Origin of the sequence: Streptomyces sp. CG 926 (genome assembly GCF_003148825.1) — a bacterium.
Lineage (GTDB): Bacteria > Actinomycetota > Actinomycetes > Streptomycetales > Streptomycetaceae > Streptomyces.
Genome location: NZ_QGGZ01000002.1, coordinates 675366 through 733036, shown reverse-complemented (window position 1 = coordinate 733036; position 57671 = coordinate 675366). Strand labels below are relative to the sequence as shown.

At 71.6% G+C, this 57671-nt stretch carries 48 protein-coding genes, 2 tRNA genes and 1 pseudogene (1 of these 51 only partly in view); 43 read left to right on the top strand and 8 right to left on the bottom strand.

Going from position 1 to position 57671, the window contains the following annotated elements:
- The 6 genes from BCL76_RS08460 to galE all read left to right on the top strand — a co-directional run.
- Positions 1-3399, top strand: the 3' portion of a protein-coding gene (locus tag BCL76_RS08460; RefSeq protein WP_109778847.1) for an Rne/Rng family ribonuclease. It extends 663 nt beyond the left edge of the window; the window shows 3399 of its 4062 coding nt (coding positions 664-4062); its start codon lies beyond the left edge, outside the window; its stop codon occupies positions 3397-3399.
- Between the two features lie 298 nt (positions 3400-3697).
- The gene (gene rplU, locus BCL76_RS08455; protein ID WP_030384677.1) at positions 3698-4018 is read left to right on the top strand and encodes a 50S ribosomal protein L21; all 321 of its coding nucleotides are present in this window, start codon (positions 3698-3700) and stop codon (positions 4016-4018) included.
- A gap of 13 nt (positions 4019-4031) precedes the next feature.
- On the top strand, positions 4032-4286 hold the full coding sequence (gene rpmA / locus BCL76_RS08450) for a 50S ribosomal protein L27 (RefSeq protein ID WP_008738950.1): 255 nt from the start codon (positions 4032-4034) through the stop codon (positions 4284-4286).
- 167 nt (positions 4287-4453) lie between these two features.
- Positions 4454-5899 (top strand): GTPase ObgE, encoded by a 1446-nt coding sequence (obgE, locus tag BCL76_RS08445; protein WP_109778846.1) that lies wholly within the window; start codon positions 4454-4456, stop codon positions 5897-5899.
- 70 nt (positions 5900-5969) lie between these two features.
- A complete protein-coding gene (locus tag BCL76_RS08440) occupies positions 5970-7592 on the top strand; it encodes a glycosyltransferase family 2 protein (protein ID WP_109778845.1) in 1623 nt (540 codons plus the stop codon).
- A 74-nt stretch (positions 7593-7666) separates the two neighbouring features.
- On the top strand, positions 7667-8680 hold the full coding sequence (gene galE, locus BCL76_RS08435) for a UDP-glucose 4-epimerase GalE (protein WP_109778844.1): 1014 nt from the start codon (positions 7667-7669) through the stop codon (positions 8678-8680).
- Positions 8681-8791: 111 nt separating this feature from the next.
- Here galE and BCL76_RS08430 read toward each other — a convergent pair whose 3' ends face one another.
- Together BCL76_RS08430 and BCL76_RS08425 are read right to left on the bottom strand one after the other, a co-directional pair.
- Positions 8792-9964: a glycosyltransferase gene (locus tag BCL76_RS08430; RefSeq protein WP_109778843.1), complete on the bottom strand. Its 1173-nt coding sequence runs from the start codon at positions 9962-9964 to the stop codon at positions 8792-8794.
- The gene (locus BCL76_RS08425; RefSeq protein ID WP_109778842.1) at positions 9961-12840 is read right to left on the bottom strand and encodes a bifunctional glycosyltransferase/CDP-glycerol:glycerophosphate glycerophosphotransferase; all 2880 of its coding nucleotides are present in this window, start codon (positions 12838-12840) and stop codon (positions 9961-9963) included. The genes BCL76_RS08430 and BCL76_RS08425 overlap by 4 nt, the downstream gene beginning before the upstream one ends.
- Before the next feature lie 183 nt (positions 12841-13023).
- On the opposite strand from BCL76_RS08425, the gene BCL76_RS08420 reads away from it, so the two are divergent.
- The 7 genes from BCL76_RS08420 to BCL76_RS08390 all read left to right on the top strand — a co-directional run bounded on the left by BCL76_RS08420 (position 13024) and on the right by BCL76_RS08390 (position 19687).
- Positions 13024-14025, top strand: coding sequence for a glycosyltransferase family 2 protein (locus tag BCL76_RS08420; RefSeq protein ID WP_258309445.1), 1002 nt, complete (start codon positions 13024-13026; stop codon positions 14023-14025).
- Positions 14022-14525 (top strand): GtrA family protein, encoded by a 504-nt coding sequence (locus BCL76_RS08415; protein ID WP_258309444.1) that lies wholly within the window; start codon positions 14022-14024, stop codon positions 14523-14525. Before BCL76_RS08420 ends, BCL76_RS08415 begins: the two co-directional genes overlap by 4 nt.
- Before the next feature lie 91 nt (positions 14526-14616).
- Positions 14617-15744: a glutamate 5-kinase gene (gene proB / locus BCL76_RS08410; protein ID WP_030757340.1), complete on the top strand. Its 1128-nt coding sequence runs from the start codon at positions 14617-14619 to the stop codon at positions 15742-15744.
- 34 nt (positions 15745-15778) lie between these two features.
- Positions 15779-16246 (top strand): hypothetical protein, encoded by a 468-nt coding sequence (locus BCL76_RS08405; protein WP_109778920.1) that lies wholly within the window; start codon positions 15779-15781, stop codon positions 16244-16246.
- Between the two features lie 263 nt (positions 16247-16509).
- On the top strand, positions 16510-17787 hold the full coding sequence (locus tag BCL76_RS08400; protein WP_109778841.1) for a glutamate-5-semialdehyde dehydrogenase: 1278 nt from the start codon (positions 16510-16512) through the stop codon (positions 17785-17787).
- A 77-nt stretch (positions 17788-17864) separates the two neighbouring features.
- Positions 17865-18425, top strand: coding sequence for an SCO2584 family spore wall biosynthesis protein (locus tag BCL76_RS08395; RefSeq protein WP_109778840.1), 561 nt, complete (start codon positions 17865-17867; stop codon positions 18423-18425).
- 68 nt (positions 18426-18493) lie between these two features.
- Positions 18494-19687 (top strand): SCO2583 family membrane protein, encoded by a 1194-nt coding sequence (locus BCL76_RS08390; RefSeq protein ID WP_109778839.1) that lies wholly within the window; start codon positions 18494-18496, stop codon positions 19685-19687.
- On the opposite strand, the gene BCL76_RS08385 is transcribed toward BCL76_RS08390, so the two are convergent.
- A complete protein-coding gene (locus BCL76_RS08385) occupies positions 19671-20762 on the bottom strand; it encodes a M48 family metallopeptidase (RefSeq protein WP_109778838.1) in 1092 nt (363 codons plus the stop codon). The two genes, BCL76_RS08390 and BCL76_RS08385, sit on opposite strands and share 17 nt — an antisense overlap.
- Before the next feature lie 139 nt (positions 20763-20901).
- Between BCL76_RS08385 and BCL76_RS38850 the strand changes: the two genes are divergently transcribed.
- The 14 genes and pseudogenes from BCL76_RS38850 to BCL76_RS08320 all read left to right on the top strand — a co-directional run bounded on the left by BCL76_RS38850 (position 20902) and on the right by BCL76_RS08320 (position 35236).
- On the top strand, positions 20902-21069 hold the full coding sequence (locus BCL76_RS38850) for a hypothetical protein (protein ID WP_033224011.1): 168 nt from the start codon (positions 20902-20904) through the stop codon (positions 21067-21069).
- Positions 21070-21133: 64 nt separating this feature from the next.
- The gene (gene nadD, locus BCL76_RS08380; protein ID WP_109778837.1) at positions 21134-21751 is read left to right on the top strand and encodes a nicotinate-nucleotide adenylyltransferase; all 618 of its coding nucleotides are present in this window, start codon (positions 21134-21136) and stop codon (positions 21749-21751) included.
- Between the two features lie 24 nt (positions 21752-21775).
- The gene (locus BCL76_RS08375; protein ID WP_109778836.1) at positions 21776-23485 is read left to right on the top strand and encodes a LytR C-terminal domain-containing protein; all 1710 of its coding nucleotides are present in this window, start codon (positions 21776-21778) and stop codon (positions 23483-23485) included.
- A gap of 119 nt (positions 23486-23604) precedes the next feature.
- The gene (rsfS, locus tag BCL76_RS08370) at positions 23605-24051 is read left to right on the top strand and encodes a ribosome silencing factor (protein ID WP_030008628.1); all 447 of its coding nucleotides are present in this window, start codon (positions 23605-23607) and stop codon (positions 24049-24051) included.
- The gene (locus BCL76_RS08365; protein ID WP_109778835.1) at positions 24048-24704 is read left to right on the top strand and encodes a histidine phosphatase family protein; all 657 of its coding nucleotides are present in this window, start codon (positions 24048-24050) and stop codon (positions 24702-24704) included. The genes rsfS and BCL76_RS08365 overlap by 4 nt, the downstream gene beginning before the upstream one ends.
- Positions 24705-24826: 122 nt before the next feature.
- A tRNA-Ala gene (locus BCL76_RS08360) sits at positions 24827-24899 on the top strand.
- Positions 24900-25043: 144 nt separating this feature from the next.
- Entirely contained in the window at positions 25044-25277 is a 234-nt protein-coding gene (locus BCL76_RS08355) for a hypothetical protein (RefSeq protein WP_008738908.1), read from the top strand.
- Between the two features lie 130 nt (positions 25278-25407).
- Positions 25408-25480, top strand: a tRNA-Ala gene (locus BCL76_RS08350).
- 256 nt (positions 25481-25736) lie between these two features.
- A complete protein-coding gene (gene leuS, locus BCL76_RS08345; protein WP_109778834.1) occupies positions 25737-28607 on the top strand; it encodes a leucine--tRNA ligase in 2871 nt (956 codons plus the stop codon).
- A 122-nt stretch (positions 28608-28729) separates the two neighbouring features.
- On the top strand, positions 28730-29494 hold the full coding sequence (locus BCL76_RS08340; protein WP_109778833.1) for a hypothetical protein: 765 nt from the start codon (positions 28730-28732) through the stop codon (positions 29492-29494).
- A 302-nt stretch (positions 29495-29796) separates the two neighbouring features.
- Entirely contained in the window at positions 29797-30642 is an 846-nt protein-coding gene (locus BCL76_RS08335; RefSeq protein WP_109778832.1) for a DegV family protein, read from the top strand.
- Between the two features lie 496 nt (positions 30643-31138).
- Positions 31139-31846 (top strand): ComEA family DNA-binding protein, encoded by a 708-nt coding sequence (locus BCL76_RS08330; RefSeq protein ID WP_309136808.1) that lies wholly within the window; start codon positions 31139-31141, stop codon positions 31844-31846.
- Between the two features lie 146 nt (positions 31847-31992).
- A pseudogene (locus BCL76_RS08325) lies at positions 31993-34218 on the top strand (ComEC/Rec2 family competence protein); the annotation flags it as partial.
- 136 nt (positions 34219-34354) lie between these two features.
- The gene (locus BCL76_RS08320; protein ID WP_181382468.1) at positions 34355-35236 is read left to right on the top strand and encodes a YceI family protein; all 882 of its coding nucleotides are present in this window, start codon (positions 34355-34357) and stop codon (positions 35234-35236) included.
- A 20-nt stretch (positions 35237-35256) separates the two neighbouring features.
- On the opposite strand, the gene BCL76_RS08315 is transcribed toward BCL76_RS08320, so the two are convergent.
- Positions 35257-35499 (bottom strand): hypothetical protein, encoded by a 243-nt coding sequence (locus tag BCL76_RS08315; RefSeq protein ID WP_030757378.1) that lies wholly within the window; start codon positions 35497-35499, stop codon positions 35257-35259.
- 61 nt (positions 35500-35560) lie between these two features.
- On the opposite strand from BCL76_RS08315, the gene holA reads away from it, so the two are divergent.
- Positions 35561-36553 (top strand): DNA polymerase III subunit delta, encoded by a 993-nt coding sequence (holA, locus tag BCL76_RS08310; RefSeq protein ID WP_181382467.1) that lies wholly within the window; start codon positions 35561-35563, stop codon positions 36551-36553.
- A 175-nt stretch (positions 36554-36728) separates the two neighbouring features.
- Here holA and rpsT read toward each other — a convergent pair whose 3' ends face one another.
- The gene (rpsT, locus tag BCL76_RS08305) at positions 36729-36995 is read right to left on the bottom strand and encodes a 30S ribosomal protein S20 (protein WP_109778829.1); all 267 of its coding nucleotides are present in this window, start codon (positions 36993-36995) and stop codon (positions 36729-36731) included.
- Between the two features lie 255 nt (positions 36996-37250).
- Between rpsT and lepA the strand changes: the two genes are divergently transcribed.
- From lepA to hemW, 3 genes are all read left to right on the top strand, one after another.
- Positions 37251-39116 carry a translation elongation factor 4 gene (gene lepA, locus BCL76_RS08300; RefSeq protein ID WP_109778828.1) on the top strand — a complete coding sequence of 622 codons (1866 nt, stop codon included), beginning with the start codon at positions 37251-37253 and terminating at the stop codon, positions 39114-39116.
- A 236-nt stretch (positions 39117-39352) separates the two neighbouring features.
- Positions 39353-41245 (top strand): AMP-dependent synthetase/ligase, encoded by a 1893-nt coding sequence (locus tag BCL76_RS08295; RefSeq protein WP_109778827.1) that lies wholly within the window; start codon positions 39353-39355, stop codon positions 41243-41245.
- A gap of 156 nt (positions 41246-41401) precedes the next feature.
- Positions 41402-42604, top strand: a complete 1203-nt coding sequence (gene hemW, locus BCL76_RS08290; protein WP_219933938.1) for a radical SAM family heme chaperone HemW — start codon at positions 41402-41404, stop codon at positions 42602-42604.
- A gap of 173 nt (positions 42605-42777) precedes the next feature.
- Here the strand turns inward: hemW and BCL76_RS08285 are convergent, their stop codons facing one another.
- Positions 42778-43575, bottom strand: a complete 798-nt coding sequence (locus BCL76_RS08285; protein ID WP_109778826.1) for a DUF3097 domain-containing protein — start codon at positions 43573-43575, stop codon at positions 42778-42780.
- Between the two features lie 28 nt (positions 43576-43603).
- Complete coding sequence (locus BCL76_RS08280; RefSeq protein WP_109778825.1) at positions 43604-44329, bottom strand: MBL fold metallo-hydrolase; 726 nt, start codon at positions 44327-44329, stop codon at positions 43604-43606.
- A 148-nt stretch (positions 44330-44477) separates the two neighbouring features.
- On the opposite strand from BCL76_RS08280, the gene hrcA reads away from it, so the two are divergent.
- From hrcA to BCL76_RS08220, 12 genes are all read left to right on the top strand, one after another.
- Entirely contained in the window at positions 44478-45494 is a 1017-nt protein-coding gene (gene hrcA / locus BCL76_RS08275) for a heat-inducible transcriptional repressor HrcA (protein ID WP_030715666.1), read from the top strand.
- Positions 45495-46634, top strand: a complete 1140-nt coding sequence (gene dnaJ, locus BCL76_RS08270; protein WP_030010180.1) for a molecular chaperone DnaJ — start codon at positions 45495-45497, stop codon at positions 46632-46634. It begins immediately after the preceding gene.
- Between the two features lie 156 nt (positions 46635-46790).
- Complete coding sequence (locus BCL76_RS08265; protein WP_109778918.1) at positions 46791-47882, top strand: nitronate monooxygenase; 1092 nt, start codon at positions 46791-46793, stop codon at positions 47880-47882.
- Entirely contained in the window at positions 47879-48625 is a 747-nt protein-coding gene (locus BCL76_RS08260; protein WP_109778824.1) for a 16S rRNA (uracil(1498)-N(3))-methyltransferase, read from the top strand. Before BCL76_RS08265 ends, BCL76_RS08260 begins: the two co-directional genes overlap by 4 nt.
- A 115-nt stretch (positions 48626-48740) precedes the next feature.
- Complete coding sequence (locus BCL76_RS08255; RefSeq protein WP_030757400.1) at positions 48741-49100, top strand: histidine triad nucleotide-binding protein; 360 nt, start codon at positions 48741-48743, stop codon at positions 49098-49100.
- A 3-nt stretch (positions 49101-49103) separates the two neighbouring features.
- The gene (locus tag BCL76_RS08250; RefSeq protein ID WP_109778823.1) at positions 49104-50009 is read left to right on the top strand and encodes a ribonuclease Z; all 906 of its coding nucleotides are present in this window, start codon (positions 49104-49106) and stop codon (positions 50007-50009) included.
- A 229-nt stretch (positions 50010-50238) separates the two neighbouring features.
- A complete protein-coding gene (locus BCL76_RS08245; RefSeq protein WP_375137897.1) occupies positions 50239-51339 on the top strand; it encodes a carbohydrate kinase family protein in 1101 nt (366 codons plus the stop codon).
- Between the two features lie 149 nt (positions 51340-51488).
- Positions 51489-53600, top strand: a complete 2112-nt coding sequence (locus BCL76_RS08240; RefSeq protein WP_109778822.1) for a PhoH family protein — start codon at positions 51489-51491, stop codon at positions 53598-53600.
- A 13-nt stretch (positions 53601-53613) separates the two neighbouring features.
- On the top strand, positions 53614-54111 hold the full coding sequence (gene ybeY, locus BCL76_RS08235) for an rRNA maturation RNase YbeY (RefSeq protein ID WP_109778821.1): 498 nt from the start codon (positions 53614-53616) through the stop codon (positions 54109-54111).
- A complete protein-coding gene (locus BCL76_RS08230) occupies positions 54108-55412 on the top strand; it encodes a hemolysin family protein (protein ID WP_030757415.1) in 1305 nt (434 codons plus the stop codon). The genes ybeY and BCL76_RS08230 overlap by 4 nt, the downstream gene beginning before the upstream one ends.
- Entirely contained in the window at positions 55409-55771 is a 363-nt protein-coding gene (locus tag BCL76_RS08225; RefSeq protein WP_109778820.1) for an MmcQ/YjbR family DNA-binding protein, read from the top strand. The genes BCL76_RS08230 and BCL76_RS08225 overlap by 4 nt, the downstream gene beginning before the upstream one ends.
- A gap of 67 nt (positions 55772-55838) precedes the next feature.
- Positions 55839-56195 (top strand): cytidine deaminase, encoded by a 357-nt coding sequence (locus BCL76_RS08220; RefSeq protein WP_109778819.1) that lies wholly within the window; start codon positions 55839-55841, stop codon positions 56193-56195.
- A gap of 158 nt (positions 56196-56353) precedes the next feature.
- Here the strand turns inward: BCL76_RS08220 and BCL76_RS08215 are convergent, their stop codons facing one another.
- Entirely contained in the window at positions 56354-57628 is a 1275-nt protein-coding gene (locus BCL76_RS08215; RefSeq protein WP_109778818.1) for an MFS transporter, read from the bottom strand.
- Positions 57629-57671 lie beyond the last annotated feature (43 nt).

Here is a 57671-nt window from a genome sequence, read left to right as displayed (position 1 = left end):
GTCGAGGCTCCGGCCGCCGTGGCTGCCGCGCCCGAGGCCCCGGCCGCGCCCGTGGTCGAGGAGGAGGCCCCGGCCGCTCCCGCTCCGCGTGCCCGTCGTCGCGCCACCCGCGCCGTCGCCGCTCCGGCCGCCGAGGCCGTCGCCGAGGCTCCCGCCGCCGAGCCCGCTCCCGTCGTGGAGGAGGCCCCGAAGGCCGCCCGCGCCGTGACCGTCGCCGACGCCGTGGACTCGCCCAAGCGTGGCGGCCGCCGCCGCGCCACCCGCTCCGCCGCTCCGGCCGCCGCTCCGCAGCCCGTCGCCGAGAGCGCCGAGCCCGCCGCCCCGGCCCGCGCCCGCCGTGCCGCTCGTCCCGCCGTCGCCGTCTTCCAGGCCCCGGTCTTCGCCGAGCCGATGTTCCAGACCCCCGAGACCGCGGCCATGGCCGCCGCGGCGGCGCGCGCCGCCGAAGAGGTCGAGGAGGAGGCGGAGACCGAGGTCGAGGCCGAGGTCACCGCGGCCCCCGTCGCGCAGCCCGCCGGCCGTCGCCGGCGCCGTGGACGCGGCGCCGCCGAGTCCGCGCCGGCCGCCGAGTCCGCCCCGGTCTCCCTGCCCGAGGTGCTCGCGGAGGAGGAGCCGGAGGCCGAGGCCGCCGAGCTCGACGAGGAGTCCGCCGAGTTCGAAGAGGGCGACGAGTCGGGCGAGCGCCCGTCGCGCCGCCGCCGTCGTGGTGGCCGTCGCCGCCGTCGCGGTGAGTCCGCCGACCTCGACGAGTCCGCCGAGGACGAGGCCGAGACCGCCGAGCAGGACGCCGCCGAGCGGGACACCGACGAGGAAGAGGACGAGGAGTCCGACGAGGCCCTCGGTTCCAGCTCCAGCCGTCGTCGCCGCCGTCGTCGCCGTCGCAGTGGCGAGGGCGCCGCCGAGGCGACCGAGGCGGGCGACGAGGACGGTGTGCGTACCGTCGTCAAGGTCCGCGAGCCGCGCCCGGCGCGCGAGAAGGCCGAGCCGTCCGACGAGGTGCAGTCCATCAAGGGCTCGACCCGTCTGGAGGCGAAGAAGCAGCGTCGCCGCGAGGGCCGCGAGCAGGGCCGCCGCCGCGTCCCGATCATCACCGAGGCCGAGTTCCTGGCCCGCCGCGAGGCCGTCGAGCGCGTCATGGTCGTCCGTCAGGCCGGCGAGCGCACCCAGATCGGTGTCCTCGAGGACAACGTGCTCGTCGAGCACTACGTCAACAAGGAAGAAGCCACCTCGTACGTCGGCAACGTCTACCTGGGCAAGGTCCAGAACGTGCTGCCGTCGATGGAGGCCGCGTTCATCGACATCGGCAAGGGCCGCAACGCGGTCCTGTACGCCGGTGAGGTCAACTTCGAGGCGCTCGGCATGGCCAACGGGCCGCGCCGCATCGAGTCCGCCCTCAAGTCCGGCCAGTCGGTCCTGGTCCAGGTCACCAAGGACCCGATCGGTCACAAGGGCGCCCGCCTGACCAGCCAGGTCTCGCTGCCCGGCCGCTACCTGGTCTACGTGCCCGAGGGCTCGATGACCGGCATCAGCCGCAAGCTGCCCGACACCGAGCGCGCGCGTCTGAAGACCATCCTCAAGAAGATCGTCCCCGAGGACGCGGGCGTCATCGTGCGCACCGCCGCCGAGGGCGCGAGCGAGGACGAGCTGCGCCGCGACGTCGAGCGTCTGCAGGCCCAGTGGGAGGACATCCAGAAGAAGTCGAAGCAGATCTCGACGTCTTCGCCGAGCCTGCTGTACGGCGAGCCGGACATGACCGTCCGCGTCGTGCGCGACATCTTCAACGAGGACTTCTCGAAGGTCATCGTCAGCGGTGACGGCGCCTGGGAGACCATCCACGGCTACGTGAACCACGTGGCCCCGGACCTGGCCGACCGGCTGTCCCGCTGGACCTCCGAGGTCGACGTCTTCGCGACGTACCGGATCGACGAGCAGCTCGCCAAGGCGCTCGACCGCAAGGTGTGGCTGCCCTCGGGCGGCTCGCTTGTGATCGACAAGACCGAGGCGATGATCGTCATCGACGTCAACACCGGCAAGTTCACCGGTCAGGGCGGCAACCTCGAGGAGACCGTCACCAGGAACAACCTGGAGGCGGCCGAGGAGATCGTGCGTCAGCTGCGGCTGCGGGACCTGGGCGGCATCGTCGTCATCGACTTCATCGACATGGTCCTGGAGTCCAACCGCGACCTGGTCCTGCGCCGCATGCTGGAGTGCCTGGGCCGCGATCGTACGAAGCACCAGGTGGCCGAGGTCACCTCGCTGGGCCTGGTCCAGATGACCCGCAAGCGGGTGGGCCAGGGTCTGCTGGAGTCCTTCTCCGAGACCTGCGTCCACTGCAACGGCCGCGGTGTCATCGTCCACATGGAGACCCCGACCGTGGTCGGCGGCGGTGGCAACGGCAAGCGCTCCAAGCGCCGCGGTGGCCGCACCGAGTTCGACCAGCACGACCACGACGTCGAGACGGTCGAGTCCGTCGACGGCGGCTTCGAGTCCGAGGCCGAGGTGGCTGCCGAGGCCGCCGCGCCGCGGGCCCTGCCCGAGCCGGAGTTCGTCGCGGACGAGGAGCTCTACAGCAGCCCGGCCGAGGCCGAGGCCGCCGCGGGCATCAGCGGTCGCCGCAACCGGCGCCGTGCGACCCGTAAGGCCACCGCTCCGGCGGGCGCCCCGCGCGGTGCGGCGGCTCCGGTCCAGGCCCCGGCCGCCGTGGTCGTCGACGAGCCGGTGACCGCGCCGGCCGAGACGGTGCTGGAGCCGGCTCCCGAGTTCGTGGCCGAGGCGGCTCCGGTCGCCGAGACCGCCGAGGTCGCTCCGGTCGTGGAGGCGGTCGAGGACGCCGCGCCGAAGGGCCGTACGCGTCGCCGTGCGACCCGTAAGGCCACCGCCCCGGCGGGTGCCCCGGCCCCCGCGGCCGAGGTGGCCCCGGAGCCGGAGCCGGTCGTCGTGCCGGAGCCGGAGCCCGTCGTCGAGCCCGAGCCCGAGGTCGTCGCCGTCGCCGAGGTCGAGGAGGCCCCCGTCGTGGAGGCCGCTCCGGCCCGTCCGCGCCGTCGTGCGACCCGTAAGGCCACCGCGCCCGCCGGTTCCCCGGCCGGCGCTGCGGAGGCCGCCGTGGTGGTCGTCGAGGCCCCGTCGGTGGTCGAGGAGGCAGCTGCCCCGGCGCCGGCCGAGGAAGCCGCCCCGGTGGTCGAGGAGGCCGCCCCGGCCAAGAAGGCCGCCAAGAAGGCTCCGGCCAAGAAGGCGACCGCGGCGAAGAAGGCCCCGGCCAAGAAGGCGGCGGCCGCCAAGAAGACCGTGGCCAAGAAGGCGGCCACGACCAAGAAGACCGCGACGAAGCGGGCGACGAAGAAGACCGCGGCGGCGGAGCAGCAGACGCTCCCGTCCGTCTCGGCTCCGACCGAGGCCTGATTCACCGCTGAGTGACACCGCGTTCGTGGGCCCCGCCGAGTGGCGGGGCCCACGGCCGTAGGGGCCCGGTTTGACCCTCCGGAACCGGCCCCGTAACCTAGACCGTCGGCATGTTTGGGCGATTGACGTCCCCGTGCGTGCCGCGCTCCTGAGCACCTTCCTCACGTTCCGTACGCGCAAGCGTCGGGCGCGAGAGGCCGCTCGTCCAATCCGGATCCGTGCGGTCCCGCCTTCGTGGTGGGGCTTGCCTGAGCGGCTGGCTTCAGGAGCATTCGTCCCGAGTGAGAGAGAGATCCGCGTGTACGCCATCGTGCGCAGCGGTGGTCGCCAGCACAAGGTTGCTGTCGGCGACATCGTTGAGGTTGACAAGATTTCCACTGCCAAGGTTGGCGACACGGTCGAGCTCTCGACCCTGCTCGTTGTCGACGGCGAAGCCGTGACCAGCGACCCGTGGGTCCTGGCCGGCATCAAGGTCACGGCCGAGATTGTGGACCACCACAAGGGCGCCAAGATCGACATCCTGCGCTACAAGAACAAGACCGGCTACCGCCGTCGCCAGGGTCACCGCCAGCAGTACACGGCGATCAAGGTCACCGGTATCCCCGCGGCTGCGAAGTAAGAGGGACTGAGACATGGCACACAAGAAGGGCGCATCGTCCACCCGGAACGGGCGCGACTCCAATGCCCAGCGGCTCGGCGTGAAGCGCTTCGGCGGTCAGGTCGTTTCCGCCGGCGAGATCCTCGTCCGCCAGCGCGGCACCCACTTCCACCCGGGTGCGGGTGTCGGTCGTGGTGGCGACGACACGCTGTTCGCGCTGCAGGCCGGTGCGGTCCAGTTCGGCACGCACCGTGGCCGCAAGGTCGTCAACATCGTTCCGGCCGCCTGATCCAGCTTCGGCTGATCGAGCGTTCGTAACTTCCCGAGGGCGGATCTCAGCTCTTCCCGGCGTAAGCCGGGAAGAGAGGTCCGCCCTCGGCGCGTTGTCATACAGACACGTTTAATGGGCAGCAAGGCCTGCCCGGGACATTCCCGTATGTATCTGGAGGAACACCCATGACCACCTTCGTGGACCGCGTCGAGCTGCATGTCGCCGCGGGTAACGGGGGCCACGGCTGCGCCTCCGTTCACCGGGAGAAGTTCAAGCCGCTGGGCGGCCCCGACGGCGGCAACGGCGGCCGTGGCGGCGACGTCATCCTGGTGGTGGAGCAGGCGATCACCACCCTGCTGGACTACCACCACAGCCCCCACCGCAAGGCCACCAACGGCCAGCCCGGCGCCGGCGACAACCGCTCCGGCAAGGACGGCCAGGACCTGGTCCTGCCCGTGCCGGACGGCACCGTCGTCCTCGACAAGGAGGGCAACGTCCTCGCCGACCTCGTCGGCCAGGGCACCACCTACGTCGCGGGCGAGGGCGGCCGCGGCGGCCTCGGCAACGCCGCGCTCTCCTCCGCCCGCCGCAAGGCCCCCGGCTTCGCGCTCCTCGGCGTCCCCGGCACCACCGGCGACATCGTCCTGGAGCTGAAGACCGTCGCCGACGTGGCGCTGGTCGGCTTCCCGAGCGCCGGTAAGTCCTCGCTGATCTCGGTGCTCTCCTCGGCCAAGCCGAAGATCGCGGACTACCCCTTCACCACCCTCGTCCCGAACCTGGGCGTCGTCACGGCCGGCTCGACCGTCTACACGATCGCCGACGTCCCGGGCCTGATCCCCGGCGCCAGCCAGGGCCGTGGCCTGGGCCTGGAGTTCCTGCGTCACGTCGAGCGCTGCTCGGTGCTGGTGCACGTCCTGGACACCGCCACGCTGGAGTCCGACCGCGACCCGATCGCCGACCTCGACGTCATCGAGGAGGAGCTGAGGCTCTACGGCGGCGGCCTGGAGAAGCGTCCGCGTCTCGTCGTCCTGAACAAGGTCGACATCCCGGACGGCCAAGAGCTCGCCGACATGGTCCGCCCGGACCTGGAGGCCCGCGGCTACAAGGTGTTCGAGGTCTCCGCGGTCGCCCGTACGGGTCTGAAGGAGCTCTCCTACTTCCTCGCCGAGGTCATCGCCAAGGCCCGCGCCCGCAAGCCGAAGGAGGAGGCGACCCGTATCGTCATCCGCCCGAAGGCCGTGGACGACGCCGGCTTCACCGTCACCTACGACGAGGCCGAGGACGTCTACAAGGTGCGCGGCGAGAAGCCGGAGCGCTGGGTCCGCCAGACCGACTTCAACAACGACGAGGCCGTCGGCTACCTGGCCGACCGCCTCAACCGCCTCGGTGTCGAGGACGCGCTCAAGAAGGCCGGCGCCCGCGCCGGTGACGGCGTAGCCATCGGTTCCGACGAGAACTCCGTCGTCTTCGACTGGGAGCCGACCATGATGGCCGGCGCCGAGATGCTGGGCCGCCGCGGCGAGGACCACCGCCTGGACGCTCCGCGCCCGGCCACGACGCGCCGCAAGGAGAAGGACGCCCGTCGCGGGGACTCCGCGCAGCAGGAATACGACGAATTCAAGCCGTTCTGATCCCCTCCCGAGGGACTTGCGCCCGGAAGGTTTGAAGGTCCCTTTATGTGGGTCGCCTAGGATCTTCCGGGTGAACAGCAGCAACCTCCCCACGGTTTCCGTCGTGGTCATCGCGTACAACGACGCCGGGCTCGTGGGCGAGGCCGTTTCCTCGGCCCTCGCCCAGGGTCCGGTGGTCACCGAGGTCATCGCGGTGAACGACGCCTCGTCCGACGGCACCGCGCGGGTGCTCGACGAACTGGCCGCCGTCCACCCCCGCCTCAAGGTCGTGCACCGGACGGAGAACAGCGGGGGGTGCGGCACCCCGCGCAACGACGGGATCGCGGCTGCTTCCGGCCGGTACGTCCTCTTCCTGGACAGCGACGACGTCCTGCCGCCGGGAGCCGCCGACGCCCTGGTGCGCACCGCCGAGGAGCACGGCGCCCCGGTGACCGTGGGCGCTGCGGTACGGCGTGAGCTGCCCCTGAGGCACGACGTGCCGTGGATGCCCGGACTGCACACCTCGGGCGAGGTGATCGAGCGGCCGGTGGACCGGCCCGATCTCGTCCGCGACACCCTCTGCGTCAACAAGCTGTACGCGCGCGCCTTCCTCGAGGAACACGACCTGCGCTTCCCCGACGGTCGGTTCATCTACGAGGACTTCGTCTTCACCGCCCGCGTGCTCGCCGCGGCCCCCCGCATCGCCGTCACCGGCGAGCTCGTCTACGTGTGGCACGTGCGCCGCAGCGCCGCCCAGGTGTCGATCTCCCTGGACCGCAAGGACGTCGGGAACTGGCGCTCCCGCATCGAGGCCCACCGCACGGCCGCCGGGATCCTCGCGGAGGCCTCCCCGGTGCTGGGCAGCGCCTGCCGGGTGAAGTTCCTGGAGTACGACCTGCGCATGTACCTGCGCGAGCTCGGCCGGGACCCCGAGTACCAGGCCGCCTGGTGGACCCTGACCCGCGAGTACGTCGCCACCTTCCCCGAGGCCGACATCGAGTCCGCGGCGGCCCACGCCCGCTGGATCGTTTCGCTGCTGCGCGCGAGCGCGACCCCGCCCGCCGACGTCGAGCGCCTCACCCGGCTGGCCGCCGAACCGCCGAGGCTGCTGCCCCCGTACGCGACCGGTCCCACCGGAGCTCCGGTGTGGAGCGAGGAGCTGCCGGTCGAGCTGGTCGGGCTGTCCGGGCTGCCGGTGGATGAGCTGCCCGTCACCGTCGACGCGGAACCGGCCGGCCGCTCAGCCGTCCGGATCCGCGTGCACGACCTGTACGGGCGCCTGGCCGAGGCCGGGCCCGTCACCGCGCAGCTGAGCTTCGTACCCCGGGCGGGCGGCGCGGCGGTCCTCGCCCAGCCGGTCGAGCTGCACCCCGCCACCGACGGAGGCTGGGCCGCCGTCCTGCCGTTCCGTCTCGCCGACCTCGCCGTCACGGGCCGCCGCCAGGGGCTGCGCAGGATGCAGGCGTGGAACGTCGGGGTGGGCGTGCGGTGTGCCGACGGGAGCTCGGTGTTCACCTCCTTGCGCCCCCGGGGTCGACTGCTTCGCCGTCGGGCCCTGCCCAGCAGCCGGTACGGTGTTCTGCTGGCGCAGCCCTACCGGACGGGGGCCGGCGCACTCGCGCTGCGCCTCGCGCCGGGCGCGGAGGGCGCGCTGTATCTCGTACGCAACCGCCTCGACCGGGCCCGGGCGGGCCGCGGGGCGGACCGACCCTGAGGCGGGGGCCCCGGGCCGGGGCCGTCACCCGCCGCGCTCTTCATCCCGAAGTCGGACAGGACCAAGGAGACACCATGACGTTTCTGATCACCGGCGGCGCCGGATACATCGGCGCGCACGTCGTCCGCGCGATGCGGCTCGCGGGGGAGGAGGTCGTCGTCTTCGACGACCTCTCCACGGGTGACGAGGACCGCGTACCGGAAGGCGTCCCGCTGGTGGTCGGCTCCGTCCTCGACCGGCTGGACCTGGAGAAGGTCATCCGCGCGCACAAGATCACCGGCGTGGTGCACCTCGCGGGCAAGAAGCAGGTCGGCGAGTCCGTCGAGAAGCCGATGTACTACTACCAGGAGAACGTGCAGGGCCTTTCCGTCCTGCTCCAGGCCGTGGCCGACGCGGGCATCCGCAACTTCCTCTTCTCCTCCTCCGCCTCCGTCTACGGCATGCCCGACGTCGACCTGGTCACCGAGGACACCCCGTGCAGGCCGCTGAGCCCCTACGGCGAGACGAAGCTGGCCGGGGAGTGGCTGGTGCGCGCCGCGGGCAAGGCGCACGGCATCTCCACCGCCTGCCTGCGCTACTTCAACGTGGCGGGCGCGGCGGTCCCCGAGCTCGCGGACACCGGCGTCTTCAACCTGGTCCCGATGGTCTTCGAGCGGTACGACGCCGGCCAGGGCGCCAAGATCTTCGGTGACGACTACCCGACCCCGGACGGCACCTGCATCCGCGACTACATCCACGTGGAGGACCTCGCGGAGGCCCACGTGGCGGCCGCCCGCAAGCTCGCCGAGTGGGCCGCGGCCGGCGATTACAAGGACCTCACCGTCAACATCGGGCGGGGCGAGGGCGTTTCCGTCGCCGAGATGGTCGAGCTGCTGAACAAGAACACCGGGCACGACATCGCCCCGGTGATCAGCCCGCGCCGCCCCGGCGACCCGGCGAAGGTCGTGGCGTCCGCCGACCGGATCACCAGCGAGCTGGGCTGGCAGGCCCGGCACGACGTCCAGGAGATGGTCGTCTCCGCCTGGGCGGGCTGGGAGGCCAACAAGGTGGCCCGCAAGGACGCCCACCGGGACGTCCACAAGCCCTGACCGGTCGAAGCCGAGCCGTACGGCGAGCCCGTACGTGGAGCCCGTATGTGGAGCAGCCCGCCCCGGACGTGTCCGGGGCGGGCTGCTCCACATGTGCGCGGGCCGGCGCGCTCAGCGCTCCAGGAAGGAGAACAGCTCTTCCCACCGGTCGGTGATCTCGGGGCTGGAGTAGCGCTGCACCGAGCGGAAGGCGTTGTCCCCGAGCCGGTCGCGCAGCTCGCGGTCGGAGATCAGCACCCGCAGGTGTCCGGCCAGCTCCATCGTGTTGCCCAGTCGGGCCAGCAGCCCGTCCTCGCCGTGCTCGACGATCTCCCGCACGCCCGGCGCGCAGTCGAAGGCGGCCGCCGGCACGCCCGCCGCCATCGCCTCCAGCAGGGTGATGGGGAAGCCCTCGGCCCGTGAGGCCTGCGCGAAGACCGAGGCGCCGCGCAGGGCGCCCAGCACGTCGTCGGTGCTGCCCATCCACTCCACGGAGTCGTCCAGGCCCAGCGAGGTGCAGTGCGCCTTCAGCATGGCCTCCTCCACGCCCGCCCCGTAGATCCGCAGGGTCCAGTCGGGGTGGTGCGGCGCGACGTCCGCCCAGGTGTCGAGCAGCAGGTCGACGCCCTTCTCGAAGGCGAGACGGCCGACGCAGGCCACGACCTTCTCGGTGCGCGGTGCGGGGGAGTCGGGCATGAAGGGCAGCGGGTTCGGCATGCTCCCCACGTTCTCCATGCCCGCCCGGATCCACAGGTCCGCGTCCTCGCCGGTCAGCACCAGCAGCCGGTCGACCTGCGGGTAGAAGCGGCGGACCCGCTCCCCGCGGGTGGACTTCTGGCTGGCCTCGAACGACTCGTGACTCATCCCGATGACGGTGAGCCCCTTGGTGTCGGCGAGCGCCACCCACTCCATCGCCCAGACCTGGGTGACGATGACGACACCGCCCGGCCGGGCCGCCCGCAGCAGCTCGCTCAGCTGCTCGGCCTTGGCCCGCATCTGCGCCCGCCGGGCCGCCTGGCGGCGCCGCTCGGGCGCGTTCAGCCGGCCCTTGATCCCGCGCAGCCGGCGGGCCGACGGCGGGTGCGCCGCGTAGAGCGTGGTCGTCTCGTACGGCAGGCCCTGCGGGAGCTTCTGCCGGATGTCGTCGGCGACCGGGGCGATGCCCACGATGTGCACCCGGTGGCCTCGGTCGGTGAACTGCCGGGCCATCTGGTGAGACCAGGTGGTCACGCCGCCGATCTCGTCGACGTTGTTGGAGACGATGAAGATGTCACGGCCGCCCGGAGCGACGGTCTGCTGGTTCACTTGCCGCTCCTGGTGAAGAACTTCTCGACGATCTGGCGGGCCGCGTCCCCACGGTCGTACTCGCCGAACTCGGCGAGGAACCGCTGCCGTGCCTGGGCGTACTTGACGTCCGCCTCCTCGAAGGCGGCGAGCGCCTGCAGGAGTTCGTCCGCCGTGGCGACCACCGGGCCCGGGGCCTTCTCCTTCAGGTCGAAGTACGTGCCGCGGATGTCGGTGGAGTACTTCTCGTAGTCGTACGCGAAGAACACCATCGGCCGGTCCAGGACCGCGTAGTCGAACATCACGGACGAGTAGTCGGTGATCAGACCGTCGGCGAGGGCCAGCAGCGGGGTGATGTCGTGGTGGCGGGACACGTCGATGACCCGGCCCGCCACGGACGGCGGCAGCGAGACGCTGTTGAGGTAGTGGGTCCGCACCAGCAGCGTGAAGCGGTCACCGAGCCGGTCGGCGAACTCCTCCACGTCGAAGGGGAAGGTGAAGCCCTCCACCGCGCCGTCCGCGCCCGCCCGGAAGGTCGGCGCGTACAGCAGCACCTTCTTGTCCGGGTCGATGCCGAGCTCGCCCGCGAGGGGCCCGCGGACCCGCTCACCGCTGTGCGACTCGGTCCGGTGCGCCTCGACGAGGGCGTCGTTGCGCGGGTAGCCCGTGCGCAGCAGCACCTCGTCCCGCAGCCGGAAGCCCTTGGCGAGGGTCCGGGTGTCGTGCTCGGAGCGGATCAGGAAGTGGTCGAAGCGGTCGACGGCCGCCTGGAAGCGGGCCTGGCCGGCCCGACCCTGCGCCTTGGTGCGGGGCTCGTGGAAGCCCATCCGCTTGAGCGCCGAGCCGTGCCAGGTCTGGATGTACGTGGTCCCCGGGCGCTTGGCCAGTGCCAGCGGGAAGCCCTGGTTGTCGACCCAGTACTCGGCCTGGGCGAGGGCGCGCAGGTACTGCCAGCCCCAGCGTCGGACCAGGGTGGCCTCCTTGGGGAAGCCGGTGGGCTTGGCGCCCGCGTAGGACCAGATCGCCTCGAACGGCGCGCCCTGGCGGACGAGCTCCTCGTAGATCGCCTTCGGGCTGTCGCTGTACTGCTTGCCCATGTGGCTCTCGAAGACGACCGTGCCCTTCTTGATCGGCAGCTTCGAGAAGACCTCGTGGTAGATCTTCACCTTCTGCTCGCCGGAGCCGATGTTCCGGCGGGCCCGCAGCGCCTTGCGCAGGCCCCGCTTGACCACGCCGGCCGCCTTGCCCTGTATGGCGTTGTTGATCAGCGACTGGGTGCGGACGGCGGCGGCGCCCTCGGCGCTCAGCACGTAGCTGAGATTGCCCTTCTTGGTCATCTGGGGCCCGAAGCGGTCGGAGACCAGCCGGGTCAGGCGCGGGCGTACGCGCAGCCGGGTCGCCGACTCCAGGTCGACCCCGCCGATCGCGACACGGGTGATGATCCGCTCGCCACCCGCGGTCAGCTTGAGGCGGACGTCCCAGACGGCGTCGATGATGCCGAGCGGGCGGACAGTGCCCGCGACGTCGGCGGTACCGGTCCACTCGATCGTGTCACCGGTGTGGCGGACGGTTTCCACCGGGAAGCTGAAGGACCGCACGCCGATCTGCCGGCGGGCCCGGAATTCGAGCGTGGCCTTCAGGTCCGCGTCGGCCGGGATCCGGCGCAGCGGATTCACGACGGAGCCGGACATGGTGACCGTGCCGCGGCCGTCGTCCTCGTAGGAGGTGAGCCGGTTGCCCAGGGTGAGGGAGGTGAGCGGCGTGGTGTGGAAGGCCTGCTCGGTGACGTCCAGTATCCGGCGGGCCTCGTCGGCGTCGGGACCGTCGATGTGCTGCGCGCACCAGTAGACGCGGCCGTCGCGCTCGGCGAGCGGGGAGGTGAGCCGGCCCTTGTTGGTCATGGCGTCGGCGGCCGGGAGCAGGTTGTCCCAGTCCTCCTTGCCGAGCAGGTACGCGCAGATCGCCTGGAGGTAGGTGACGTTCTCGTACGCGGTCGGGTCGATGCCCGCGAGGTAGCCGTTGGCGAGGCGGGCGAACTCCTGGCGGTACTCGTCGCTCAGCAGCGGCAGGTCGCGCAGGTGGAGCACCAGGTCGTGCTTGAGGAACTTGGCGTCCTTCGCGGACTTGATGTCCGTGTGGCCCTTTTCGGCCAGCAGGGCGTCGACGCGGCGGTGGATCTCCATCCGGTGGACGAAGTTCGCGATCTCGTGGCGCCGGTTGCTGATCGACAGGGCCGCGGCCTTCTCGACCACGTTCCAGAAGTAGACGTGGTTCGGGATCAGCGTGATGCGGCGGGCGGCCACGTAGGCCTGCGCGGAGAACAGCAGGTCCTCGTAGTGGATGCCGACCGGGAACTGAAGGCCCTGCTCCAGCAGGAACGCGCGCCGGTAGCACTTGTTCGTGGAGAGGGTGTCGTAGACCAGCAGGTCGGGGTACTCGGTGATCGACTCCAGGGTGCGCGTGCGCGAGTAGATCCAGGGGTACCACTCGGTGGTCTTGCCCCACCGGTTGTCGAGGTGCACGCGTACGCACATGCCCGAGACCAGGTCGGATCCGGTCCGCTCGGCGGCGTCCAGCATGTTCCGGCAGGCGTTGCGCTCCAGCACGTCGTCGCTGTCGAGGAACATCACATACGTTCCGGTGGCCTGCTGGATGCCGTGGTTGCGCGGCGCACCGCAGCCGCCGCTGTTCTCCGGCAGCTGGAAGGCGCGCACTCTCCCCGGATGTGCGGATTCCAGTTCCTGGGCGACCGCGTACGAGCGGTCCTTGCTGCAGTCGTCGACGATCACGACTTCGACGCTGTGCAGGGTTTGGTCCAGAACCGACCGGACTGCTGTCGGCAGACGCTCTGCGTCGTTGTAGACGATGACGACCACGGAGACGTCGGGCACGTGCACCTCGATCCCTTCGTTTCGTTACGTTGAGCTGATTCCGCTTATCTCGTCCACGCTACCGTGTGCCGCCCGCGACTCCGGCAGCCCGACGCCCGTCCGACCCTCGCCGTGCATACTTCTAAGGAAGAGGTGAGAGGTGGGTCCGGCCGCCGACAATCACCCGTTCGGATCCAGCAGGAAGTGTTCATGACGAAGCTGTCCGTAGTTGTCCCTTGCTACAACGAAGAGGCCGTCATCGACAGCTTCGACGTGGAGATCCGTAGGGTCCTGGACGCCCTCCCCGTCGAGTACGAGGTCTGCTACGTCGACGACGGAAGCCGCGACGGCACCCTCGCCAAACTCCGGAAGATCGCCGCCGAACACGGCGAGGAGACCCGCTACGTCTCCTTCAGCCGGAACTTCGGCAAGGAGGCCGGCATGCTCGCCGGCCTGCGCGAAGCCACCGGCGACGCCGTGGTGATCATGGATGCGGACCTCCAGCACCCGCCGGAACTCATCGCGACCATGCTGGAGCACTACCGGCAGGGACATGACCAGATCATCGCCCGCCGCACGCGCGAGGGTGACAAGAAACTCCGTTCCGCCCTCAGCACCCTCTACTACCGGGGGGTCAACCGCTGGGTCGACGTGGAGCTCACCGACGGCGTCGGCGATTTCCGCATGCTCTCGCGCCCGGCCGTGGACGCCCTGCTGTCGCTGCCGGAGTACAACCGCTTCTCCAAGGGCCTGTTCTCCTGGATCGGCTTCGACACCGTCCACTTCGACTACCGCAACGCGCAGCGCGAGGCCGGCGAGACGAAGTGGAAGTTCGGCGCCCTGCTGAACTACGGCATGGACGGCCTGATCTCCTTCAACAACAAGCCGCTGCGGATCGGGATCTGGTTCGGCGTGTCGCTGGTCGCCCTGACCGGTCTTTACGCCCTGTGGATCACGATCGTGGCGATCACCAACGGCGTCGAGTCCCCGGGGTACGTCACCCTCGTGGCCATCATCACCGGCCTGGGCGGCGTGCAGTTGATCATGCTGGGCCTGATCGGCGAGTACATCGGCCGCATCTACTACGAAGCCAAGCGCAGGCCGCACTTCCTGGTGAAGGAATCGCACGGAGCACAGCCGCTCCCGCGGACCGATGACCGGCCGGCGGTCCCGGTCGCCGAGCCCACGATCGTGGAGCGCAGCACCCGATGAGCCGCAAGGAACAGCTCGGCCAGGTGCTCAGATTCGCCCTCGTGGGCGGGGTCAACACCGGCACCTTCTTCGTCATCTACCTGCTCCTGCACCCGTGGATGCCGTACTTCGCCGCCTACGCGCTCGCCTTCGTCCTGGCGATGGTCGGCTCGTTCTTCATGAACACCTACTTCACCTACCGGACCCGACCGACCTGGAAGAAGTTCTTCCTCTTCCCGCTGACGAACATCACCAATTTCGTCATCCAGTCCGTCGGCCTCTACGCGCTGGTGACCTGGGCCGGGATGGACACCCGGATCGCCCCGCTGGTCGCGGCGGTCGTGGCCATCCCGTTCACCTTCCTGCTCTCCCGCAAGATCCTCGTCCCGGGTGCCGCCCGGGCGGAGCAGGCCCCTCCCGTCGCGGCGGGACCCGCGGCGGGGTCGTCGGCGGGACCCGCGGCGGGACCTGCCGCGGGGTCTTCGGCGGGGTCCTCGACGGACTCTTCGTCCAGGGTCTGAAACCCCCGAGCAGCCCCGGGTGCCCACCCCGTAGATTGAGACGGCAGGCATCTCGGCGACAGGCATTTCGGCAAGGGGCAAGGGGACAGACGTGTCAGCGGCTAGGCAAGGTGTCGTGGACGCCCGCAGGATCGTGGTCAAGGTCGGCTCCTCCTCCCTGACCACCGCGGCGGGCGGACTCGACGCCGACCGGGTGGACGCGCTCGTCGACGTCCTCGCCAAGGCCCGCAGCGGCGGCGAGAAGGAGATCGTCCTCGTCTCCAGCGGAGCCATCGCCGCCGGACTCTCCCCGCTCGGCCTGCGCCGGCGCCCCAAGGACCTGGCCCGGCAGCAGGCCGCGGCGAGCGTCGGGCAGGGCCTGCTCGTCGCCCGCTACACCGCCTCCTTCGCCCGCTACGGCGTCCGCGTCGGCCAGGTGCTCCTCACCACCGACGACACCAGCCGCCGCGCCCACTACCGCAACGCGTTCCGGACGCTGGACCAGCTCCTGACCATGGGCGCCCTGCCCGTCGTCAACGAGAACGACACCGTCGCCACGGACGAGATCCGCTTCGGCGACAACGACCGGCTGGCGGCCCTCGTCGCCCACCTCGTCCGCGCGGACCTCCTCGTCCTCCTCTCGGACGTGGACGGTCTCTACGACGGCGACCCGTCCCAGCCCGGCACCACGCGCATCGAAGAGGTCCGCGGGCCCGAGGACATCGCGCACGTCACCATCGGCAGCGCGGGCAAGGCCGGTGTCGGCACCGGCGGCATGGTCACCAAGGTCGAGGCGGCCCGGATCGCGGCCGCCGCCGGGATCCCCGTGGTGCTCACCTCCGCGAGCCAGGCGGCCGACGCCCTCGCCGGACGGGGGACCGGCACGCTGTTCCACGCCACCGGGCGCCGCTCGGCGGACCGGCTGCTCTGGCTCCAGCACGCGTCGACCCCGCAGGGGCACCTCGTCCTGGACGACGGCGCCGTCCGCGCGGTCACCGAGCGCGGCAGCTCGCTGCTGCCCGCAGGGATCGCGGCGGTCGAGGGCGACTTCGTCGCCGGGGACCCGGTGGAACTGCGCTCCGCGGACGGCCGCGCCGTCGCCCGGGGCCTGGTCAACTTCGACGCCAAGGAGCTCCCGCAGCTCCTCGGCCGCTCCACTCGCGAGCTCGCGCGGGAACTCGGACCCGCGTACGAGCGGGAGGTCGTCCACCGGGACGATCTGGTCCTGCTGGAGGGCTGAGGTTCGGCAAAAGCGGAGCGCGGCGGCTCGTGGACTGGTCAACTGTGAGGGGCGGGCGGACCCGCGTGGCGAAGACAGGAGGCGGCTGGTGAGGCGAGCGCTGACCAGCGTCGGCACAGGGGACGGTGACGGCGGCGGTGGCGGGGAGGAGCAGGATCACGCATCACGCCTGTGGCACGTGACCCTGAGCGTCTCCGGCAAGCCGGCCCCGCTGTCCGAGGTCCGGCGCGGGCTGGAGCAACTGGCCCACGACCACCCCTTCCTGCTGACCAGCCGGTACGCCGACGACCACGCGGAGATCCGCTACTGGGAAGAGGCCCGGGACCTCCACGACGCGGCGGCCGTCGCCCTGCGGCTGTGGGGCGAACACCGCTCCTCGGCGAAGCTCCCGCCGTGGGAGATCGTCGGCCTGGAGGTCATCGACCGCGCCACCTACCACCAGCGCGTGGCGGAAGGCTACGGCCCACCCCCGGCCCACCCGGTAGGCGTCCACCCCTACTGACCACGGGCCCCCTCCCAGCTGCCGCCGGCCCATTTCAGCCCCGCCGGCGTTCGAGGCGCGGGGTCCGGGGCGGAGCCCCGATCTTGTGCCCGCACACAGCGACCGACCGGTACCGACCGACCGGGGTCGGGGCGGAGCCCCGGTCCTGTGCCCGCACACGGCGACGGACCGGTACCGGCCCCACCCCGCGACCCGACCGAAGGCCGTCTCGCGGGGTGGAAACCCCCACGGCCACCACCCCGCCGGGGACTACCCTGGGCGGCATGACCTCGCTCGATGCCGCCACCTCGCCCGTCCTCGCCACCGCGCACCGGTCCCGTACCGCCGCCGCCGCCATCGCCCCACTCCCGCGGTCCACCAAGGACACCGCCCTGCTGGCGATCGCGGACGCGCTGGAGGCCCGTACGGCCGAGATCATCGCCGCCAACGCCGTGGACACGGACAAGGCCCGCGCCGCCGGCACCAGCGAGACCGTCATCGACCGCCTCACCCTGACCCCGGAGCGGGTCGCCGCCATCGCCTCCGACGTCCGCGACGTCGCCGCCCTCCCCGACCCCGTCGGCGAGGTCGTCCGCGGCAACACCCTCCCCAACGGCATCGACCTCCGCCAGATCCGCGTCCCGCTCGGCGTCGTCGGCATCATCTACGAGGCCCGCCCCAACGTCACCGTCGACGCCGCCGCCCTCTGCCTCAAGTCCGGCAACGCGGTGCTCCTGCGCGGCAGTTCCTCCGCCTACTCCTCCAACACCGCGCTCGTCGCCATCCTGCGGGACGCCATCGAGAGCGCCGGCCTGCCCGCCGACGCGATCCAGCTCGTCCCCGGCGAGTCCCGCGACTCCGTCCGCGAGCTGATGCGCGCCCGCGGCCTCGTCGACGTGCTCATCCCGCGCGGTGGCGCCTCCCTCATCAAGACCGTGGTCGAGGAATCCACCGTCCCGGTCATCGAGACCGGTACCGGCAACTGCCACGTCTACGTCGACGCCCAGGCCGACCTGGACATGGCGGTGGACATCCTCATCAACTCCAAGGCCCAGCGGCCCTCGGTCTGCAACTCCGCCGAGACCCTCCTCGTCCACCGCGACATCGCCGACGCCTTCCTGCCGCGCGCCCTCGACGCGCTCGCCGACGCCGGCGTCACCGTCCACGGCGACGCCCTGGTCCTCGCCGCCGCCGAGGGCGGCAAGGTCACCGCCCTGCCCGCCACGGACGAGGACTGGGCCGCCGAATACCTGTCCTACGACATCGCCGCCGCGGTCGTGGACTCCCTCGACGACGCCGTCACCCACATCCGCCGCTGGACCTCCGGCCACACCGAGGCGATCGTCACCACCTCCCAGGCCGCCGCGCGCCGCTTCACCCAACTGGTCGACTCGACCACGGTCGCCGTGAATGCGTCCACTCGGTTCACGGACGGTGGTCAGTTCGGCTTCGGTGCCGAGATCGGTATCTCCACCCAGAAGCTGCACGCCAGGGGGCCCATGGGCCTTCCCGAGCTGACCTCCACCAAGTACATCGTCACCGGCGACGGTCACATTCGGTAGCCGACCCCTGAGCGCGGTGTGGCCGAAATTCGGCGCACACCCTGCCCAAGGAGGCCCCTCAGGTCTAGGCTGGTCCTGTGCCGGACGACGTGGGGGGCAAGCCGTTCCCGGACGATGGGACCCCCGAAGACGATGCAGACGACCGCGGAGGCGCGGATCACGACTTCGCCTCCGTGGTGTTCGACGAGGACTTCGTCCGGAACGCCGAGATCCATGAACCGAGCGCCGCCGAGCGCCAACGGGCGGCGGACCGAGCGCGCGCGGAGGCCGAAGCCGCCCGCGCCGTGGCCGGAGGCCGGCCGGGCGACGACGACTACGACGGCTACGGATACGGCCACCCCGACGGGTACGACGACGACCACGGCTGGGACCGCGACCGTGCCTACGGATACACGGACGGTCCGTACGGGGCCTACGGCGGCAGCCTGCGCCCGTACCGAGGCCGCGCACCGTGGCTGCGCCCGGTCGCCTGGGTGCTCGCCTTCGTGATGGGCCTCGGCATGGTCGCGCTCGCGTTCAGCGCCGTCTACCGCAGCGCCTCGGGTGAGGCGGACCCCGCTCCGGCGCCCGCCAGTACCCCCAGGGGTGAAGTCACCGGCGTCGGCGCGTTTACGTACCCCTCCGTTCGCCAACCCTGAAGGTACGACCCCATTCCCGTACGTTGGAGCTGGGGGCTTCTCTGTAGCGGGGACAGCGGGGAGAAGCGATGGCCGTGCCAGGAGATCCACCCAACAGCACCCCCGAGGGCATGGGCGGGGGCGATGACGACTTCCGGTCGGACGAGTACGGGTCGGTGGTGTTCGACGAGGACTTCGTCCGGGCCGCCCGGCTCCAGGAGTACTCCGCGCAGGAACGCATGGGCGAACACGCCCGCGCCGTACGCAGCCGCTCCATCTGGTCCGGCGGCGGCTCCACGGCCCGGACCAGCACCCCCGGCCGGGGCGCACGGCAGGGCATGCTGCTCGTGCTGCTCATCGCCACGGCCTTCGCCGCCGCCGTCTACATGGGCCTGCGCAACCCCTACCTGCCTCCGGCCGGGGGACCCGCCCAGGCACTCACCAGCACCGTGGTGCCGCTCGCGCCGACCACCGACGTGCCCGGCGGGCGCCCCGCCGACCTGTACGCGAAGAGCCCCGCCGCCGACTACCGCGTCGGAGCGGCCGGCATCACCCTGCCCGCGGTGCGCCGTACGCACCACTTCACCGAGGCCCAGGTCGTCGCCGCGCTGTCCATCGCCAAGGACTACCTGGTGCAGTCCTCGCTGGACCCCGACATCCTCACCGGAGCGGCCTCCCGCCCGGTGCGGGTCCTGCTCGACCCCGACCAGCTGGCGCAGTTCGACCGCAGCATGACCGCGCCCTCCGGAGACGGCCGGTACGCGGCCACCGGATGGCTGGTCCGCTTCGATCCGGCGACCGCCGTCGTGGCCGACTCCCGGGTCCGGGTGAGCGGCACGCTCGCCGTCGAGGAGGTGGCCGCGGACATGCTGGAGGTCACCAGCGACCACACCTTCGTCTACGCCGTACGGCCCGCCACCGGATCCCCGGCGGCGGCCGAGGGCGCCTCGCTGTTCACCGTCCGGCGCGAGCTACGGCTGCGCTTCGACCGGGACGACCTGACGGCCCGGCGGCTGGAGCTGGCCTCGGCCTACGTGATGGCCGGGCCGCAGGACTGCTCCGCCGATCCGGCCGGGGCCTTCCACCCGCTCCTGGCCGGAGCCGGTCCGACCACGGTGGGCCCGGCCGCGAGCGACCCGTACGCCAGCGGCCGACCGCGGCGCACGGCCGGGCTGTGCGGCGTCCTGGCGTCGCCCGTGACACCGTCCGGGACGCCGCCCGTGGCCGAGTACGCGACGCCCCCTCCGCCCTCGCAGGCCGCTCCCGTCAGCCCTGCTCCGTAGCTCCGCCCTTGTCCTGCGGCGCGGCGCCGGTTCCCGTTCCGGCTCCTGCTCCGGCCGCTCCCGTGAACTTGTCGCGGAGCTTGCCGCCCAGGTCGCCCGCGCCGCCCGCGATGTCGCCCACCAGCTTCATCAGCGGGTCCTTGCTGGTGCGCACCGAGTCGGCGTAGTGCGCGGCGGACTGCCGGAAGGAGTCGGTCACCGAGGTGTCCTTGTCCTCGTCCCGCCGCGGGTAGTGGCCGTCCATGATCCGCTGGTGGTCGCGGCTCTCCGCCCACTTCTTCAGCTCGGCCGCCCGGACCGTGGTGAAGGGGTGCGTGCGGGGCAGCAGGTTCAGGATCTTCAGTACGGAGTCGCGCAGGTCGCCGCTCGACTCGTACTCCTCGGCCTGCGCCAGGAAGGCGTCCACATTCATCTCGTGGAGGTGGTTGCCGCCCGCGATCTTCATCAGTCCCCGCATGGAGGCCTGCACGTCCTGTCCGACCAGCAGCCCGGCGCGGTCGGCCGAGAGCTCCGACTTGCGGAACCACTCCCGCAGCGCCGTCACGATCGTCATGATCGCCACATTGCCCAGCGGGATCCAGGCGACCTTCATCGCCAGATTGGTCAGGAACAGCAGGATCGTGCGGTAGACCGCGTGCCCCGACAGCGCGTGGCCCACCTCGTGGCCCACCACCGCCCGCATCTCCTCCTCGTCGAGCAGCTCGACGAGGCCCGTGGTCACCACGATGATCGGCTCGTCCAGCCCGATGCACATGGCGTTGGGGTTCGGATCCTGCTGGACATACATCTGCGGGACCTTCTCCAGGTCCAGGATGTAGCAGGCGTCGCGGAGCATCGCGTACAGGTGCGGGAACTGCGTCTCGCCCACCCGCACCGACTCCGACAGGAACAGCAGCCGCAGGCTCCGCTCCGGAAGCAGCCCGCTCAGGGCCTTGAACACCGTGTCGAAGCCGCTCAGCTTGCGCAGTGCCACCAGCGCCGAGCGGTCCGCCGGATGCTCGTACGCCCGCGATGAAATGCCGGGAAACCGCCTGCGGTCCCGTGCCGGTGCCTTCTCGAAGCCTGTTTCCGTCATAGCGCCCTCCCCTGATGGACCTGCTCGTCCCTGCGTCTATCCTCTCCAACGCCTGAGTCGGCGTGAGCGTGCCCCAGGCCCCCGCATACGATGTGAGCGAAGTCTCCGCTCGCTCCCCGACTCGATAGGTATCTGCCTGATGAGCCTCTCCACCACCGCCCACAACCTGGTCGTCCTCGCCTCGGAGGGGGCCGAGCAGCACGGCGGCAACCACGACAGCCTGAACCCGTACCTGACCGGCGGCGGTGCCTTCGTCATCCTGATGCTGATGCTGTGGGTCACCACGCGCCTGAACCGCGACCGCTGAACCCCGCTGAACCGCTGAACCCGCCGGGAACGCCGCGTCCGCCGGGCCAGTAGGCTCTGCGCTCATGGAAGAGCAGGAGATGCCTACCGGTCCGGTCAAGCGCCGGCTCGGCGTGATGGGCGGGACCTTCGACCCGATCCATCACGGACACCTGGTGGCCGCCAGCGAGGTCGCCGCCCTTTTCCACCTCGACGAGGTGATGTTCGTGCCGACCGGCGAGCCGTGGCAGAAGTCGCAGTGGGCCGTGTCGCCGGCCGAGGACCGTTATCTGATGACGGTCATCGCCACCGCCTCGAACCCGCAGTTCTCGGTGAGCCGCATCGACATCGACCGCGGCGGGCCGACGTACACCATCGACACCCTGCGGGACCTGAAGGCGCAGAACGACGACGCCGATCTGTTCTTCATCACCGGTGCCGACGCGCTCGCGCAGATCCTGACCTGGCGCAACGCCGAAGAGCTCTTCTCGCTCTCGCACTTCATCGGAGTCACCCGGCCGGGCCACGTGCTCACCGACGACGGGCTCCCGGAGGGCGGTGTCTCCCTGGTGGAGGTGCCCGCGCTCGCGATCTCGTCCACCGACTGCCGTGCGAGGGTGGCCCAGGGGGATCCTGTCTGGTATCTGGTGCCGGACGGTGTCGTGCGTTACATCGACAAGCGTGAGCTGTACCGGGGAGCCTGAGCTTCCGGAGAGAGAGGCCCCGCGGTGAACGACCGACAGGATCCGTACGACCCGTATGCCGCCCAGGAGCAGCAGCTCGTCGGCTACGACGCGTACGGGCGGCCGGTGTACGGCCAGGCGCCCGCGCAGCCCGCCCCGCAGCAATACGGGCAGCAGCAGTACGGCTACGACTACCAGGGCTACGCCCAGCAGCCGCAGCCGCAACAGCAACAGCAGTACTACCCGCAGCAGCCGGCCCCCCAGGAGTACGGGCAGCAGGAGTACACCCAGGCGCAGGCGCCCACCTACGGGTACGACACGCAGCAGACCCAGCAGTGGATTCCGCAGCAGACCGCCCCGGAGCCCGCCGAGGCCCCCGCCTCGGCCCCCGCCGAGCGCCCGGCCGCCCAGGTCCCCGAGCCGCGCCGACCGGACGGCGAAGGCGGCGGCGCGCGCGGCGGTGCGCAGGAGGACGAGCCCGCGGCGGGCCGGGACTACCGCACCGAGATGTTCGCCTTCATCGACCAGCCGGACGAGGACTCCGAGGACGTCATCGACTGGCTCAAATTCACCGAGAGCCGCACCGAACGCCGCGAGGAGGCCCGCCGCCGCGGCCGTAACCGGGTGGTGGCACTGATCGTCGTCCTCGCCCTGTTCGCCGTCGGAGGCCTCGGCTACCTCTGGTACGCGGGCAAACTGCCCTTCCTCGACGGCCCCGGCGACAAGAAGACCGGCACGACCGCCGACGCCGCCGCGCAGAAGCGGGACATGATCGTCGTCCACCTGCACAACACCAAGAAGGGCGGCACCTCCTCGGCCCTGCTCGTCGACAACGTCACCACCAAGCAGGGCGCCACCGTCCTGCTGCCGAACGCCTTGGCCATCACCGGCCAGGACGGCACGGCGACGGGACTCGGCAAGTCGGTCGAGGACGGCGGTCTCGGCACCCGCGAGGCCCTCGACTCGGTGCTCGGCACCCACATCGGCGGCACCTGGCGCCTGGACACCCCCTTCCTGGAGAGCCTGGTCGAGCTGGTCGGCGGCATCGAGGTCGACACCGACGCCGCGGTCCCGGCCGACGACGCGGCCAAGACCCCGGCCGTGGCCCAGGGCAAGAAGCAGAGCCTGAGCGGCTCGATGGCCGTGGCGTACGCCACGTTCCGCGGGCAGGGCGAGCCGGAGGCCAAGCAGCTGGAACGCGTGGGCAAGGTGCTCCAGGCGGTGCTGCGCAAGATTCCGAGCGACCCCAAGGCGGCGGCCGTGACCGTCGAGAGCATCGGCCAGATCCTCGACCCGGCCCTGAACGCGCAGACCCTCGGGGCCCTGCTGTCCCGGCTCGGCGCGCACGCCAAGGTGGGCGCGTACCGCACGGACGTCCTCGCGGTGAAGGCGGACGGCGCGCTCACGGACGAGGCGAACAAGACGGTCGTCAAGGAGGTGCTGGGCGGCTCCGGCGCGGCGGCGCAGCCCGGTGCGGCCCCGCGCGTCGGCCTCAAGGACGCCACCGGCGACGAGAAGACGCAGATCGCGGCCAAGGCGGCGCTGGTGAACGGCGGCTACACCTTCGTCGAAGGCGGCAAGGCCGACAAGACCGCGGCCACGTCGCAGATCACCTACCAGGACGACGCGCAGCGGGACCGGGCGATCGAGGTCGCCAAGACGCTGGGACTGCCCGAGACGGTCGTGAAGAAGGGCGAGAACACGGTGAACGCGGAGATCGTGGTGACCCTGGGCAAGGACTACAAGGCGTCCTGACCAGGCTCCGGAGCGGTTCCGAGGGAGGCATTCGCCCGCGCGCGACGCTGCGCGCGGGCGGTGTCGGCGGTACATGAGACCCTTGTAAGGATCTGCCCGCCAACCCGAAAGCATGGCCAGTGACCGCCACGGACCGCTCCATCGAGCTCATCACCGCCGCCGCCCAGGCCGCGGCCGACCGGCTCGCGCACGACATCATCGCGTACGACGTCAGCGACGTGCTGTCGATCACCGACGCCTTCCTGCTCGCCTCGGCGCCCAACGACCGCCAGGTCAAGTCGATCGTCGACGAGATCGAGGAGCGCCTGCTCAAGGAGCTCGGCGCCAAGCCGGTGCGCCGCGAGGGCGACCGCGACGCCCGCTGGATCCTGCTCGACTACGTCGACATCGTCGTCCACGTCCAGCACAGCGAGGAGCGTGTCTTCTACGCGCTGGAGCGCCTGTGGAAGGACTGCCCCGAGATCGAGCTCCCCGAGGACGCCAAGCTCACCATCGGCAAGGCCGAGGAGCACGCCAAGCTGCGTGAGGCGGCGGGCGACGACGAACTGGACGGTGATCTGTTCTGAGCGCCACCACCTCGGGCAAGTCCGGCAGGAAGATCGTCCTCTGGCGGCACGGCCAGACCTCGTGGAACCTGGAGCGACGCTTCCAGGGCTCCACGGACATCGAGCTGACCGAAACGGGCGTGGCGCAGGCGCGCCGCTCCGCACGGTTGCTCGCCTCGCTGAAGCCGGATGCCATCGTGGCCTCCGACCTGCGGCGCGCCTCCGCCACGGCTGCCGAGCTGGCGGCCCTCACGGGGCTGACGGTGTTGCACGACGCGGCGCTGCGCGAGACGTACGCCGGCGAGTGGCAGGGCCTCACGCACGACGAGATCCTCGAGAAGTACGGCGAGCAGTATTCGGCGTGGAAGCGCGGCGAACCGGTTCGCCGCGGCGGCGGTGAGCTGGAGACCGAGGTCGCCGACCGCGCCGCGCCGGTGGTGCTGGAACACGTCGAGCGACTGCCGCGGTCCGGCACCCTCGTCGTGGTCAGCCACGGTGGCACCATCCGTACGACGATCGGGCGCCTGCTGGGCCTGGACGCGTACGACTGGGAGGGCCTCGGCGGTCTCTCCAACTGCTGTTGGTCCGTGCTCGGCGAGGGCGCGCGCGGCTGGCGTCTGCTGGAGCACAACGCCGGCACGCTGCCGGAACCGGTGCTCGGCGACGACGACTGAGCGGCCTTCCGCCGCTCCCCGGCGGGGCTGCCACCCGGATTTCACTTTCCGGCCGGTCCCAGGCTAGAGTTCTTCTTGTTCGCAGCGCAGAACACCGGAGACGGGGGAGCGCGGCGGAGAGCGGGGCTATAGCTCAGTTGGTAGAGCGCCTGCATGGCATGCAGGAGGTCAGGAGTTCAATTCTCCTTAGCTCCACAATCAGGATCCCGTCCCCAACAGGGGGCGGGATCCTTGCTTTTGTACCCTTTGCGTTTGCTGACCTGGCCCGCACCGGCATGGCAGAATCGTGACCGCCGGAGGGGGAGACGACGGCCCGACGCGGGAGGGAGTCGCTGACGGATGGGTGCACACCGGCGCCGGTGCGACTGGTGCAACAACGGCACGCCGATCGTGCGGGACATGGACCCGGTCAACCCCGACTACCAGTACTGGTGCGAGGAATGCGCTCGGGCGCTGATCATAAAAGGCGACCCGATCGAGACGTACCGTGAGCTGGAAGGGGAGCCGATCTATGGGCGGCTGCTCGACGAGCACTGCACGCTCAAGCGGTTCTACCAGTTCGCACGAGCGTGACAAGTCGGCTCAAATCGGACATGGCCTCTGGTCGGTGGAAACCGATTTTTGGACCAGGGCCATGACCGTGTAATGTTTGGGACGTCGCCAAGGGAACCGGCAAGGGAAACCGAAGCGGCAAGCACAACAAGGGGCTATAGCTCAGTTGGTAGAGCGCCTGCATGGCATGCAGGAGGTCAGGAGTTCAATTCTCCTTAGCTCCACAGTGAAGAAGCGGGCCACCCGGATCGGGTGGCCCGCTTCTCGTTGTGTCACCCGGTGGAACGGCCGAGCGTCGGAAGGGGCCGCTGCGGTACCCTGACGCCATGCGTGCCGTACGCCTTCTGCTTACCGAGCCGCGCTGATCAGTACCGACCCTTCCAGACGGTCGGACCCGGCGCGGCGTCCCCTCCTGTGCGAGGGGTTTTTTCGTTTGGGCAGGCAGAGACGGCAGAGACGATCGATGGAGCTTCAGAAATCATGAGCGAGACGAACACCCCGGCCCCCGAGGCGGCCGAGGCGCACCGCTACACGGCTGCCATGGCCGCCGACATCGAGGCACGCTGGCAGGACGTCTGGGACGCGCAGGGCACGTACGAGGCCCCGAACCCGACCGGTGACCTGGCCGGCGACCCCGCGGTGGTCGCACGGCCCAAGAAGTTCATCATGGACATGTTCCCGTACCCGTCCGGTGCGGGCCTGCACGTCGGTCACCCGCTGGGGTACATCGCCACCGACGTCTTCGCCCGCCACCAGCGGATGACCGGCCACAACGTCCTGCACACCCTGGGCTTCGACGCCTTCGGCCTGCCGGCCGAGCAGTACGCCGTGCAGACCGGCACGCACCCGCGCGTCTCGACCGAGGCCAACATCGAGAACATGAAGGTCCAGCTGCGCCGGCTGGGCCTGGGTCACGACAAGCGCCGGTCGTTCGCCACGATCGACCCGGACTACTACAAGTGGACCCAGTGGATCTTCCTGCAGATCTACAACTCCTGGTACGACGCCGACGCGAAGAAGGCCCGCCCGATCACCGAGCTGGTCGCCGCCTTCGAGGACGGCTCCCGTGAGGTCCCCGGTGGCCGCGCCTGGGCCGCTCTGACCGCGGCCGAGCGTGCCGACGTACTGAACGAGTACCGCCTGGCGTACTCCTCGGACGCGCCGGTGAACTGGTGCCCCGGGCTGGGCACCGTACTGGCCAACGAGGAGGTCACCGCCGACGGCCGTTCCGAGCGAGGCAACTTCCCCGTCTTCAAGTCCCGGCTGAGCCAGTGGAACATGCGGATCACCGCTTACGCGGACCGGCTGATCGACGACCTGGACGCGCTGGACTGGCCCGAGGCCATCAAGCTGCAGCAGCGGAACTGGATCGGCCGCAGCGAGGGCGCGCGCGTCGACTTCGCGCTGGGCGGCGAGGCCATCACCGTCTTCACCACCCGTCCGGACACCCTGTTCGGCGCCACCTACATGGTGCTGGCGCCCGAGCACCCGCTGGTCGAGAAGTTCATCCCGGCCGCCTGGCCCGAGGACACCCACGACGTCTGGACCGGCGGGCACGCCACGCCGGCCGAGGCCGTCGCGGCCTACCGCAAGCAGGCCGCCTCGAAGTCGGACGTCGAGCGGCAGGCCGAGGCCAAGGACAAGACCGGTGTCTTCACCGGCGAGTACGCGATCAACCCGGTCAGCGGCGACAAGGTCCCGGTCTTCATCGCCGACTACGTGCTGATGGGCTACGGCACCGGCGCGATCATGGCCGTCCCGGCGCACGACGGCCGCGACTTCGAGTTCGCGCGCGCCTTCGAGCTGCCGATGCGCTGTGTCGTGGAGCCGTCGGACGGGCGCGGCACCGACCCCGCCGCGTGGGACGACGCCTTCGTCTCCTACGACGCGAAGCTGGTCAACTCGACGGGCGAGGGCATTGCCCTGGACGGCCTGGGCGTCGTCGAGGCGAAGGCCGCGATCACCGACTGGCTGACCGAGCGCGGTATCGGCGAGGGCACCGTCAACTTCCGCCTGCGTGACTGGCTGTTCAGCCGTCAGCGGTACTGGGGCGAGCCCTTCCCGATCGTCTACGACGAGGACGGCGTCGCGCACCCGCTGCCCGAGTCGATGCTGCCGCTGGAACTGCCGGAGGTCGAGGACTACTCGCCGCGCACCTTCGAGCCGGACGACGCCGCGTCGAAGCCGGAGACCCCGCTGTCGCGCAACGGCGAGTGGGTGAACGTGGAGCTGGACCTGGGCGACGGCCGGGGCGTGCGCTCCTTCCGCCGCGAGACCAACACCATGCCCAACTGGGCCGGTTCCTGCTGGTACGAGCTGCGCTACCTGGACCCGAACAACTCCTCGGCCCTGGTGGACCCGGAGATCGAGCAGTACTGGATGGGCCCGCGCGAGGGTGCTCCGCACGGTGGCGTCGACCTGTACGTGGGCGGCGCCGAGCACGCGGTGCTGCACCTGCTGTACGCCCGCTTCTGGTCGAAGGTGCTGTTCGACCTGGGTCACGTCTCCTCGGCGGAGCCGTTCCACAAGCTGTTCAACCAGGGCATGATCCAGGCGTACGCCTACACCGACGCGCGCGGTGTCTACGTGCCCGCGGCCGAGGTCGAGGAGCGCGACGGCGGGTACTTCTACCAGGACCAGCCGGTCAAGCGCGAGCACGGCAAGATGGGCAAGTCCCTGAAGAACGCCGTCACGCCGGACGAGATCTGCGAGGAGTACGGCGCGGACACGCTGCGCCTGTACGAGATGGCGATGGGCCCGCTGGACGTCTCCCGTCCGTGGGACACCCGGGCCGTGGTGGGCCAGTACCGGCTGCTGCAGCGCCTGTGGCGCAACATCGTGGACGAGGAGACGGGCATCGTCACCGTCGTCGACGGCGAGCCGGACGAGGCCACCCTGCGCGCGCTGCACAAGGCGATCGACGGGGCCGGCGCGGACATGACCGGGCTGCGCTTCAACACCGCCATCGCGAAGATCACCGAGCTGAACAACGCCCTGACGAAGGCGGGCCGCCCGCTGGAGCGCTCGGTCGCCGAGCGGCTGGTGCTGCTGGTCGCCCCGCTGGCCCCGCACATCGCCGAGGAGCTGTGGAGCCGCCTGGGCCACGCGGAATCGGTCGTCCACCAGGACTTCCCGATCGCGGACCCGGCGTACGTCGTGGACGAGAGCGTGACCTGCGTGGTGCAGGTCAAGGGCAAGGTCAAGGCGCGGCTGGAGGTGTCGCCGACGATCTCCGAGGCGGAGCTGGAGCAGCTGGCCGTGACCGATGAGGGTGTCGTGGCGGCGCTGGGCGGCGCGGAGATCCGCAAGGTGATCGTGCGCGCGCCGAAGCTGGTGAACATCGTCATCTGAGGTCGCACCCCCGCATAGGGGGGATCCCGTACGGGCAGGTTGGGGGTTCGATTGGAACCCCTGACCTGCCCGCGGCGTTTACCGTGGAGGAGAAGAGCCGACGCTTGGGGAAAGGGGCCGTCATGGAGGTCGCGTTGATCATCTTCGCGCTGATGCTGCTGGCTGTCGTCGGCCTCGGCGCGTACCTCACGGTCAAGGCGGTGGGAGCGGCCAAGCGGGGTGTGGAGCGCACGGTCGTCGAGGCGCGGCGCGCGGTCGAGGACACCACGCTGCGGGCCAAGAGCTTCGGCCAGGTCGGAGTGGTGGGGGCGCTGGCTCAGGTGCGGCTCGACCTGCGGACCTCGATGCGCGCCACCCAGCAGGCGCTGGCCGACGGGGTCCAGGCGGACGCCTCGCTGCGGGAGTCCCTCGTGCTGTTCGAGCAGCTGAGCGCGCACGGGCACGAGCTCGACGGGCAGCTGAAGCGGCTGGAGCAGGAGCCCGACCGGCAGCGCACCGCCGAGCTCCTCCCGGACCTGCGCGAGCGCGCTGCGCACATCATCAAGGCTGCCGATTCCTTGCGGTGGGCGGCCCGCGACCGGGCCCGGCGCTTCGCGGCGGACGACCTGTCCCTCTTGTCGGAGCGGATCGAGATGGAGTCGGGCGCGCTGCGCGACTGGTCCCGCGAACCGGTGGACGACCTGGCGGCCGCGGCCGCCGAGTGGGACGCGGCCCAGGCCGCAGGATCGGCGCCGAAGGCGAATGCGCAGTCGACGCCGACGCCGCAGCCCCAGTCCCAGCCCCGGCCGACCCCGACGCCCACGGCTCCGCCCGCCGCGTTGAACCCGCCGACGCCGACGGTGCAGTACCCGTGGCAGAAGGCCCCGCGCCCGGAGAGCGCCGGCTGAGACCCGTCTCCGTCCGGGGTCGGGGCGCGGATTTCCGGTAATTGCGGGAGTTCCGGCAGTTCCGGTACTTCCGGGGCGCGGGTCGATGAGGCCCGGCAGGGCCCCGACGCGGACCGGCCGCCGTGCGCTCCGTAGGATCTGGCCGCCACCCCGGCGGTCGGCGGAGGCCCACCGGAGCGCACCCCGCTCGGACCGCACCCGTACCTCGCACGGACCGCACCCGGACTTCGCCCGGACCTGACCCCGCCCGGGTCGGGGGCCCGGGCTGCCGTCGAGCCCCCACTGGCGGTAACCTCCGGCTCATGTCCCGCCATGTCGCCATCGTCACCGATTCCACGGCCTACCTGCCCCGACCGGCCATGGCGCGGCACGGAATCACCGCCGTCCCGCTCACCGTGGTACTGGGGGGCGAGGCCTTGGAGGAAGGCACCGAGATCTCGGCGCGCAGCCTGGCCGCGGCCCTGCAGAAGCGCCGCTCGGTCACCACCTCGCGCCCCGGCCCCGAGGAATTCGTCCGGGCCTACCGGGCGGCGGCGGACGCCGGCGCCACCGGCATCGTCAGCCTGCACCTGTCCGCCGAATTCTCCGGCACCTACGACGCGGCCGTGGTCGCCGCCAGGACCGCGCCCGTACCGGTCCGGGTGCTGGACACCGGCATGGTCGCGATGGCCCTCGGCTTCTGCGCGCTGGCCGCCGCCGAGGTGGCCGAGGCGGGTGGATCCGTGGACGATGCCGTGGCGGCGGCCGAGAAGCGGGCGGCGGACATGGCCGCGTACTTCTACGTCGACACCCTCGACTACCTCCGCCGTGGCGGCCGGATCGGGGCCGCCCAGGCCCTGCTCGGCTCGGCCCTCGCGGTGAAGCCCCTGCTGACGCTGGACGGCGGGCGGATCGAGATGCTGGAGAAGGTGCGTACGTCGTCCAAGGCCATCGCGCGGCTGGAAGAGCTGGCCGTCGAGCGTGCCGGGACCGCAGATGTCGATGTGGCGGTGCACCACCTCGCGGCTCCGGAGCGGGCGGAGAAGCTCGCCGAGCGGCTGCGCGAGCGCATCCCTGGGCTGGTCGAGCTGCACGTCAGCGAGGTCGGTGCGGTGATCGGGGCGCACACCGGCCCGGGGCTGCTGGCGGCGGTCGTCTCGCCTCGCTGAGCATCCCGCTGAGCGCCTCGCTGAGCACCTCGCCATCACCGGAACGGGTGGCCCGGTTTTCCACAACGGGCCTTTTTTCCACTGGAATTGAGTGTTCCGAACCGGGGGCGGGATCGGCCTCTACGGTCGTGGCATGACTCTTCGAACGCGTGCTTCACGTCCGTCGGGCGCCACCGGTGGCCCGGGCCGCCCTCCTCTTTCCGACGGCCGACACTCCGACAGCCGACACTCCGACAGCCGTCTGCGGCGTCGTCGTTCGGCGCTTGGTGGCCGACGGGTTCCTCGTCCGGAGCCGGGCGCGGTGCGCCGGCGGGCCGAGGCCTTGCTGGGGGACAGCGGCCCGCCGCAAGCCCTATCCCCGCCACCGCCCCCACCGCCCCCACCGACGCCCTCGCTGCCCGAGGCATTCCAGCGGCCGCCGGCAGCCGCGGACGGGGCGGGTGTCCTGGATGTCGAAGCGCCGCCCAATGGCGCGTCCGAGCTGCCCTCAGGGGCCGTGCGGAGGCCTTCCGTACGGGAGCGGCTGCCGCTGTGGCTGCAGGACCGCTGCGCGGTGCGGCCGCGGGCGGTGGCCGCCGTCGGGGTGGTGCTGCTCGCCGCCGTCGGTTTCGCCGGGCAGCAGTACTGGTCGGCCCGGCCGCGTGCGGTGACCGTGCCCGCGGTGGTCGCCCCGGGGGCTCTGCCGGCGGCGGCCACGGCACCCGCGGCGGCTCCGGTCCCGGGAGCGGCGGTGGGGGCCGGCGGGGTGGCCGCGCGGATCGTCGTCGACGTCAGTGGCAAGGTCCGGGATCCCGGGGTGCGGCGGCTGCCCGCCGGTTCGCGGGTGGAGGACGCGCTGGCCGCCGCCGGGGGTGTGCGGCCCGGCACCGACACGACCGGGCTGAACCGCGCCCGTGTGTTGGTGGACGGCGAGCAGGTGGTGGTCGGGGCCCCGGCGCAGCCGCCACCGGCCGGGGCGGCCGGAGGTAGCATCCCCGGTCCTGGCTCCGGCTCCGGCGTGGGGTCCGGTCCTGGCCCGCTGAGTCTGGGGACGGCCACGGTCGCGCAGCTCGACGGCCTGCCCGGGGTCGGGCCGGTGCTCGCGCAGCACATCGTCGACTTCCGTACCGCCCGCGGCGGCTTCCGCTCCGTGGAGGAACTCCGCCAGGTCGACGGTATCGGCGAGCGGCGCTTCGCCGACCTGCGCTCGCTGGTCCGGCCGTGAGCCGCCCGGTGGGTCCGGTCCCGGCGGACCTCCGCCTCGCGGTGCCCGCCGCGGCCGCCTGGGCGGCGGCCGCCCTCGCCTTGGACGCGCCCGTGCACCGGACCGCCCTCGGGGTGAGCCTGGGGATGGTCTGCGCGGGCCTGTTGATGCTGGGCGCGTGCCGGCGTCCGGGACCGCTGTGGCGGCTCGCCCCGGCCGCGGCGGCGGCCCTGCTGTGCGCCTCCGCCGGAGCGGGGGTGGCGGGGCTCCAACGGGCCGAGGCGCGGGCCGGGCCGGTGGCCGGGCTGGCCCGGGAGCACGCCCGCGTCCTCGTGGAACTCACCGTCGGCTCCGACCCGGTGGCCGCCCGGAGCGGGAGCGGGCCGCCCGTGGTGGTCCTGGACGCGGTGGTGACCCGGGTGACCGGGCCCGACGGTTCGAGCACCCGGGTCGAGACCCCGGTGCGGGTGCTGGCCGGGCACCCGGGATGGGCCCGGCTGCAGCCTTCCACGCGGCTGGCGGTGGTCGCCCGGCTGGCGCCGGTGCGGGGCGGGGAGCGGGCCGTGGCGCTGCTGCGTCCGGCCGGCGACACCCCGCCCCGGGTGGCCGGCGGCCCGGACACCGTCCAGCGGTTCGCGGGGCGGCTGCGGGCCGGGCTGCGCGAGGCCACCGAGGGGCTCGCACCGGATGCCAGGGCCCTGCTGCCGGGCCTGGTCGTCGGGGACACCTCCAGGGTGCCGCCCGATCTGCACGAGGCCTTCCGAGCCACCGACCTGCTGCACCTGCTGGCCGTCTCCGGGTCCAACCTCACCGTGGTGCTGTTCCTGCTCATCGGGCCCCCGGCCCGCGCGCAGCAGGCGGAGCGGCGCGGGCTGGCGCCCCGGCTCGGACTCTCGCTGCGGGGCACCGCCCTGTGCGGGGCGGCCCTGACGCTGGCGTTCGTGGTGGTGTGCCGGCCGGAGCCGAGCGTGCTGCGGGCCGCTGCCTGCGGGGCCGTCACCCTGCTGGCCATCGCCACCGGGCGGCGCAGGTCCCTGATCCCGGCCCTCGGCGCGGCGGTGCTGCTGCTGGTGCTCTACGACCCCTGGCTGGCCCGCAGCTACGGCTTCCTGCTCTCCGTCCTGGCCACCGGGGCGCTGCTCACCCTCGCTCCCCGGTGGAGCCGAGCCCTGCGGCGCCGTGGGGTGGGGCCGCGGTCGGCCGAGGCGCTGGCGGCCGCCGCGGCCGCGCAGGCGGTGTGCGCGCCCGTGGTGGCCGTGCTCGCCGCCCGGATCAGCCTGGTGGCGGTCCCGTGCAACGTGCTGGCCGAGCTGGCGGCGGGCCCCGCGACCGTCCTCGGCTTCGCCGCGCTCGCGGTGGCTCCGGTGTGGATGCCCGCCGCGGAGCTGCTCGCCCGGTCCGCGGGGGTGCCGGCCGGGTGGATCGCCGGGGTGGCCCGGGCCGGGGCCCGGTTCCCGGGCGCGGAGCTGCCGTGGCCGGGTGGGCTCACCGGCGGTGTTCTGCTGGCCGCCGCCACCCTGGCCGTCGTAGCGATCGGCGGTGCCCGGTTCCGCGGGCGCGGGTGGCTGTGCTCCGCCCTGGCGGCGCTGCTGCTCCTGGCCGTCCTGCGGCCGCCGCAACTCACCCGTACGCTCTCCGGCTGGCCGCCGCCCGACTGGAGCTACGTCCAGTGCGCCGTGGGGCAGGGGGACGCCGCCGTGCTCGCCGTCGGCCCCGGCGAGGCCCTGGTGGTGGACGCCGGCCCGGAGCCCGGACCGGTGGACGACTGTCTGCGCGCGCTGGGCGTGCGGCGGGTGCCGTTGCTCCTGCTGACGCACTTTCATGCCGACCACTTCGGGGGCCTGTCGGGAGTGCTGCGGGGCCGGTCCGTGGGGGCGATCCAGGTCACCGCGCTGGAAGAACCGCGGGGGCAGGCCGAGTTCGTCCGGCGGGCCGCGGCGGCCGCCGGGGTGCCCATCGTGACGGCGGTGCAGGGGGAGCGGCGCCGGGCCGGGGCGTTCGAATGGCAGGTGCTCTGGCCTCCACCGGACGGGCCGCCGCCCGAAGGCCCCAACGACGCGAGCGTCGCCCTGCTGGTGCGCGGCGCGGGGGTGACCCTGCTCCTGCTCGGCGACCTCGAACCGGCAGCGCAGCAGGCCCTCTTGAGGGCTCGTCCGGACCTCGGCCCGGTGGACGTCCTCAAGGTCGCCCACCACGGCTCCGCACACCAGGACCCGGAGCTGTACGCCCGGATCCGGCCACGGCTCGCACTCGTTCCCGTCGGCGTGGGCAACCGCTACGGACACCCCGCCCCGCGTACCCTCGCCCGCCTTCGGGAGCTGGGTGCGACCGTGCTGCGGACCGATCTCGACGGCTCGATCGCCGTCACCGGGAGCGGAGTTCGACTACGTTCTTTTCCGGCCAGGCGGCGGCGGAAGCGGCGCGGCCATACCGGGCGCGACCGCTCTGTTTGCCCACAACCCGACAGCATGATCGAATGCGTCTTCGCCAGAACGGTCCAAGTCCACACAGCACGGGGGTGCATCAGCCATGTTCAGTCGCAGACGGGGGATGGAGACGGCCGGAAACTCCAGTCCGCCCACATCCGCGACACTGACGTTGCCGCCCACGGCGCGTCTGCTCAGCTGCCGGGTTCTCGACACCGTCCACCGACCGGTTCGGCAGGCCGCGTTCGAGGTGACCGACCCGATCGGCCGTCGCATCGTCGGCGGCGAGACCGACCCGTTCGGCGGATTCGCCGTGGCCGTACCGGAGGGGGAGTACCGGCTCTCCGTGACCGCGGAGGGGTACGCGCCGTTCCACGGGGTCACGATCGTGGGGGACCCGGGGCAGCCCGGCACCGCGGAGATCATTCTCGACACGGTGGAGCCGCCGCTGCTGCCGCAGCCCGGCCACTGGGAGCTCGACCCGACGCACTCGTCCATCGGTTTCACGGCCCGCCACATCGGCCTGGCCCGGATCCGCGGCCGGTTCACCACCTTCGCCGGGGCGGTACGGATAGCCGAGCGCATGGAGGACTCCTCCATGCACGTGATCATCGACGCGGCGAGCATCGACACCGGGCTACGACTGCGCGACGACCACCTGAGGTCGGGAGATTTCCTGGACGCGGTCCGCCACCCCACGGTGGAGTTCTACAGCGAGCGGTTCATCCACCGCAGCGGCAGCGGCTGGGCCGTCGCCGGGGCGCTGACCCTCCACGGGGTGAGCCGGTCCGTGACCCTGGACACCCAATACCTGGGCCTGGGCACGGGTATGGAGGGAGAGCTCCGGGCGGCCTGCCGGGCCACCACCGAACTGCACCGCGAGGACTTCACCCTCAACTGGCAGTCGATGCTGGCACACGGGATCGCGGCCATCGGTCCGAGCGTGGACGTGACCCTGGACGTCCAGGCCGTGCGCAAGGCCTGACGCGAGGGCTGCCGAGCCCCCTACGGGGCTTCCAGCCAGCCCTCGTACTCGGCGGCGAGGTCGTCCAGCGTGCTGGTGTCGAGACGTTCCTGCGGGTCCTCGACGACCACCAGCCACTGGGCGTCCTCGGCGTCGTCCTCGCCGGCCAGCGCGTCGCGGACCAACTGCGGTTCCTCCGGGAGGCCGAAGCGGTCGACGGCCTCCTGGGCCACCTCCTCGGCGGCGTCGCGGTCGGGCAGGACGAGTACATGTCGCACATTCACGCGACCATTCTCGGGCACGCGGGGCGGAGCGCTGTCGGTGCGGCGTGGGATGCTGGAGCCGATGGCCACCAGGAAGAACTCCACCGACGATCCCCTCGCCCCGCTCACCCTCGCGGTGGGGCAGGAGGAGCTGCTGCTCGACCGTGCCGTGCGCGAGGTGGTGGCGGCCGCCCGCGCCGCCGACGCCGACACGGACGTCCGCGACCTCTCCTCCGAGCAGCTCCAGCCCGGCACGCTCGCCGAGCTGACGAGCCCCTCGCTCTTCTCCGAGCGCAAGGTGCTCGTCGTGCGGGGCGCCCAGGACCTGTCCGCCGACTCGGTCAAGGAGGTCAAGGCGTACCTCGCCGCGCCCTACGAGGAGATCATCCTGGTCCTCCTGCACGCGGGTGGGGTCAAGGGCAAGGGCCTGCTGGACGCGGCCCGCAAGGCGGGCGCGCGGGAGATCGCCTGCCCGAAGATGACAAAGGCGGCGGACCGGCTGTCGTTCGTACGGGGCGAATTCCGCACGCTCGGACGGTCGGCGACCCCGGAGGCCTGCCAGAACCTGGTGGACGCCATCGGCAGCGACCTGCGGGAGCTGGCGAGCGCCGCCGCGCAGCTGTGCGCTGACGTCGAGGGCACCATCGACGAGGCGGTCGTCGCCCGCTACTACACGGGCCGGGCCGAAGCCTCCAGCTTCACCGTCGCCGACCGGGCGGTCGAGGGGCGGGCGGCCGAGGCCCTGGAAGCCCTGCGCTGGTCCCTGTCCACCGGGGTGGCGCCGGTCCTGATCACCAGCGCCCTGGCCCAAGCGGTCCGGGCGATCGGCAAGCTCGCCTCCGCCCCCCGCGGAGCCCGTCCCGGCGACCTCGCCCGGGATCTGGGCATGCCCCCCTGGAAGATCGACCGGGTGCGCCAGCAGATGCGCGGCTGGTCGGCGGACGCGGTCTCCGACGCCCTGCGCGCCGTGGCCGCCGCCGACGCCGGGGTCAAGGGCGGCGGCGACGATCCCGAGTACGCGCTGGAGAAGGCCGTGGTCGCGGTGGCCCGCGCCGCCCGCCCCCAGCGCCGGTAGCGAGCAGCACGAAGGCCCCGGCCGCCACCCTGGGGAAGGGTGGTGGCCGGGGCCTTCGATCACTTCTGGTTGCTCCGCACCCGCGTGGCGAACGCTTCGTGTGCGGAGCGGGGTGCCGGTCAGGAGCGGGAGAGAGGGCCCACTGGGTCCCTTCCGGCGATCACATCAGGGTGCTTCAGCCCTGCAGGGAGGCAACCTTGGTGGCCAGCGCCGACTTCTTGTTGGCGGCGGCGTTCTTGTGGATGACACCCTTCGAGACAGCCTTGTCGAGCGCACGCGCGGCGTCACGGGAAGCCACGGTGGCCTTCTCGACGTCACCGGCGAGGACGGCCTCGCGGGCCTTGCGGATCGCGGTCTTGAGCGAGGACTTGACGGCCTTGTTGCGCAGGCGCGCCTTCTCGTTCGTCTTGTTCCGCTTGATCTGGGACTTGATGTTCGCCACGAAAGAGCCTTTTCAGGTTCAGAGTTTGATCTTCGGATTGTGCCTCGACAGCTGAGAGGGCATACGAGACACAGCTGCCCAGGCTACCAGGCACGCTAGGAGCGGCCCAAACCGAGCGCACTGCCCCGTCCATGGGACCATGGGAGTCTGCGTAGAGATCCGACATCGCGCCGCCGACAGCGACGGGAGCCGGACTTTCGCTCCGACCGACGCTCCGCAAACGCTTCCGACTGCGACCGAGAATCAGGACACTGCGTGCCCGCGATCCCCAGCCACGTGCCCGAGCCGAGCCGTACCGACTCGGCGCTGATCCGCAACTTCTGCATCATCGCGCACATCGACCACGGCAAGTCGACCCTTGCCGACCGGATGCTCCAGATCACCGGTGTGGTCGACCAGCGGCAGATGCGCGCCCAGTACCTCGACCGCATGGACATCGAGCGTGAGCGAGGCATCACGATCAAGTCCCAGGCGGTCCGGCTGCCCTGGGCACCCACCACGGGCGAGGGTCAGGGCAACACCCACATCCTCAACATGATCGACACCCCCGGGCACGTCGACTTCACCTACGAGGTCTCGCGCTCCCTCGCCGCGTGCGAGGGCACCGTCCTCCTGGTGGACGCCGCCCAGGGCATCGAGGCGCAGACCCTCGCCAACCTGTACCTGGCGATGGAGAACGACCTCGCGATCGTCCCCGTCCTGAACAAGATCGACCTGCCGGCCGCCCAGCCGGAGAAGTTCGCCGAGGAGCTCGCGAACCTGATCGGCTGCCAGCCCGAGGACGTGCTGCGCGTCTCGGCGAAGACCGGTCTCGGCGTCGAGGCGCTGCTCGACAAGGTCGTCGCCACGGTCCCGGCCCCGATCGGCGTCAAGGACGCCCCGGCCCGCGCCATGATCTTCGACTCGGTCTACGACTCGTACCGCGGCGTCGTCACGTACGTCCGTGTGGTCGACGGGCAGCTGAACAAGCGCGAGCGCATCCGGATGATGTCCACCGGCGCCACCCACGAGCTGCTGGAGATCGGTGTCTCCTCCCCGGAGATGACCCCGTCCGACGGCATCGGCGTCGGCGAGGTGGGCTACATCATCACGGGCGTGAAGGACGTCCGTCAGTCCAAGGTCGGTGACACCATCACCAGCCTGCACAACGGCGCCACCGAGGCCCTCGGCGGCTACAAGGACCCGCGGCCGATGGTCTTCTCGGGCCTGTACCCGCTCGACGGCTCGGACTACCCGGACCTGCGCGAGGCCCTGGACAAGCTGCAGCTCAACGACGCCGCGCTGGTCTACGAGCCGGAGACCTCGGCGGCGCTCGGCTTCGGCTTCCGCGTCGGCTTCCTCGGCCTGCTCCACCTGGACGTGGTCCGCGAGCGCCTGGAGCGCGAGTTCGGCCTTGACCTGATCGCCACCGCGCCCAACGTGGTCTACCGGGTGGTCATGGAGGACGGCAAGGAAGTCACCGTCACCAACCCGAGCGAGTTCCCCGAGGGCAAGATCTCGGACGTGTTCGAGCCGGTCGTCCGGGCCACCGTGCTCGCGCCCACCGAGTTCATCGGCGCGATCATGGAGCTGTGCCAGCAGCGCCGCGGCACCCTCCTCGGCATGGACTACCTCTCCGAGGACCGGGTCGAGATCCGCTACACCCTCCCGCTCGCGGAGATCGTCTTCGACTTCTTCGACCAGCTGAAGTCCAAGACGCGCGGTTACGCCTCCCTGGACTACGAACCCACGGGCGAGCAGTCCGGCAGCCTGGTCAAGGTCGACATCCTGCTGCACGGCGACAAGGTCGACGCCTTCTCCGCCGTCACGCACAAGGACGCCGCCTACGCCTACGGTGTGCGCCTCGTCGCCAAGCTGCGCGAGCTCATCCCGCGGCAGGCCTTCGAGGTGCCGATCCAGGCCGCGATCGGCTCCCGCGTCATCGCCCGCGAGACCATCCGCGCCATCCGCAAGGACGTCCTCGCCAAGTGCTACGGCGGTGACATCTCCCGTAAGCGGAAGCTGCTGGAGAAGCAGAAGGAAGGCAAGAAGCGGATGAAGATGGTCGGCTCGGTCGAGGTCCCGCAGGAGGCCTTCATCGCCGTCCTCTCCAGTGACGAGTCCGGCGGCAAGAAGAAGTAGTAGTCCCGCCGTCACCCGATACACACAGGCCCCCGCACTCCGGTGCGGGGGCCTGTTTCGTTATGAACCGGCCGCTCGCGGGCTCTTACGCGCGCGCCGGTCGCGCTCTAGTCTGATCACTGCTCGACGGTTACTCGCCAGTTTAAAAAGTCAAAGGCTGCTAAACCCGCCAGTCCCCAGCGCCCCCCAGCGCCCCACGCCCACGCACTACCGCGTGGATCGGTCCGGAGGATGTCGTGAGCGACACACAGACCTATCTCGAGAACCGCCCGCCCACCGTGGCGGTGCTCTTCCTTGAGCGCGTCGCAGCGACGCCGAACGACGAGGCCTACCGGTACCCGGTACCGGCGGCCGGCGGCCCGGGCGGCGCCGACGACTGGAAGTCACTCAGCTGGGGCCAGGCGGCCGAGCGGGTCTTCGCCATCGCCGCCGGGCTGATCTCCCTCGGCCTGGAAACGGAAGAGCGCGTCGCGCTCGCCTCCAACACCCGGGTCGACTGGATCCTCTGCGACCTCGGCGTGATGTGCGCCGGCGGCGCGGTCACCACGATCTACCCCAGCACCAACGCGGACGAGTCGGCGTTCATCCTCGCCGACTCCGACAGCCGGGTGCTCATCGCCGAGGACGCGGCGCAGCTGGCGAAGGCGCGCGAGCGCCGCGCCGACCTGCCGAACCTCGCCCACGTCGTGGTGCTGGACGCCGCCGACGCCGTCGCCGTCGAGGGCGACCCCGAGGGCTGGGTGCTCTCCCTCGCGGAGCTGGAGGCGCGCGGCAAGGAGTACCTCGCCAAGCACCCCGAGGCGGTCGACGAGCGGATCGCGGGGATCACCTCCGACCAGCTCGCCACCCTCATCTACACCTCCGGCACCACCGGCCGCCCCAAGGGCGTACGGCTGCTGCACGACAACTGGTCCTACCTGGCCAAGGCCATGGTCGCCACCGGACTGATCGGCAAGGAGGACGTCCAGTACCTGTGGCTGCCGCTGGCCCACGTCTTCGGCAAGGTGCTGACCTCCGGGCAGATCGAAGCCGGGCACGTGACCGCCGTCGACGGCCGGATCGACAAGATCATCGAGAACCTGCCGGTGGTGCAGCCGACCTACATGGCCGCCGTCCCGCGCATCTTCGAGAAGGTCTACAACGGCGTGGCCGCCAAGGCCCGCGCTGCCGGCGGAGCCAAGTACAAGATCTTCCAGTGGTCGGTCGGCGTCGCCCGCGAGTACGCCAAGGTCACGCAGGACAACTACCGCCGCACCGGCCAGGCGACCGCCCCCTTCGGCCTCACCACCAAGCACAAGATCGCCGACGCGCTCGTCTACTCCAAGCTCCGCGAGGCCTTCGGCGGGAAGCTGCGGGCCGCCGTCTCCGGCGCCTCCGCCCTGGCCCCCGAGATCGGCTTCTTCTTCTCCGGCGCGGGCGTGCACATCCTGGAGGGCTACGGCCTGACCGAGTCCAGCGCGGCCTCCTTCGTCAACCCGGGCGAGGCCTACCGCACCGGCACGGTCGGCAAGCCGCTCCCCGGCACCGAGGTGCGCATCGCCGACGACGGCGAGGTCCTGCTGCGCGGCCCCGGCATCATGCAGGGCTACCACCGGCAGCCGGACAAGACCGCCGAGGTCCTGGAGTCCGACGGCTGGCTGCACACCGGCGACATCGGCGAGCTGTCGCCCGACGGCTACCTGCGCATCACGGACCGCAAGAAGGACCTGATCAAGACCTCGGGCGGCAAGTACGTCGCCCCGGCCGAGATCGAGGGCCAGTTCAAGGCGATCTGCCCGTACGTGTCGACGATCGTCGTGCACGGCGCCGACCGTAACTTCTGCTCCGCCCTGATCGCCCTCGACGAGCCGTCCATCCTGACCTGGGCGGCCGAGAACGGGCTGGAAGGCAAGACGTACCAGCAGGTTCTGGCGGCGCCGGAGACCAACCGCCTGATCGAGACGTACGTACAGACCCTGAACGAGGGCCTGCAGCGTTGGCAGACGGTCAAGAAGTTCCGACTCCTGCCGCGCGACCTCGACGTCGAGCACGGCGACCTCACGCCCAGCCTGAAGCTGAAGCGTCCGGTGGTCGAGCGTGAGTTCAAGCACCTGATCGAGGAGATGTACGAGGGGTCCCGCGAGGCGTGACGCCTGCCGCGGGCCCGGCGGGGCGGGGCGCCGGACCGCCCCGCGGACCCCGCGGCTCCACCCCGGACCCCGTACCCGGCATGCCGGCGGGGGCCGGGGTGTGCGCCGGTACGGGATGATGGGGGCATGCCTTCCGCACTCCCCGACGGTGAACCCATGCCCGAAGACGGCTCGCTGCCGTCGCATGCCCTGGCGGGCGCGGGGGAGCGGCCGCTCGGTTTCTACCTGCACGTCCCCTACTGCGCCACGCGCTGCGGGTACTGCGACTTCAACACCTACACGGCCACCGAGCTGCGGGGCACCGGCGGTGTGCTCGCCTCCCGGGAGAACTACGCCGACACCCTGATCGACGAGGTCAGGCTGGCGCGCAAGGTGCTCGGCGACGACCCGCGCCAGGTCCGGACCGTCTTCGTCGGCGGAGGCACGCCCACGCTGCTGCCCGCCGCCGACCTCGTCCGCATGCTCGCGGCGATCCGGGACGAGTTCGGCCTGGCCGAGGACGCCGAGATCACGACCGAGGCCAATCCCGAGTCGGTGGACCCGCGCTACCTGGCCGAGCTGCGCGCGGGAGGCTTCAACCGGGTCTCCTTCGGCATGCAGAGCGCCAAGCAGCACGTCCTGAAGGTGCTCGACCGCACCCACACGCCGGGGCGCCCCGAGGCGTGCGTCGCCGAGGCCCGTGCGGCGGGCTTCGAGCACGTCAACCTCGACCTGATCTACGGGACGCCCGGTGAGTCGGACGAGGACTGGCGCGCGACGCTCTCGGCGGCGCTGGGGGCCGGGCCGGACCACATCAGCGCCTACGCGCTGATCGTGGAGGAAGGCACGCAGCTGGCGCGGCGGATCCGCCGGGGCGAGGTCCCGATGACGGACGACGACGTCCACGCCGACCGGTACCTGATCGCGGACTCGGTGATGGCCGAGGCCGGGTACTCCTGGTACGAGGTCTCGAACTGGGCCACCTCCCAGGCCGGGCGCTGCCTGCACAACGAGCTGTACTGGCGCGGCGCCGACTGGTGGGGCGCGGGGCCGGGCGCGCACTCGCACGTGGGCGGGGTGCGGTGGTGGAACGTGAAGCACCCGGGCGCGTATGCCGCGGCGCTCGCGGAGGGGCGGTCGCCCGGGGCGGGACGGGAGCTCCTGTCGGAGGAGGACCGGCGGGTGGAGCGGATCCTGCTGGAGCTCCGGCTGGTGGACGGGGTCCCGCTGACCCTGCTGGCTCCGGCCGGGCTGGCGGCGTCGCGGCGGGCGCTGGCGGACGGGCTGCTGGAGCCGGGGCCGTACGAGGGCGGGCGGGCCGTGCTGACGCTGCGCGGGCGGTTGCTGGCCGATGCGGTGGTGCGGGACCTGGTGGACTAGCCCGCGGCGCCGTTGCCGGGGGCGCCGCCCCCGGACCCCCGCGCCTCAAACGCCGGCGGGGCTGAAGGAGCGCCTCGAACGCCGGCGGGGGCGAAGGAGCGCGCCTCGAACGCCGGCGAGGCTGGAAACGGCGCGGCCAGGGCTGGAGAGGGCCTGGTGGCCCGAAGGGCGCCCTATGCCGTGACGTGGTCGATGAGGTGTTCCACCGAGCCCAGGAGGGTCGGTTCCAGGTCGCGGTACGAGGTCACCCGGGACAGGATGTGCTGCCAGGCGGCGCCCGTGTTCTGCGGCCAGCCCAGGGCCCGGCAGATGCCCGTCTTCCAGTCCTGGCCGGGCGGGATCACCGGCCACGCCGGGATGCCCACCGCGGACGGCTTCACCGCCTGCCAGACGTCCACGTACGGGTGCCCCACGATCAGGACGTCCGGCGAGGTCACCGACGCAGCGATGCGGGACTCCTTCGAGCCCGGCACGAGGTGGTCCACCAGGATGCCGAGGCGGGCGTCAGGGGCCGGGGCGAAGTCGGCGACGATGGCCGGGAGGTCGTCGATGCCCTCCAGGTACTCCACCACCACACCCTCGATCCGCAGGTCGTCGCCCCAGACGCGTTCCACCAGCTCCGCGTCGTGCCGGCCCTCGACGTAGATCCGGCCCGCCCGGGCCACCCGCGCCCGCGCCCCGGGGACGGCGATCGACCCCGACGCCGTACGGGCCGGTGCCACCGGGCCCCGGGACGGCCGGACCAGGGTGACCACCGCGCCGTCCAGCAGGAAGCCCCGCGGCTCCATCGGGAAGACCCGTCGCTTGCCGAAGCGGTCCTCCAAGGTCACCGTGCCCGCCTCGCAGGCCACCACCGCGCCGCAGAAGTCCGTACCCGCCACCTCGACCACCAGGTCGGGGTCCGCCGCCACCTCCGGCACGGCCTTGGGTCGCTTCCACTGCGGGGTCAGGTCGGGGGAGTACTCGCGCATCCGGCCGACACTAGGAGAGCCACGCGCGTCACGCCTCCGACACGCCGGAAAAGGTCGCCAGTGTGGCGCGTTGCGCACGGACGAACTCCGCCCCGACCACCGCTCCGTGACCCGGCACGTACAGTGCGTCGTCCCCGCCCAGCGACAGCAGCCGATCCAGGGCGGCCGGCCACCGCCCGACCGTGGCGTCCGGGCCCACCGAGGGCTCGCCCGACTCCTCGACCAGGTCCCCGCAGAAGACCACCTCGCGCTCGCCCGGCACGAAGACGGCCAGGTCGTGCCCGGTGTGGCCGGGCCCCACGTTGGCCAGCAGCACCTGTACGCCGCCCAGTTCCAGCGTCCACTCGCCCGACACCTCGTGCCGGGGCAGCACCAGCAGATCCACGGCCTGTGCCGCCTCCGCCGCCGCGAGCCCGTGCCGTACCGCGTCCGCGCGCAGCTCCTCGCGGCCCGTCGAGAGCAGTGCGGCCAGCCCGACCGCTCCGAACACCTCGGCCCCGGCGAAGGCGGCCCCGCCCAGGACGTGATCGAAATGACCGTGCGTGAATGCGATATGGGTCACGCTGCGGCCCGTCAGCCGCTCCGCCTCGGCCCGTATCCGCGCGCCCTCGCGTACACACGAACCGGGGTCGATCAGAAGGACCGAATCCTCGCCCACCACCAGCCCCACGGTGCAGTCCCACACCGGTAGCCGCCGCCGGCCGGCCCGTCCGGTCAGCCGTTCCCAGCCGGACTCTTCCCAACGCACGTCCATACGGCGACGCTACCCTGGCGGGCCTCCCTTGCCAGGGGCTTACCGCCCGGCCGTACACTGAGCGGGGGCTCTCTGGCACTCGAACGATCAGAGTGCCAACGAACACGGCAGAACACGGCAACGGACCACAGCTGGAGGTGTGCGCGCGATGCTCAGCGAACGCAGACTCGAAGTGCTGCGCGCCATCGTCCAGGACTACGTCGGGACGGAGGAGCCGGTCGGCTCCAAGGCGCTCACGGAGCGGCACCGGCTCGGCGTCTCGCCCGCCACCGTGCGCAACGACATGGCCGTGCTGGAGGAGGAGGGGTACATCGCCCAGCCCCACACCAGCGCCGGCCGGATCCCCACGGACAAGGGCTACCGCCTCTTCGTCGACAAGCTGGCGGGGGTCAAACCGCTGTCGTCGCCCGAGCGCCGGGCCATCCAGAACTTCCTCGACGGCGCCGTCGACCTCGACGACGTGGTCGGCCGCACGGTACGGCTGCTCGCGCAGCTCACCCGGCAGGTCGCCGTTGTCCAGTACCCGAGTCTGACCCGGTCGACCGTCCGGCACGTGGAGCTGCTCTCGCTGGCTCCCGCGCGCCTGATGCTCGTACTGATCACGGACACCGGGCGGGTCGAGCAGCGACTCATCGACTGCCCGAGCCCCTTCGGGGAGACTTCGCTCGCGGACCTGCGGGCCCGGCTCAACAGCCGGGTCGTCGGGCGCCGCTTCACCGATGTGCCCCCGCTCGTCCAGGACCTCCCCGAATCCTTCGAGGCCGAGGACCGCGGCACCGTCTCCACCGTGCTCGCGACACTCCTCGAAACCCTGGTCGAGGAAGCCGAAGAGCGGCTGATGATCGGCGGAACCGCCAATCTCACCCGCTTCGGACATGATTTTCCCCTGACGATCAGGCCGGTGCTCGAAGCGCTGGAGGAGCAGGTCGTGCTCCTCAAGCTGCTGGGCGAGGCCAACGAGTCGGGAATGGCCGTACGGATCGGGCATGAGAACGCCTACGAGGGACTGAACTCCACGTCGGTCGTCTCGGTCGGTTACGGTTCGGGCGGCGAAGCAGTCGCCAAACTCGGCGTGGTCGGACCGACCCGCATGGACTACCCCGGAACGATGGGAGCGGTACGCGCAGTGGCACGTTACGTCGGACAGATCCTGGCGGAGTCGTAAGTGGCCACGGACTACTACGCCGTTCTCGGCGTGCGCCGCGACGCATCGCAGGACGAGATCAAGAAGGCATTCCGGCGGCTTGCACGCGAGCTGCACCCGGATGTGAACCCTGATCCCAAGACGCAAGAGCGTTTCAAGGAGATCAACGCCGCCTACGAGGTCCTCTCGGACCCGCAGAAGAAGCAGGTCTACGACCTGGGTGGCGACCCGCTGTCCTCCTCGGGTGGTGGCGGCGGAGCGGGCGGTTTCGGAGCGGGTGGCTTCGGCAACTTCTCCGACATCATGGACGCCTTCTTCGGCCAGGCCTCGCAGCGCGGCCCGCGCTCGCGGACCCGCCGCGGCCAGGACGCGATGATCCGCCTGGACCTGGAGCTGGACGAGGCGGCCTTCGGGACCACCAAGGACATCCAGGTCGACACGGCCGTCGTCTGCAACACCTGCTCGGGTGAGGGCGCCGCTCCCGGCACCTCCGCGCAGACGTGTGACATGTGCCGTGGCCGCGGTGAGGTCTCGCAGGTCACCCGGTCCTTCCTGGGCCAGGTCATGACCTCGCGCCCCTGCCCGCAGTGCCAGGGCTTCGGCACCGTGGTCCCGACCCCGTGCCACGAGTGCGCGGGCGACGGCCGGGTCCGCTCCCGTCGCAGCCTCACGGTCAAGATCCCGGCGGGTGTCGAGAACGGCACCCGGATCCAGCTCGCGGGCGAGGGCGAGGTCGGCCCCGGCGGCGGCCCCGCCGGCGACCTGTACGTGGAGATCCACGAGCTGGCGCACCCGACCTTCCAGCGGCGCGGGGACGACCTGCACTGCACGGTCACCATCCCGATGACCGCGGCAGCACTGGGCACCAAGTGTCCGCTGGAGACGCTGGACGGGCTGGAGGAGATCGACATCCGGCCCGGCACCGGGTCCGGCCAGGCGATCCCGCTGCACGGGCGCGGCGTCACCCACCTGCGCGGTGGCGGGCGCGGCGACCTGATCGTGCACGTCGAGGTCACCACCCCGGGCAAGCTGGACGCCCAGCAGGAGGACCTGCTCCGCCAGCTGGCGAAGCTGCGCGGCGAGGAGCGGCCGATGGGTCAGTTCGCGCCGGGTCAGCAGGGTCTGTTCAGCCGGCTGAAGGACGCTTTCAACGGTCGCTGAGCGACCGGGATCCACCGTCACGAGCCCGGCCTGGGGATTCCCCGGCCGGGCTCGTCGCACGAGGCGCGCGGCGGCCCCGTGCCGGGCGGGAAGCGGACTATGCCAGGCGAATGCCATGATTCGGCCCCATGCTTCGGACGTGGCACGATGCAGTCCATGTCCTCGGCACCGAACGGTCTCTCCCCGTACCCGATCGTGCAGGCTCCCATGGCGGGCGGCGCCTCCTGTCCCGTCCTCGCCGCCGCCGTGTGCGAGGCGGGCGGACTGGGCTTCCTGGCCGGCGGCTACAAGACCGCCGACGGGATGTACCAGGAGATCAAGCAGGTGCGCGCGCTGACCCGGCGCCGCTTCGGTGTCAACCTCTTCATGCCGCAGACCGGTTACGTCGATCCGGCCGCCGTGGAGGCCTACCGCGGGCAGCTGGCCGGCGAGGCGAGCTGGTACGAGGTCTCGCTCGCCGAGGAGGACATCATCGGCACCAGCGACGACGGCTACGACGCCAAGCTCGCCATCCTCCTCGAAGACCCCGTCCCGGTGGTCTCGTTCACCTTCGGCTGTCCGACCTTCGCGGCCCTCGCCGCCCTGCGCAAGGTCGGTACGTACACCGTCGTCACGGTGACCTCCGTCGAGGAGGCCCGCGGCGCCCAGCACGCGGGCGCCGACGCGGTCTGTGTCCAGGGCGCCGAGGCCGGCGGCCATCAGGCCACCCACCGGGACGACCCGCAGATCGACGGCACGGCGACCGTGGGCCTGCTCGCGCTGGTGGCGCAGGTACGGGAGGCGGTGGCGCTCCCGATCATCGCGGCGGGCGGGGTCATGCGGGGTGCGCAGATCGCGGCCCTGCTGGCGGCGGGCGCGGAGTCGGCGCAGCTCGGGACGGCCTTCCTGGCCTGCCCGGAGTCGGGGGCCGACCCGGTGCACAAGAAGGCGCTGACGGACCCGCTGTTCGTCCGTACCGAGCTGACCCGCGCCTTCTCCGGGCGGCCGGCGCGCGGGCTGGTGAACCGCTTCGTGCGCGAGCACGGGCCGTACGCCCCGGCCGCGTACCCGCAGGTCCACCACCTGACCTCGGGGCTGCGCAAGGCCGCCGCCGCGGCCGGGGACGCACAGGGCATGGCCCTGTGGGCGGGCCAGGGGCACAGGTTGGCGCGGCCGCTGCCGGCGGGGGAGCTGGTGGAGGTGCTGGCGGCCGAACTGGCCGAGGCACAGAGCACGTTGAAGGCAATGCAGATGAGGAGTGCGTCATGACCGCCCCGGTGTTCGTGGTGGAAGAGGTCCCCGCGGGGCCGGAGTTCGTCCTGGACGGCCCGGAGGGCCGGCACGCCGTGTCCGTGAAGCGGCTGAACCCGGGCGAGGACGTGGTCCTCACGGACGGACGCGGCCACTGGACGGAGGGCGTGGTCAAGGCCGCCGAGGGCAAGGACCGGCTGGTCGTCATGGACCTGAACGCCATCGAGGAGGAGCCGGACCCCGAGGTCCGGATCACGGTGGTCCAGGCCCTGCCCAAGGGGGACCGGGGCGAGCTGGCCGTCGAGACGATGACCGAGACCGGCGTGGACGCGATCGTGCCCTGGCAGGCCTCGCGCTGCATCACGCAGTGGCGCGGCGACCGCGGGGCCAAGTCCCTGGCCAAGTGGCGGGCCACGGCCCGGGAGGCCGGCAAGCAGTCCCGCCGGGTGCGCTTCCCGGAGGTGGCCGAGGCGCTGTCCACCAAGCAGGTGGCGGCGCTGCTGGCCGACGCCGACCTGGCGATGGTGCTCCACGAGGACCGCGACACCCCCTCGGAGGCGCTGGCCACGGCCGAGCTCCCGAAGGCCGGTTCCGTGGTGCTGGTGGTCGGCCCGGAGGGCGGTGTCTCCCCGGAGGAGCTGGCGGTCTTCGCCGAGGCCGGCGCCCACCCCTACCGCCTGGGCCGCTCCGTGCTGCGCACTTCCACGGCCGGTACGGCGGCGGTCGCCGTCCTGCTGGCCCGCACGGGCCGCTGGTCCTGATGTCCCGATCGGCCCGTCCGACAGGATCCGGAAGGGGCGGCCGAAATGCCCGCCCGTTGCAGGCGTCCGGCTGGATACGATGCCCGGACCGATCACCGTCACAGGAGGCGAAGCAATGGCCGGGGAACCGCAGGCCGACTGCCTGTTCTGCAAGATCGTCGCGGGGCAGATCCCCGCGACCGTGGTACGGGAGACCGAGACCACGGTCGCCTTCCGGGACATCAACCCGCAGGCGCCCACGCACGTACTCGTGATCCCGAAGGTGCACTATCCCGACGCGGCCTCCCTCGCCGCGGCCGAGCCGGGCGTGGCCGCCGACATACTGCGCGAGGCCGGCCAGGTCGCCCTCGACGAGAAGATCGTCGAGCACGGCTACCGGGTCGTGTTCAACACCGGCTCCGGCGCCGGTCAGACCGTCTTCCACGCCCACGCGCACGTCCTCGGCGGCCGCGGCCTCCAGTGGCCCCCCGGATAGCACGTGTCCGTACGAGAGTTCGTGGTGCTGGGCACGGCCAGCCAGGTGCCCACCCGCCACCGCAACCACAACGGCTACCTGCTGCGCTGGGACGGCGAGGGCATCCTCTTCGACCCGGGCGAGGGAACCCAGCGCCAGATGCTGCGCGCCGGGGTGGCCGCGCACGACATCGACCGGATCTGCGTCACCCACTTCCACGGTGACCACAGCCTCGGCCTCGCCGGGGTGATCCAGCGGATCAACCTCGACCAGGTCCCGCACCCCGTCACCGCGCACTACCCGGCCTCGGGGCAGAAGTTCTTCGACCGGCTGCGCTACGCCACGGCCTACCGGGAGACCGTCGCGCTCCGTGAGGAACCGGTCTCCGTGGACGGCACGCTCGCGCAGGGCCCCTCGTACACGCTGGAGGCCCGGCTGCTCTCGCACCCCGTGGAGTCCTTCGGCTACCGGATCACCGAACCCGACGGGCGCCGCATGGTGCCCGAGCTGCTCGCGCGGCACGGGATCAAGGGGCCGGACGTGGGCCGGATCCAGCGGGAGGGGCGGCTGGGCGCGGTCACCCTGGACGAGGTCAGCGAGCCCCGGCCCGGACAGCGGTTCGCGTTCGTGATGGACACCCGGCTCTGCCCCGGCGTGGACGCGCTCGCCGAGGGCTGCGACATGCTGGTGATCGAGTCGACCTTCCTCGACGAGGACGAACGGCTGGCCACCGACCACGGGCACCTGACCGCCGGCCAGGCGGCGCGGGTGGCGCGGGACGCGGGCGTACGGCACCTCGTGCTGACGCACTTCTCGCAGCGCTACACCGACCCGTCCGAGTTCGAGCGCCAGGCCCGCGCGGCCGGCTTCGAGGGCGAGCTCACGGTGGCCGCGGACCTGATGCGGGTGCCCCTGCCCAAGCGGGGCTGACGACGGGCCCTGCCCGATCCCCGCCCGGCCCCTGCCCGGCTCCTGTCCGGCCCCTGGCTGGTCAGGGCCCGGGCAGGGGCCGTGTTCGTCGAGCGGACCGGGTGACGAAGGGTCGCCCGAGAGTGATCTGCGCCACACTGGGTTTTGGTCCTGGCCGGCGCGGGCAGGGCTGGCAGCTTTCCACGGGAAAACGTCATGCAGAAACGGGCCTTCGAGAAACAACGGGGAGATCGCCGTGACCGGTCGGGACTACGAAATCCGCGCAGCAGCAGTGGACCCGCTCGGTCCGGTGCGTGACCCCCAGGAGCCCGGCTGCGACGTCTTCCTGACCGGAACGGTCTTCCTCGACATCATCTTCACCGGCCTCGACTCGGCCCCGGTGCGCGGTACGGAGTCCTGGGCGCGCGGCATGGGCTCCAGCCCCGGCGGCGTCGCCAACATGGCCACGGCCCTGTCCCGGCTCGGCCTGCGCACCTCGCTGGCCGCCGCCTTCGGGGACGACCACTACGGCGAGTACTGCTGGGACGCCCTCGAACAGGGCGAGGGCATCGATCTGTCCATGTCGCACACCATCCCCGGCTGGCACAGCCCGGTCACGGTCTCGATGGCCTACGAGGGCGAGCGCACGATGGTCTCGCACGGCCACGAGGCCCCGCCGCCGGCGGGACCCGGGCCCTTCCCGCAGTGCCCGCCGCGGGCCCGCGCGGCCGTGGCCGCGCTGGGACCCGGGCGCGGCGAGGAGTGGATCGCCGAGGCCGCCCGGCGCGGCTCGCGGATCTTCGCGGACGTGGGATGGGACGAGAGCGGCCGCTGGGACCTGGGGGCCCTGGTCGACCTGGAGCACTGCGAGGCCTTCCTGCCGAACGCGGGCGAGGCGATGCGCTACACCCGGACCGACTGCCCGAGAGCCGCGGCCAGGGCGCTGGCCGAGAAGGTGCCGATCGCGGTGGTGACGATGGGCGCGGAGGGCTCGTACGCGGTGGACGGGCGCACCGGGGAGACCGCGCACGTCCCGGGGATCACGGTGGACGAGCTGGATCCGACGGGCGCGGGCGACGTCTACGTGGCGGGCTTCGTGACCGGCACCCTGGCGGGCTGGCCGCTCGCGGACCGCCTCGCCTTCGCCGGGCTGACGGCGGCCCTGTCGGTGCAGGAGTTCGGTGGCTCCCTGTCCGCCCCGGGCTGGCCGGAGGTGGCCCACTGGTGGCAGACGGCCCCGCAGGAGCTGCGCGGCCGCTACGGCTTCCTGGACGACCTGATCCCGCAGGCGGGGGCCCCGGCGGCCCGGCGCAGGGCCGTACCCACGATCGGCTTCCGGCATCCCGCCTAGGGCGTGCCTTGGGCGGGGCGCCGCGCTTCGCGATCGGGCGGTAAATCCCCTCGGGGAAGCGGCGGCGGAGACGTACGCTTGGTACTCCGGAGGTCGTCGATCGGCGCGGCCCCTCAGCGGGAGGTATGCGCAGGCCACAGTGCCGGCCCATGACTCAGACACCGACAGCCCACATCCCTGCGCCGGGGCAGGCGCGAGCCCACTTCACCGTTCCGGCCACGCACCCGATGGTGACCGTGCTCGGCTCGGGCGACGCGCTGTTGCGCGTGATCGAGAAGGCCTTCCCGAAGGCCGACATCCATGTTCGGGGCAATCAGGTCAGCGCGATCGGTGAAGCGGCGGAAGTCGCCCTGATCCAGCGGCTTTTCGACGAGATGATGCTGGTGCTCCGCACCGGGCAGCCGATGACGGAGGACGCAGTGGAACGCTCGATCGCCATGCTCAAGGCGAGCGGGAACGGCAACGGCGACGGACCTGCCGAGACGCCCGCGGAGGTACTCACCCAGAACATCCTCTCCAGCCGCGGCCGCACCATCAGACCCAAGACCCTCAACCAGAAGCGGTACGTCGACGCGATCGACAGGAACACGATCGTCTTCGGCATCGGCCCCGCCGGTACCGGCAAGACCTACCTCGCCATGGCCAAGGCCGTGCAGGCCCTCCAGTCCAAGCAGGTCAGCCGGATCATCCTGACCCGGCCCGCCGTCGAGGCGGGGGAGCGGCTCGGATTCCTGCCGGGCACCCTCTTCGACAAGATCGACCCGTACCTGCGCCCGCTCTACGACGCGCTGCACGACATGATCGACCCCGATTCGATCCCGCGACTGATGGCGGCGGGCACGATCGAGGTGGCGCCGCTGGCCTACATGAGGGGTCGCGCTCAGCCGGTCTTCACCAACGTACTGACGCCGGAAGGCTGGCGCCCGATCGGCGATCTTGAGGTCGGTGACCTCGTCGTGGGGTCGAACGGCGAGCCGACCCCCGTCCTGGGCGTGTATCCGCAGGGAGAGAAGGACATCTACCGCGTCACGGCACAGGACGGCTCGTGGACCCTGTGCTGCGGTGAGCACCTGTGGACGGTTCGTACCGCCTCGGACAGGCGCCGCGACAAGCCGTGGCGGGTCCTGGAGACGAAGGAGATGATCGGCAACCTCCGTGCGGCGCACGCCCGCCGCTACGAACTGCCGATGCTCACCGCTCCCGTCGCCTTCCCTGAGCGGGAGGTCCCCATGGACCCGTACGCGCTCGGTCTGCTGCTCGGCGACGGGTGCCTCACCGGTTCCACCACGCCGTCCTTCTCCACAGAGGACGCGGAGCTCGTCGATGCCTTGGAGGCGGCGCTTCCTGGAGTCGCCGTGCGACACACGGGCGGTCCCGACTACGTTCTGAACAGGGTGAAGTCGCCCGGTGACGTGGTCACTCTGGAGAACCCGGTCACCCGGGTGATGCGGGAACTGGATCTGCTCGGAAGCCGTTCACACTCCAAGTTCGTGCCGGACGATTACCTGTTCAACACGGCAGAGGTCCGCCTCGCGGTGCTCCAAGGCCTGCTCGACTCCGACGGAGGCCCGGTCACCCAGCGGGACCGTACCTGTCGGATCCAGTACTCCACCGCCTCGATCGTCTTGCGGGACGACGTGATCGCTCTCGTCCAGTCGCTCGGCGGCGTGGCCTACACCCGACGGCGCGCGGCAGAGGACCGGGTGCAAGGTACTGCCATCGCCGCACACCGGTATGACGCGCACGTCGTCGAAATCAGACTCCCCGAAGACATCCAGCCCTTCCGCCTCGCCCGCAAGCAGGATGCGTACGAGGCACTCGGCGGGGGGCGTCCGATGCGCTTCATCGACTCCATCGAGCCCGCCGGCCGCGAGGAGGCCGTATGCATCCAGGTGGCCGCCGAGGACTCGCTGTACGTGACCCAGGACTACCTGCTGACGCACAACACGCTGAACGAGGCGTTCGTCGTCCTCGACGAGGCGCAGAACACCACCGCCGAGCAGATGAAGATGTTCCTGACCCGGCTCGGCTTCGATTCGAAGATCGTCGTCACCGGTGACGTCACGCAGATCGACCTGCCCGGTGGCGCCAAGAGCGGTCTGCGGGAGGTCCAGAAGATCCTCGAAGGGGTCCCGGACATCCACTTCTCGCGGCTCACGTCCGAGGATGTGGTCCGGCACAAGCTGGTCGGCCGTATCGTCGACGCGTACGAGAAGTACGACGGCGGCCGGCAGGCCGCCGACGGCCACCAGCGGAAGTAGAACTCAGCGCACCATGTCGATCGACGTCAACAACGAGTCCGGAACCGAGGTCGACGAGCAGGCGATCCTCGACATCGCCCGCTACGCGCTCACCCGGATGCGGATCCACCCGCTCTCCGAGCTCTCCGTCATCGTCATCGACGAGGACGCCATGGAGCAGCTCCACATCCAGTGGATGGATCTGCCCGGTCCGACCGACGTCATGTCCTTCCCGATGGACGAGCTCCGTCCGCCGTCCAAGGACGAGGAGGAGCCCCCGCAGGGGCTCCTCGGCGACATCGTGCTCTGCCCCGAGGTGGCCAAGAGGCAGGGTGAGGAAGCCCCGACGCAGCACTCCATGGACGAGGAGCTCCAGCTCCTGACCGTCCACGGAGTGCTGCACCTGCTCGGCTACGACCACGAGGAGCCGGACGAGAAGGCCGAGATGTTCGGCCTCCAGGCGGCCATCGTCGACGGCTGGCGCGGCGAGCGCGGCATGACCGGCGCGTCCCCGGCACCGACCGTCTCGTGAACGCTCCTCAGCTGATCACCGGGGCGGTCCTGCTGGTGGTGGTGGCCTGGTTCGCGGCCTGCGCCGAGTCCGGCATCGCCCGTATCTCCAGCTTCCGGGCCGAGCAGGCCGTACGGGAGGGCCGGCGCGGGAGCGAGAAGCTCGCCCAGGTCGCCGGCGACCCCACCCGCTACCTGAACGTGGCCCTGCTCGTCCGGGTCACCTGCGAGATGGCGGCCGGGGTGCTCGTCACCTACGTCTGCCTCGACGAGTTCGGCGAGAACTGGACCGCGCTGCTCGTGGCCATCGCGGTCATGGTGCTCGTCTCCTTCGTCGCCGTGGGCGTCTCCCCGCGCACGATCGGCCGCCAGCACCCGCTGAACACGGCGACGGCGGCCGCGTACGTCCTCGTACCGTTGGCCCGGATCATGGGGCCGATCCCGCAGCTGCTGATCCTCATCGGCAACGCGCTCACGCCCGGCAAGGGCTTCCGCAAGGGGCCCTTCGCCTCCGAGGCCGAGCTGCGCGCGATGGTGGACCTCGCGGAGAAGGAATCGCTGATCGAGGACGACGAGCGCCGCATGGTGCACCAGATCTTCGAGCTCGGCGACACGCTGGTGCGCGAGGTGATGGTGCCGCGTACCGACCTCGTCTGCATCGAGCGGTACAAGACGGTCCGTCAGGCGACCACGCTCGCGCTGCGGTCGGGCTTCTCCCGCATCCCGGTGACCGGGGAGAACGAGGACGACATAGTCGGGATCGTCTACCTGAAGGACCTGGTCCGCAAGACGCACATCAGCCGGGAGGCCGAGGCCGACCTGGTCTCGACCGCGATGCGGCCGGCCGTCTTCGTACCGGACACCAAGAACGCGGGCGATCTGCTGCGCGAGATGCAGCAGGTTCGCAACCATGTGGCGGTCGTCATCGACGAGTACGGCGGCACGGCCGGCATCGTCACCATCGAGGACATCCTCGAAGAGATCGTCGGTGAGATCACCGACGAGTACGACCGGGAGCTGCCGCCGGTCGAGGACCTGGGCGAGGACCGCTACCGGGTCACCGCGCGGCTCGACATCACCGACCTCGGCGAGCTGTTCAAGGTCGAGGCCTTCGACGACGAGGACGTGGAGACGGTCGGCGGACTGCTGGCCAAGGCGCTGGGGAGGGTGCCGATCGCGGGGGCCTCGTCGTTGGTGGAGCTGCCGGACGGGCGTCCGCTGCGGCTGACCGCCGAGTCCCCGGCGGGCCGCCGGAACAAGATCGTGACGGTACTGGTGGAGCCGGTCGCCGCGGCGGAGGCCGCGGGGGAGGAGGGGGAATGACCCCGGAGCAACTGCGCGCGTTCTGCCTGGGCTTCAACGCGGCGGTGGAGGAGTTCCCCTTCACGCCGGAGACCTCGGTGTTCAAGGTGCTGGGCAAGGTGTTCGCGCTGTCGGCGCTGGACGCGGATCCGCTCAAGGTCAACCTGAAGTGCGACCCGGAGCTGGCGGTGCGGCTGCGCGAGGAGCACGAGGCGATCGTCCCGGGCTATCACATGAACAAGCGGCACTGGAACACGGTGACGGTGGGCGGGCCGGGAGGCCTGCCTGAGCGGCTGGTGCGGGAGTTGGTGGAGGACTCGTACGACCTGGTGGTCGCGGGTCTGCCGAGGGCGGAGCGGCTGCGGCTGGACCGGCCGTAGCGGTGTCCCCGCCCGGGCGGTGGGGTGGTCGCGCGGGGGAGCCGGGCGGCTCCCTATGCTTTCGACCATGACCGACAGCACCGGGATCGACCCCGAGGACAGCAAGATCATCACGCTGGCGCGCAGCGCCCGGGCCCGCAACGGGGTGCCCGAGGGGGCGGCGGTGCGCGACGAGACGGGCCGCACGTACGTCGCCGGGACGGTGGAACTCGACTCCCTGAAGCTGAGCGCGCTGCAGACCGCGGTCGCGATGGCGGTGGCGAGCGGGGCGCGGTCGCTGGAGGCGGCGGCCGTCGTCAGCGCGGCCGACGCCCCGGCCGAGGCCGACCGCGCGGCGGTCCGCGACCTCGGCGGCCCGGACACCCCGGTCCTCCTGGCCGCCCCGGACGGCACCCTGAAGTCCACCACCCCGGCAGGACCGTAGCCCCCCCCCGGCGCCTCTCAGCCTCGCCGGCGTTTGAGGCGCGGGTCCGGGCGGAGCCCGGTGCCCGGCGGAGCCGGGTTCCCTGGGGCTCCGCCCCAGACCCCGCGCCTCAAACGCCGGCGAGGCTGGGTGTGGCGCCGATGCTGCCCGCCGGGAGGCTATCGGCGGCGGATGGTCATCGCCATCAGGGCGGCCATCGCGCACAGTGCGCCCGAGGCGTACCAGACGGTGTCGTACGAGCCGGTGAGATCGCGGGTCAGGCCTCCCAGGAAGGCCACCAGGGCGGCGCCGATCTGGTGCGAGGCCAGGACCCAGCCGAAGACGATCGCGCCGTCCTCCCCGTAGTGCTCGCGGCACAGCGCGATCGTCGGCGGGACGGTCGCGACCCAGTCCAGGCCGTAGAAGACGATGAAGAAGACCAGCGGCGGCCGCACCGACGGCGCCAGCAGGATCGGCAGGAAGAGCAGCGAGATCCCGCGCAGGGCGTAGTAGACGGCCAGCAGTCGCCGGGAGTCGAAGCGGTCCGTGAACCAGCCCGAGGCCACCGTGCCGATCACGTCGAACACGCCGACCACCGCCAGCAGCCCGGCGGCCGCCGTCACCGGCATGCCGTGGTCGTGGGCGGCGGGTACGAAGTGGGTCTTGACCAGGCCGTTCGTCGAGGCGCCGCAGATCGCGAAGGTGCCCGCCAGCAGCCAGAACGGACCTGTCCGGGCAGCGTCCAGCAGCACCCGCAGCGCCCGCCGGGTCGCGCCCGGGGTCGGGGCCGGCTTCTCCGCGTACGAGCCGCCGTACGGCGCGAGCCCCACGTCCGCCGGGTGGTCGCGCATCAGCAGCCACACGAAGGGGGAGACGGCCAGCGCCGCCAGGGAGACCGTCACCGTCGCCGGGCGCCAGCCGTGCTGGTCCACCAGCCAGGCCAGCAGCGGCAGGAAGACCAGCTGACCGGAGGCGCCGGCCGCGGTCAGGATGCCGGTGACCAGGCCGCGCCGGGCGGTGAACCAGCGGTTCGTCACCGTCGCCGCGAAGGCCAGGGCCATGGAGCCGCTGCCCAGCCCCACGACGACGCCCCAGAACAGCACGAGCTGCCAGGGCTCGGTCATCCACACCGTGGCCAGCGAGCCCGAGGCGATGACGAGCAGGGCCAGGGCCACGACCCGGCGGATGCCGAACCGGTCCATCAGCGCGGCGGCGAAGGGGGCGGTGAGCCCGTACAGCGCGAGATTGACCGATACGGCGAGCCCGATCGTGCCGCGCGACCAGTCGAACTCCGCGTGCAGCGGCTCGATGAGCAGTCCGGGCAGGGAGGCGAAGCCCGCCGCGCCGATGATCGTCACGAAGGCGACGGCGGCGACGAACCAGGCGCGGTGGACACGGGCGGGCTGCCGAGGGGCGCGCGGGGTGGCCGTGGAGGCGGGGGCTGTCTGGGACACGTCGACAGCTTCCGGCCACCGGGGGACCGCACGAAAGTGGCTT

What these genes read in the sequence shown, in the direction of transcription:
- BCL76_RS08355 (WP_008738908.1), top strand. Translation starts at nt 25,044, where the DNA reads ATGGGTGCACACCGGCGCCGGTGCGACTGGTGCAACAACGGCACGCCG.
- BCL76_RS08390 (WP_109778839.1), top strand. Translation starts at nt 18,494, where the DNA reads ATGGCCGTGCCAGGAGATCCACCCAACAGCACCCCCGAGGGCATGGGC.
- BCL76_RS08285 (WP_109778826.1), bottom strand. Translation starts at nt 43,575, where the DNA reads ATGCGCGAGTACTCCCCCGACCTGACCCCGCAGTGGAAGCGACCCAAG.
- BCL76_RS08335 (WP_109778832.1), top strand. Translation starts at nt 29,797, where the DNA reads ATGTCCCGCCATGTCGCCATCGTCACCGATTCCACGGCCTACCTGCCC.
- BCL76_RS38850 (WP_033224011.1), top strand. Translation starts at nt 20,902, where the DNA reads ATGAGCCTCTCCACCACCGCCCACAACCTGGTCGTCCTCGCCTCGGAG.
- BCL76_RS08240 (WP_109778822.1), top strand. Translation starts at nt 51,489, where the DNA reads ATGACTCAGACACCGACAGCCCACATCCCTGCGCCGGGGCAGGCGCGA.
- BCL76_RS08400 (WP_109778841.1), top strand. Translation starts at nt 16,510, where the DNA reads ATGACCTCGCTCGATGCCGCCACCTCGCCCGTCCTCGCCACCGCGCAC.
- BCL76_RS08420 (WP_258309445.1), top strand. Translation starts at nt 13,024, where the DNA reads ATGACGAAGCTGTCCGTAGTTGTCCCTTGCTACAACGAAGAGGCCGTC.
- BCL76_RS08260 (WP_109778824.1), top strand. Translation starts at nt 47,879, where the DNA reads ATGACCGCCCCGGTGTTCGTGGTGGAAGAGGTCCCCGCGGGGCCGGAG.
- BCL76_RS08320 (WP_181382468.1), top strand. Translation starts at nt 34,355, where the DNA reads ATGTTCAGTCGCAGACGGGGGATGGAGACGGCCGGAAACTCCAGTCCG.
- BCL76_RS08265 (WP_109778918.1), top strand. Translation starts at nt 46,791, where the DNA reads ATGTCCTCGGCACCGAACGGTCTCTCCCCGTACCCGATCGTGCAGGCT.
- BCL76_RS08415 (WP_258309444.1), top strand. Translation starts at nt 14,022, where the DNA reads ATGAGCCGCAAGGAACAGCTCGGCCAGGTGCTCAGATTCGCCCTCGTG.
- rpmA (WP_008738950.1), top strand. Translation starts at nt 4,032, where the DNA reads ATGGCACACAAGAAGGGCGCATCGTCCACCCGGAACGGGCGCGACTCC.
- ybeY (WP_109778821.1), top strand. Translation starts at nt 53,614, where the DNA reads ATGTCGATCGACGTCAACAACGAGTCCGGAACCGAGGTCGACGAGCAG.
- galE (WP_109778844.1), top strand. Translation starts at nt 7,667, where the DNA reads ATGACGTTTCTGATCACCGGCGGCGCCGGATACATCGGCGCGCACGTC.
- BCL76_RS08385 (WP_109778838.1), bottom strand. Translation starts at nt 20,762, where the DNA reads ATGACGGAAACAGGCTTCGAGAAGGCACCGGCACGGGACCGCAGGCGG.
- nadD (WP_109778837.1), top strand. Translation starts at nt 21,134, where the DNA reads ATGGAAGAGCAGGAGATGCCTACCGGTCCGGTCAAGCGCCGGCTCGGC.
- leuS (WP_109778834.1), top strand. Translation starts at nt 25,737, where the DNA reads ATGAGCGAGACGAACACCCCGGCCCCCGAGGCGGCCGAGGCGCACCGC.
- BCL76_RS08255 (WP_030757400.1), top strand. Translation starts at nt 48,741, where the DNA reads ATGGCCGGGGAACCGCAGGCCGACTGCCTGTTCTGCAAGATCGTCGCG.
- hrcA (WP_030715666.1), top strand. Translation starts at nt 44,478, where the DNA reads ATGCTCAGCGAACGCAGACTCGAAGTGCTGCGCGCCATCGTCCAGGAC.
- obgE (WP_109778846.1), top strand. Translation starts at nt 4,454, where the DNA reads ATGACCACCTTCGTGGACCGCGTCGAGCTGCATGTCGCCGCGGGTAAC.
- BCL76_RS08225 (WP_109778820.1), top strand. Translation starts at nt 55,409, where the DNA reads ATGACCCCGGAGCAACTGCGCGCGTTCTGCCTGGGCTTCAACGCGGCG.
- BCL76_RS08340 (WP_109778833.1), top strand. Translation starts at nt 28,730, where the DNA reads ATGGAGGTCGCGTTGATCATCTTCGCGCTGATGCTGCTGGCTGTCGTC.
- hemW (WP_219933938.1), top strand. Translation starts at nt 41,402, where the DNA reads ATGCCCGAAGACGGCTCGCTGCCGTCGCATGCCCTGGCGGGCGCGGGG.
- holA (WP_181382467.1), top strand. Translation starts at nt 35,561, where the DNA reads ATGGCCACCAGGAAGAACTCCACCGACGATCCCCTCGCCCCGCTCACC.
- BCL76_RS08280 (WP_109778825.1), bottom strand. Translation starts at nt 44,329, where the DNA reads ATGGACGTGCGTTGGGAAGAGTCCGGCTGGGAACGGCTGACCGGACGG.
- BCL76_RS08220 (WP_109778819.1), top strand. Translation starts at nt 55,839, where the DNA reads ATGACCGACAGCACCGGGATCGACCCCGAGGACAGCAAGATCATCACG.